Genomic DNA, 57,671 nt, shown 5'->3' on the forward strand with positions numbered 1-57,671 from the left:
CTTATGTCCCAGCCACATGCCCTTACTATTTAGCGATAATCAATTTTCAAATATTTGTGAACTTTGCGAGTTTCCTGCGAGTATCGTTCGTCGATCACTGCGAGCTCTTAGTGCCCATAAAATCGTCACGGTGTCGACAACTTCTTGGAAGAGGGCCCCAATAATAGCTGGAATCACGCCAAAACTGGCAATGAGCATTAATAGCGTACAAATAGCAATTCCAATTAACACCGATTCCTTGGCAACGGTCATGGTGCCCTTAGCAATATCAACTGCCTTACTGACAAGGCTGAGGTCATCTTTTAAGACCACTGCATCAGCAGATTCGCTGGCAGCAGTCGCTCCGTGGGCCCCCATGGCGATGCCAACGTCGGCTGTTGCTAACGATGGGGCATCGTTAACCCCGTCACCAACCATGACGACGGGTCTAGCTTCCTTAGTGATCGCCTTGATAACGGCGATTTTTTCCTGCGGCAGGCGTTCGGCAAAAACTTTATCAATTCCCACCCGGTCGGCGATTTCGGCTGCAATGGGTTGACGATCCCCCGAAATCATCATGATTTGGTGAACTCCCATTTCATGGAGGGCAGCCATGACGCCTTTAGCTTCTGGCCGCAGCTCGTCGGCAAACGAAACGTAACCCACATAAGCCCCATCAACGGAGACGTAGACGGTTGTCTTATCAACCTGCTGGATAGGATAGGTCGAAACAAATGTTGGTTTTCCCGCCTTAACTAACTTACCATCAATCGTTGCCTGAACCCCCTGTGCTGTTATTTCCTTAACGTCAGTAGCCGTTGGGATGCTATCCGGTGTGGCAGCGACTAGTGATCGAGCCAAAATATGACTGGATTGTTGTTCGGCGCCAGCAGCTAATGAAAGTACTTGCTGTTTGGTATAACCAGCCACCGCAGCTACTGTATCAACGGTTAAGTGGCCCTTCGTAATGGTGCCGGTTTTATCAAACGCAAAGGTTTTGGCAGTTGCTAATTTCTCGATAATGGTCCCGCTTTTAACGATAATGCCATTTCGACTTGCTCGGCTCATGCCAGAAACAAGCGCAATTGGGGCTGCTAGAATAAGTGGGCAAGGGGAGGCGACTACTAACACTTCCGCAAATCTAACCGGGTCTTTAGATAGATACCAAGCAACCCCAGCAATGATATATGCTAACAACGTAAACGGCACGGCATAGCGGTCAGCCATTCGAACAAAACGGGCGGGCGTACTTTCAGCCTGTTTAACGAGTCGAATAATATTTTGGTACTGACTGTCATCGGCCGTTTTATCCGCGATCATGTAAAATGAATTGTCGCCGTTGATGGCACCAGACATGACCGGCTCACCGACCGTTTTGTCGATTGGCCGGGCTTCACCGGTTAATGAGGATTCGTCAACGGTTGTAGTTCCCTGGGTCAGTGTCCCATCAACGGGGATCACTTCTCCTGGCTTCACTAAGATTCGATTGCCAACGGTTACCTGATCGATTTGAACGTCGCTGATCGTTTCACCTTGCACCAAATGAGCTGATTGGGGTGAGTTTTCAAGGAGCGATTGTAATTCGGAATTGGCCTTATTGGCTGCATAGTCTTCCAGTGCATCGCCGCCAGTTAGCATGAGAAGCACGATTAATGCGGCCCAGTACTCACCGACCGCAATGGTGGCAATAACCGCCGTGATTGCGAGGAGGTCAACCCCGAATTTGCCCGAGCGGAGGGTTTTGACCATATCAATAAACATCAAGAGCGCAATTAAGGAACCCATGACTGAAATGACAACTTGCGCATAAACCGGCATGTTTAGGGCGAATTGTAAGATAAGTGAAATGAGGCCGACAATTAGAACACTGATGAGTCGCACGTAGTTTGTAAGCTTCTTCATAGCAAGCCCTCCCGTTTTTCTTCTTACCTAGATTATAACAATTCTAAAGTGGAGAGTCCAATTGAAGCTACAAACTGAGCTTGTGTATAAAAAAGGTAGGCGCCAACGTTAAAATTTGTTGAGGCTTACCTATATTAATAATGATTTACCTAATGTAGTTTGATTCAAGGGCTATTGCAAGCTATCTTGTCATCGTTTAAAGCGCCATTGACATTCTAGAATCAATGTGTCCTTTTTTACTCTTTTTCAGAGTCTACGCCAGCTTACTAATCTTCTCAAAATCAGCATCGCTTAACTTAACGTTTGCGGCAGCCACGTTGTCTTCCAGGTGTTGGATAGAACTGGTACCAGGAATTGGCAAAATATTTGGAGAACGCTTTAGTAACCAAGCCAATGCAATTTGAGCCTCGGAAACGTTATATTTAGCAGCGATTGAACTCAGTGGGCTGTCATTGCCGACTAATTTACCAGTATTGAGAGGGAACCACGGCACAAACGCCATGCCCTGGGATTCACAGTAATCAACCACGTCATCATCTTTATGGTCAGCAACGTTATACAGGTTCTCAACGGCGTCAATTTTGGCGTATTTCTGGGCTTCTTTGATTTCTTCAATGGTTACTTGGCTGAGGCCAATGTGTTTAATCTTGCCCTCATCTTGCATCTTCTTAAGTTCGCCAACTTGTTCGGCAACTGGGAAGTGTGAATCAATTCGGTGCAAGAATAGCAGGTCCTCATGATCAAGACCAAGCGTCATCATGGATACTTCAACTTGTTGCCGCAGGTAGCCAGGTTCACCATGCGGTGTCCAGAGGCTAGGCCCCTGACGAGTTTGACCAACTTTATCCGAAATGAAAATTTGATCGCGATTGGCAGCCTTCTTCAAGCCAGCAGCCAGATAACGATCCGCAAACCAGGGGCCATACGAATCAGCGGTATCAAAGAAGTTAATGCCAAGTTCGGTTGCCCGTTTAACGACGCTTACAGCTTGATCCGAGTCCTTAAACGGTCCCCAGGTACCATGTCCCGTGAGCTGCATGGTCCCATATCCTAACCGGTTGATCTTGAATTGATCATCAAATTGATAAGTACCAGAATTAGCTGCATTTAGTTCTGCCATTATTGCCACTTCTTTCATTAAGTTTTACTACATGAACTATTATAATCGCCCCTTTTTCAAAATACCATCGAAAGGGTTGGGGGATTTGCCATCCCTTTTCTTGAATAAAGTTTGTTTTAAAGCCATTTATCAACGGATAACACTAAAATGAGTGGGCCTTTAAAAAAATGAGTAAAATTTCTTTTTGTTGCAGCCGCTTGCCCATTGGAATTATTGTATACTAGCTTTGATCATATTAATTAGTTGAACAACTGCGGCAGTGCATACAGAGGATGATTATGATGGCAGGCAAGTACTTTGGAGCAATTATTGTAAACGTATCGGGCTTGGAATTGTTAATTGTAAATTTAAAAAATGCCAAAACGTTAGAGCGGGTCAAAAAAGAGATTAATCTTGGTGACGATGTTTATCAAGATAAGCCGGTTAGTTTTGATTCTGTAGAGCGGGTCTCTGAGGCCTTGACCGGATTCGTCCAGATTTTAAACGACTATGGGGTTACCAACTACAAATTGTGGGGCAGTCAGGCACTGTCTGAGGCAATTAACGCGGACTTCATCGCTGACCAGCTATTCCTTCACACTGGCTTAACCGTTCAGTGGCTTTCAACCAGCGAGGAAACCTATTACCGGAATCAGAAAATTTCAGTTAAGTTAACTAATGATGAGAACAACAATCAGCGAGCAGTTTTCTTGGTGGGGATCACTTCAGGTAACACCGCAATTACGGAGTTTGATGGTGGTCAGTTTATGTCATCGACAAACTTTGCCTTAGGACCAATCAAAATTGCCGAAGACCTGCAAAGCTTGCGGCAAACGGCCCCTAACTCCATTGGATTGTTGAACGACTACATTGATAGCAAGTTAAACGATTTCTATATCGGGAACCCCTCAAGTGTTGTCCAGGACCCGGCTCCCAGCAAAATTATTTTACTAGGGACATTGCCACTTAAGCAGATGATTGATCATTATTTAGGTGACCCGAGGAAGAATTTGACGGTCGATGAATTTAATGAACTCATTGATAAACTGGTGGATGCTTCTGACCAGTACGTGGTGGAAGAGCTGCAGGTTGATGAAGAATACGTGCCATTGATTTTGCCGGAATTACTCTTGATCAGGCGGGTCATTAGGCTAACGAATGCAACCGAAGTGGGCTTTTCCAATGCCAGTGTGGTGGATGGCCTGGTCAATAACGAGGCGGTTATCCAGGGATATTCCAAGTTGGATTTCGTGCCCCAAACGATTACGATGGCAAATAATTTGGCCATTCATTATGGGGTGGAGCCAGTTCATCAACGCCTGGTAACTAAGTTTGCTCTGCATTTGTTTGATCAGCTTAAGCCGTTGCATAAGTTAGGCAACCGCGAGCGGGTGATACTGCAAGTCGCTTCGATTTTACATGATGTCGGTAATTACATCGGCATTCATGAACATTATCTGCACTCGGAATATATCATTCAGCATTCAGATATTATCGGCCTTTCTGACATAGAGCGGCGGACAATCGCCGCTGTTGCACGGTATCATAGTTCGACAACGCCGAGTGAAGACCTCAGTCATTTTCAGCATATCTCAGCTGAAAACCGGCGTTTAATTTCTAAGCTAGCCGCTATTCTTCGCTTGGCCGATGCGCTTGACGACGATCGTCAGCAAAAGGTTAAGAAGATTTCAGTTTCAATTAAAGCACCAAAAGTGATCATTACCGTCTTTAGTAATGCCAATTTGGCATATGAGAACTGGATTTTTAATTCTAAGAGTCAATTCTTCACGGAAGCATATGGATTTAAAGCAGTATTGAAACAAAGGAGCGTGAAGACAAAATGAGTTCGAAAGTCGATTTTAAGAATCCCAATTATTATACTAACCGCGAACTCAGTTGGTTGGACTTTAATTATCGGGTGTTAGACGAAGCCAGGGACAAGGCTAACCCACTGTTAGAACGGGTAAAGTTCTTAGGAATCACCCAGAGTAACCTAGATGAATTCTTCATGGTCCGGGTGGCGTCACTGGCTAAATTAACGGAAGTCAAGTATGAGGGGACCGATGCATCGGGATTAACCCCAGCGGAGCAATTAAAAGCCGTTAACGATAAGTCCCATGACATGCTGGTTAAGCAGTACAGTACTTTAAATCGGTCATTATTGCCAGCACTGAACCAGATTGGGGTTCATTTACTCAGTGTCGACGAGCTAAGTGACCGACAGTTCCAGTTTATTAAGGGTTATTTTCACGATGAGCTTTATCCGGTATTAACGCCAATGGCCGATGACAGTTCACGGCCGTTTCCGTTTATCAGTAACGATTCCTTGAACCTGTCACTGCGGATTACTAAGAATGACGATGAAGACGAAAAGACGTTATACGCCACGTTGCAAGTGCCAAGCATTTTTCCCAGGGTTATTCGCTTACCCGGGGCGCCCAATGAGTTTATTTTGATTGAAGAGATTATTAAACGGTTTGTTAACCAACTGTTTATTAACTATGACATTAAAGAAGTATCGACGTTCCGAGTTATTCGGGATATGGACCTAGATGTTGCCGAAGAAGATACCTCTGACCTGCTTAAAAAGGTACAGCAGCAGCTTAAGCTCCGGGAACATGGTCAAGTTATTCGCTTGGAAGTTGATTCCGACATTAGCAAGAAATTGCGTAAACGGCTGGTTAAGGAACTTCAGACAGAGGAAGATTCGGTGTATGAAGTCAACGGGCCAATTGACCTCACGTTTTTAAATAAGTTAGCCAGCGCGGTGGTTGGCCATGATGACCTGTTATACCCGCCCTTTAAGGCTTATCAACCTGAGGAGTTGGATTCAGATCATAATATTTTTGAGGCAATCAAACAGCACGATTGGTTGATGCAACACCCTTATGATAAATTCGACTCGGTGGTTGAGTTTATCCGGCAAGCATCAATTGATAAGGAAGTCCTTGCCATTAAGATGACCCTATACCGGGTATCTGGTGACTCACCTATTATCAAGTACCTTGGCCGAGCAGCTCAAAATGGAAAACAGGTGACCGTCCTTGTTGAGGTTAAAGCTCGTTTTGATGAAGAAAACAACGTTCACTGGGCGCGCCAGCTTGAAAAAATGGGATGTCACGTGATTTATGGATTGGTTGGATTAAAAACCCACTCCAAGTTATCCTTGGTCGTTCGCCGGGAAGAAAATGGGATCCGCCGATACATCCATATGGGAACTGGGAATTATAACGATGTCACCGCCCACTTCTATACTGACTTAGGCTTACTAACTTGCAATAACGATATTGGCATTGACGTCACGAATATCTTCAACATGTTGTCCGGCTACTCTAGGCCACCATACTTCCATCAGCTTCATATTTCACCTAGAGGGATTCGGGACTTTATCATGGATCGATTGGACGAAGCAATTAAATACGTCAAGGCTGATCGACCGGTTCACATTCAAATGAAGATGAATTCGCTATCGGATCAAGATATGATTGCCAAGCTTTATGAGGCATCCACTGCTGGGGTTGCCATTGATTTGATCGTGCGGGGAATCTGCTGCTTAAAGACGGGGATTCCGGGTGTCAGTGAAAACATCACGGTGCATTCCATTGTTGGCCGTTTCCTAGAACATAGCCGAATTTACCTGTTTAACTTTGATGGTGAACAACAGGTCTATCTCTCCAGTGCCGATTTGATGACACGAAACCTCAACCGGCGGGTGGAACAGCTTTTCCCAGTATTGCAGCCAGATTTGGCAAAACGGGTGGTCGATATTTATGAAATAATGTGGACGGATAACGTTAAGACCCGAACGCTGGATAAGGACGGTGACTATAAACGAGTTGACCGCCGTGGCCGGGCCCCGCTTGATTCCCAGGAATACTTTGCGGATCAAGCAACCAAATTGGCCGATGCGCAACAAAACTCACAACGGCCAAAAAGTGGTGCCCAGTTTCAGCCGATGATGAGCCCGCAAAATCAACCGGATCCATTTACCGACGATGATGGGAGTGATGAAGCGTAATGGAGAACTTTGCTGTAATTGATTTAGGCTCTAACTCTGTTCGGATGACAATTAGTCAGATTAGTAAGAACGCAACATACCAAACGGTCACCCAGATGAAGGAATATGTCCGGCTGTCAGAAAATATGGGCGTTGAGAAGATTCTTCAACCAGAAGCGATTGAGCGGACGATGGCTGCGTTAAAGGGATTCAAAGACGTGTATGAAAAGCTTGATAACCTGACCATTAAGGCCGTGGCAACCGCGGCAGTCCGGCAGGCGACCAATCAAAAAGCATTTCTCAAACGGGTTAAAAATGATCTCGGCATTGACCTTGACGTGATTTCGGGTTCTCAAGAAGCGTACTATGATTACGTTGGCGTTAGCGAAACGCTCCCTGCAACTAACTGCGTCATTATTGATACTGGTGGGGCAAGTGCCGAAATTATCTTGGTTCAAAATGGCCGGGTAACTAATCTGATTAGCATTCCCATCGGCTCGGTCACCCTATCGTCGAAGTTCGATTTAGCGGACGTGGTTTCGGCTCAGGAGTTCTTCAAGGCGGTTATGTTCGTTGAGAAAATATTCCAAAACGTCTGGTGGTTAAAAAACGGGTTAAATTTACCGATCATTGGCCTTGGCGGCAGCAACCGAACTCTGGCTAAGATCAACCGGCGTTATAATAATTTGCTGGATACAGACGATATTCACGGTTACCAATTACGAGACGAGCAGGTTAACGATACGTTCCAGCGAATTCTTGGCGAAAATTTAGAAGAACGCAAGAAGGTTCCAGGGATTAGTAAGGCCAGAGCAGACATCATTGTCGGTGGCCTGATTCCAGCAATTTTACTAATGAACTATCTTGATTCTGACCGAATTACGTTCTCGACTAGTGGTCTGCGAGAAGGGATTTTGTTTGAAAAGTTGCATGATATGATTAAGCTGAATGTCGATAAACAGGGCTGACTAGTTGCGGTTACTTGTTCTCAAAATTCGTCGGGTTGTAGCGAGCGGTCATCTCACTCGATTCCAGTTGACGAACGGGCATTACGTCACTGTTTTGAAGACTGCAACTAAGAATATTAAGTAATTTTTGATTTGACTTAGCATGAGTCAAAAGCACCATACGACCTATAAAAAAATAGGTTGTATGGTGCTTTTTGGTGTGAGGAGTTATTTGGGATGCTTTTGGAGTGGATTGAGTTTTTTGGTTTTTAGTGAAGGGGATCTATAGTGGGCATTTTCTGTTATATAGAGTAGGATCGCTATGCAAAGCAAGAATCTGCGTGTAAGCACCTTTGAGAAAAATTCCAAGCCCAGGAATTTCCCTCAAAGGAGACTTACACTCCGATTCTTAACCGCTTTGCTCCGCTCACTTACAGTTTTGACTTATGAAATCCCATTTCCAAGTCCGCAATCGGTTTTTGAAAGACGCGTCTTAATGGCGCCAATAATAGGAAGAGAATTGCAAAACTGCCTAAGATCATTAATGAGTGCCAATAGATGCTTGGGATTGGGCCGGCGATTGCTTCTCTGAACCCTTGGATTGCGTACGTAAACGGTAGGTATGGTGCCAAGGCCGCTAAGTACGGCGGAATCGTTTCTAGTGGATAAATGCCACCCGTCCCAAATAGTTGGATGATCATCAACAGAACGCTAATAACTTTCCCCACATTACCAAACATATACACCAACGTATACATGATAATGGTAAAGACAATTGTGGCTGTGTAAGCCGTTGCCAGCATTGCTAAGACACTGGCTGGCCTAATTCCTAAAATTAACAATTCACCCAGCATTGTAAAGGTCGTTTGGGTGAGTGAAATTGATAGGTAGAGTAATAATTTACCGACGTATTTTTCAAGCATGTTTGCTCTTGGAAAACGTTCATTTTTTGTTGAGCGGTACTTCCAAGAAATAATTGTCGTGAGCAGCAGGATTCCGATCCAAATAGAGAGGGTCGTGTAAAACGGTGTGACGCCGTAGCCAAACTTACCCATATTATAGAGATCAGCCTGCTTAAGCGTGACGGGGGACGATAACAAATTGGCTGCCTTAGGGTTCTCGCCCAGGAGATTAATCAAACGGTTCAGGTTTTGGTCATTAATAAACTTAGTTTGGTTATTTAGCCCATCTAATTTATCTTGAATGTCGTTAAGCCGGTTATGAATTTGATTTACCCGGGAGACTGAAATTTGGCTAATGGAATTGCCGGCGGTTGCCAATGCCTTTAACTGGGGGATCAGGCTGCGAAGGGATTGTAATACCTGATCATCACCGGTCATACCAGTTGTTAACGTGCTACTTAAGTTGTCGAGACTTTGGTCAATGCTGTCGGTAAACGACGTGTTCGCTGCGTCAATGTTTGTTCCCAGCTGATCGCTGGTTTGTGCAAACTTTTCAGTTAGGCGGTCGAGGGCTTTCTTTGATCCGCCGCTTTTTGATGTTTCTTTTAACGCGGTTAACGTTCGCTGTTGCTGGTGAATGGCCTTCTTAGCATCGCTTAGGGACCGAATTAGGGCAACTGTTCGGTTGCTCGGAAGAATGTTGTTGATAACGTTAGCAACCCGTAACGCGTCATTAAGCTGATTAACGATCATGTTAGTGAGGGTTTGCGATTGGCTGAGGTCAGTTGCTAGCAGTGAACTTGACGGTGACCCACTACTTGTTTTTAAATCAGAAGCTAGGGCGGCCAGCCGTTGATTATCTTCTTGAAGCTCATTTAACCCACTGGCTAGGCCGCTGCGGGCAGAATCAAGGGAGTCCTTAGTTGCATTGGTGAGAGACTTGCCATGGTTAACGACTTTTTGCAAAGCGCTAATCTGTTGAGAAATCTTTGGGATGTCATTCTTAACGGTGCTGAGGTACTGTTGCATATCTTTTGAATCATGGTTGACGTTTCCAAGGTAGCCCTGGGTTTTCTTAATCGTATTGATGGCATCCATCAGTGATGTTCTAATTTGGAGAATTTGTGGTTTATGAGTGTCCAGCTTTTCGCCAACCGAATTCATTTCCTTTAAGGCGGCCTTGCTACTAATCTTGATAAAATTGTCCCGGACTTGTTCGGTTAGGGAATCTTTCGCCTGGCCGGTTATCTTAGTTGCGGCCGGATTGAGTTTCTCGTTTGATTTATAAACGATGTTAGGCTTTTGCGGATTGGTTGTTACCAAGGTCCCTAATTTGCTAGAAAAGTCGTTGGGAATTTCGATCAACGCGTAATACTTGCCTTGATCCAAGCCATTATTTCCTTGCCAACTATTGGTGATGACCCAGTGAATATCCTTGCTCCGCTTGAGTTGGGTGACAATTTGTTTGCCGATATCAACGGATTTACCATTAACCGTGCTACCTTCGTCACCGTTAACAACTGCGATCGGCAGCCGGCTAGTGTTGGCTTTGGAATAAGGATCCCAAGAGGCTTTGATATTTGGGATGGCATAAATTGATGGCAATAGGCAAAAAGCCAGCAGGGTGATCCACACCGGCCGGCTACGAAAAATTCGTTTAAGATCGCGTTTAAATAAGGTAAAGATTGTTCTCATAAAAATAAAGGTCCTCGTTAATTCAAACGATCAAGTAGTCCTTGGGCCAGTGCAAACACTTTGTTGTTCAGATTATGGATCGCAACGACTTTCGGGTAGAGGCGGTTGACGCCCTGGCTAAACAGGTAGTTGAGTTCCTGGCCATCTGCTTTGATCATTTGAAGAATTTCGTTTAATTTAGCAATATCGGGGCTGTTGGTGATGGTTCCTTGGAGACTGCTAAGCTGATCTAGCAAATCTGATAGGGTATTTGTTCGCGTCATTGATTCTAAAATCGAAATTACCTGGTTGCGGTTATTAATCGAAAGGGTGTCGATTAAGCCAATGATTTGATTAATCTGCTGGCGCTGTTTGTTAACGTTAATTAGTCTAACTAAATTGCCACGCCAAATCCAGCCCTTAACCTTGCCGTTACCGTTCTTAATATAATAGTAGACTGCTTTGTTGCCGTTTGAGCGGGTGATATTAGCTGACTTTGAAGTGTAAAATGTTGTTAGTGGATAATTATCGGCGTTATGAACTTTTTTGGTTAACTTGGCTGAACTGTACAAATAGCCACTAACCGCCCGATAAGGTTCTCTAGCGAGTGTTTTGGTGCTGGTGATTTTAGCCGGCTTGGCTTTCGCGGCTGCCATTGTTGGTTGAGAGATGCTAATGCCAAAAAGAACAAGCAAAGTTGTGATTAATAGGTTGATTAGTGAGCGTTTCATTTGTAAAATCTCCTTGAAAGTAAAAAGTTATTGGTTAACTGTTGTTAATGGTTAATAGACGCGTTATTATCATTATAATGCATTTCTAACGAGAAAAAAACCGGTCAATTAGATTTTGAGGGACAAATTATGGTTAAGAACATCAAGCTTATTTATCAACGAGACTTAAAGGCAATCGTTAAATATAAGGCAGCGTTGCTGACAATTACTGCGCTCTGCGTGTTGCCCTGTCTCTACACGTTAATCAACGTTAAGGCCCTTTGGAATCCGTATAATTCACAAGAAGTCAGCCGAATTCCCGTCGCGGTCGTTAATAATGATCGTGGCTCAAGTCTACAGGGAAAGCAACTCAACTTTGGTAACCAGATTATCAAAAACATGAAGCACAATCACCAAATTGGGTGGCGGTTTGTGGACGCGAAGACTGCTAAAGCGCGGTTGCGGGATGGAAAGTACTATGCAGAAGTCGAAATTCCAAGCAACTTTTCAACTCAGCTGGCAAGCGTTACATCGACGGATCCCCAAAAAGCTCAAATTAATTATACCGCGAATACCAAGGCCAGTCCGATGGGAGACAAAATTACCGAAACAGCTGCTAAGACACTGGTAAGTACGGTTAAGAAACAATTTGTATACCAGATTAACACGACTATCTTTTCTTATTTGAATGTTGCCGGTGAAAAAGCTGGTAGCAAGCAGGCCGAGATTTTGAACCTTAAGGATCTGATCATCTCACTTGGCGATAGTATGGAACTCGCAACCGGGTCACTTGGGGATATTAGTCAGACGTCAAATAGCTTGGCAATGGCGTTTTCAGAACTTAAACCAATTATTTCGGCCTCGCAAAATGTTAATGTGGCGGGGACTGTGGGGTCAACCAATGGTGATTTGATCAAGTCGATTAATCGGTCAGTGACCCAGTCGTTTAATAATGCTGATACAAATTTGAGGAATGCCCAAAATAACGCAAAGCGGTTGGCAACGTTATCGAATCAACTTAGCCATTTAAATGCCGCTAGTAACAAAGCTCAAGTCAATCAGCTCGCAGATAAGATTAACACGCAACTTAAGCTGCTGCAGGGTCAATTGACGCCACTAATTTCCTACCTACAAACGGTTAATCAGACGCGATCAACCGGAACCATTACTAGTTTGATTGGTGAGCTCCGTGATGCCCAAGCCGCGTTGAAGGTACAAAGCAGGCAGGTGACAGAATTAAAGAATCAGTTGGATAGCGGCAATACCGCCAATGCCAGCTTGCAGCAACGTATTGCGGCAAACGCTTATTCTGTTAGCACGAGGTTGACTAATTCGGTTGCCCGCTATCATGGTCAGGCGCGTTCAGACCTTAATGGCATTCAACGAAATTTGCTGGCGACAACTAATCGCACTTCCGGGATTTTAAGTGATATTAATCAGGTGCGCAATTTAAGTGGTAAGTCGCTTGATACGGTTATTCATGGTAATCAGTTAATTGGCGATTCCACGGGCAAGTTAGAGAGCCAGCTGCTCCAATATAAGGATATTATTCTAAATGCCAGCAATCAGCTGAAATTGACCTCTGATAATAACATTGCTGATATTATTAGTGTTTTGCAAAACAATCCAAAGTTAATGGGAAGCGCATTGGCTGAGCCGTTTGACGTTAAGGATGAAAACATTTATCCGGTTAGTACGTTTGGCTCCGCATTTTCGCCAACGTACATGGCACTTTCGATCTGGGTTGGCTGTGCAATGTTAGTAGCGGTGCTCCATACCAGCCTGCCGAGATATCATAAATTCGCAAAGTTGACGCCTAAAGAAGAGTATCTTGGTAAGATGTTGCTATTTAATACGCTGTCAATGATTCAGATGATGATTATTGTTTTATCGACGGTCTTTATTTTGCACGTTCACGTGGAAAGTCTATTCCTAATGTTCATGGTAGGCGTGGTGACGTCACTGACGTTCTCGGTCATTGTGTATACGATGGCGTCGGTGTTTGGCAATTTGGGAAAGGCGCTGGCGGTGATGATGGTGGCGGTTCAATTAGCGGGAAGCGGCGCGATGTATCCGGTACAGCTGAACCCGCTGATCTTTAGAATCATGCAGCCGATCTTCCCGTTCTCGTATGCAGTGAGCGGTTTTAGAGAAGCAATCGGGGGCCCGAACATGGGAACGGTGATTGTGGACTTCTTCGTGCTGATATGTATGCTAATAATGGCGTTGTTATTCGGCTTGTTCTTGAAACAATCGCTAAAACGAGTGACGGATCGGTTGTTGAATGATTTTGTGAGGAGTGGAATAGGACAGTGAGCGAAGCAAAGCGGTTAGAAAGCGGAGCCTAAGTTACTCCTGCCAAAAGCCATGGGCTTGGGCTTTTGGCAGGAGTAGCTTAGGTGCAGCTTTCTGCTTTGCGGAGCGAGATCCTACTCTATATAACAGAGAGCAACCACTAAATAACTGGAATTGAGCTTTTGGGGCTGCCCTAAGAAAAGTGAGCGCAACAAAGCGATCAGAGGCTGGAGCGGTCCTACAGTCATGTAAAAAGAACATAAAACACCAAACAACCAAAAAAGGACAGCCACATCAACGCATGCACTTCTTCTACATGCATGATTGCGACTGTCCTTTTGAGTTAATTTTCCCATCCCCACGAGACTGATCTGTCCTCAGAATTGATCGTTACACGCCAACTTTACTTCTCATTAACGCTTTGAGATGTTCTCTTCTCACTTCGCGGGGTAAAAAGCTTCTGATATCATCCTCACTAAATCCAACTTGAAGCTGTTCGTCGTTAAATAATAGTGGTCGGCGGATGAGGTCTGGATTTTCTACCATTAGATCGACTAACTGTGATACAGTTAAATCATCCAAGTTAACTTTTAACTGATGATAAGTTTGGCAGCGGGTTGAAATTAAATCCTGGGTGCCATTTTCCGTTAATCGAAGGAGTTTTTTAATCTCATCGGCGTTTAATGGCCTTCTGGCAATGTTTCTTTCCTTAAATTCAATGCCGTGGTCGATCAGCCATTGGCGGGCTTGACGACTAGAAGAGCTGCTAGGTGCTACTAGTAAGTTCAACATAGGACCATCTCCCTTGGAAACCGGTGAGCGTGTGGCAGAAGGCGGTTGATCCTAAATTTGTAAGGGCCTAATTGACTTTTGCGGTTTTCAACGGTCAGTTAAGTGACTTACCTGATGGGGATCAAACCTTGGGCCACACAGTTCTGCAATATGGGGTAAAAACCAACAAGTCGATTTTGATACCCCATCCCCACTTATATCTTATCATAAATATAAGTTTAATGAAATAATAGCTCTGCTGGTTGCTTTTCTATAACCCTTGATGTAAGTGGCATTAAGAGGCTGATTATGATCACCATAAATTTAATAAATTCATAATATTTACTAACAAACTGTTGCTTTAAAAGGAGCGGAAAAATATGGAAATTGCTGGTTTTGGTGTTGAAGAATGGTTAAATAAATGGGAAAAGTCGGCAACTTATGATATCTCACAAAGTACGATTTCATCGATGACGATGGCGGAAGCCTTGACGTTGGATGGTAACGACGGAGCGAGCTTTTACGACATGCTTGATAAGCAGAAGATGAATTATGGCTGGATTGAGGGTTCTCCAGCATTCAAGCGCGAAGTTGCGACCCTTTACAAACACGTTGACCCAGATAACGTACTACAGACAAATGGTGCCACGGGGGCAAACCACTTAGCGTTGTATGCATTAATTGAACCAGGTGACCATGTTATTTCGGAATACCCGTCTTATCAACAGTTATATGATATTCCTAAGTCACTAGGAGCAGACGTTGAATATTGGCATATTCATGAAGATGCGGATTGGTATCCAGATATTAATGAACTTAAATCACTGATTCGGCCAAACACAAAAATGATTTGTCTGAATAACGCAAACAACCCAACTGGCACTCTGTTAGACGAAGCCTTTTTAAAGCAGGTAGTTGACCTCGCAAAACAAGTGGGCGCCTACGTCTTAGTTGATGAGGTTTATTTACCGCTAGATGATCCGGCAGCGTTCACATCAATTGTTGACTTATACGACAAGGGCATTGCGACTAACTCACTTTCTAAAACCTATTCAATGCCTGGCATTCGAGTTGGCTGGACAGCTAGTAATCATGAAGTTGCCGAGTTATTCCGGAAGTATCGTGATTATACGATGATTTGTTGTGGCGTATTTAATGATCTGTTGGCAACCTATATCCTAAAACATCGTGATCAGGTTTTAGCCCGAAACCGACAGCTGGTAATGAATAACCTTAATATTTATAAGCAGTGGGTTGCGTCAGAGCCCCGCGTGAGTGTTGTGATGCCCCAAGCGGTATCGACGTCGTTTCCTAAACTTGATATTCCAGAAGACATTGAAGCGTTTTGCGTGAGATTGCTAAAGGAGCAAGGGGTGTTGTTGGTCCCTGGAAGTCGATTTGATGTGCCGGGACACGTGCGGTTAGGGTATTGTGCTGATGAAGACACTTTGAAGGAAGGGTTAAAGCGACTATCGGCCTTTTTACGTCAGTATGATTAACGATGGTGCATAAATTCACTTAAGGGGTAACTAAAAAGCGCTCAAATTATCAATTCCGGTAAGTCGGCAAGATAATTTGAACGCTTTTTTGAATTATGGTGAAGTTGGAATAAAAGACTGTTTGTTAGTTTTATTTTACTTTAACTTTTGAATGAGTTTATTGGCAACATAGTGGAAATGCGTTCCACCAAGCAGCAATCTGCTTATGAACTGATTGCTAACCGCTTGGTTCCACGCTCTTTGCTGGCAACACAGATTAGGACCGCTCCGCAAAGCAGAGACCTGCATCTAAGGAACTTCCGACTCAAACCCAAGCCCGGGGTTTAAGCCGAAAGCACCTTAGACTCCGGTCTCTAACCGCTTTGCTACGCGCACTCTTTACTAGGCTTCTATAACCGAATGAGTCTCTTCCCAAATCTGCCTAGCAATTCCGGCATGATTCATCGAATACAAATGGATGCCATCAACCCCTTGGGATACCAGGTCGATAATCTGATCGACGGCGAATGCAATTCCGGCGTCTCTCATTGCTTCCTTGTTATCCTGATACCGATCCATAATTGCCCGAAATTTCTTTGGCAATGGGACCCCAGAAATTTGAGTGATTCTAGCAATTTGGTTCCGATTGGTACAGGGCATAATCCCCGCCTCAATCGGCACGTTGATCCCAGCAATCTCAGTTTTTTCTTTAAAGTCATAGAAAGCTTGATTATCAAAGAATAGTTGGGTGATCAAATGGTCGACGCCTGCATCCACTTTCCGCTTTAAGTTGCCAATATCGTCAACGAAGTCCACAGCTTCAGTGTGGCAATTTGGATAACACGCACTGGCGATGCTGAAATTGGGACGGTTTTGTTTGATGAACGCAACCAGTTCGTTGGCATGGTTGAAATCACCAGCTGGCTGCTTGTCTGGAATTCGATCGCCTCGCAGGGCTAGGACATTTTCAATATTGATCGAGCTTAATTTGTCTAAGAGATCGAGAACCTGTTGCTTAGTTTGGTAGAGCCCAGGCACGTGAGCCACGGCAGGAATATGGAGCTGGTTTTGAATCAAGTCAGCGACTGAAACGGTCCCGTTGTAATGATCCGTGCCACCGGCTCCCAAGGTTACCGAAATAAAGTCAGGATTAATCGATTGTAATTGTTCAAGCGTTGGCAAAATAGCCGCAGTGGGTGATGTTTTCTTGGGTGGAAATACTTCCAACGAAAAGACAGTCTTTTGTTTAAACAACGCTGTTAGGCTCATGAATCACACTCCTAACTTTCTTAGTTGCATTGACGATGTTCCTTAGACTTTCAAATGCTTCGTCTTCAGAACGGGTCTTTAACCCACAATCAGGATTAATCCAGACCTTTTCGACTGGTAGTTTGGTTACTAATTGTTTGATTAAGTCTTCAACTTCCTGTTCTGATGGGATTCTTGGCGAGTGAATATCGTAGACGCCAGGGCCGACTTCCGTTTGAAAGTTGGCGGCTACCAGTTGGTCAATCAAGGTGAAATCAGCTCGGGAAGCTTCAAATGAGATAACGTCTGCGTCCAGGGCATCAATGGCCTTAATAATGTCACCGAATTCGCTATAACACATATGGGTATGAATCTGGGTGCTTGGCTGAACCTTGCTGTGAACGAGTCGGAAGGCTGGAACTGCCCAATCCAAGTACTCTGAATACCAATTGGATTTTCGCAGTGGCAAGTTTTCCCGAAGTGCCGGTTCGTCAATTTGAATAATTTTGATGTCGTTCTTTTCCAGGTCAAGAACTTCATCTTGAAGGGCTAAGGCAATTTGAGTAACGGATTCCTTGGGCGTCACGTCTTCTCGGGGGAATGACCAGTTAAAAATGGTTACCGGTCCGGTTAACATGCCCTTCACGGGTTTATCAGTGAGGTTCTTAGCGAATACGGAAGCCTTTACGGTAATTGGCGCTGTTCGGTTGATATCGCCCCAAATAATTGGCGGCTTTACACCACGAGTTCCATATGATTGAACCCAGCCATTTTGGGTGAAGACAAAGCCGTCAAGTTTCTCACCAAAGTATTCGACCATGTCGTTACGTTCATATTCACCGTGAACCAGGACATCTAAGCCGAGATCCTCTTGAATTTTGATGATTCGGCGGATTTTATCTTCATTGAATTGATCATATTCTTCACGGGTAATTTCACCCTTACGAAGTTTAGACCGGTTTTGACGGACATCCTTAGTCTGAGGGAAAGAGCCAATTGTCGTTGTTGGCAAAATTGGTAGGTTGAATTCCTGCTTTTGAATCTTTTCCCGTTCGCTTCGTATAGGCAGCCGAGTGTAGTCAGCATCGGTTAATTTGGCAATGCGATCGTGGACCGTCTGCTTGTAAGGATGTTTCACGTTCTTAAAGAGGGCGTCGTTCTTTGCCAAAGCAGCCTGACCAGCTGTTTCGTCGTGATAAATACTATCAAGCTCCTTAACCTCAGCCAATTTTTCAATCGCAAACGCTAAGTGCTGTTTAACGTCTGAAGGTAATTTAGTTTCATCGGCGGCGCTATAGGGGACGTGTAGTAGGGATGCGGAGGTGCTCAAGACAATCTTAGCATCCGTATTGAGTTGATTGAGAAAGGCAAGCGTCGTGGCGTAGTGGTTGCGCCAGATGTTTTTACCATTGACAATCCCGGCAAATAGGATTTTATCAGCTGGGAAGCCATTTTGGTTAACTAATTGCGCATTGTATTTGCCTTCAACGAAATCAAGGCCAATACCATCGAAGTCTAAGCTAGTAACGTCATTGTAGATATCACGAATGTCACCAAAATAGTTTTGAAGTAATACTTTGACGGATCCCTTAGTGGCTAAGATACCCTGATATAACTTGTCGAATAAGTTCTTATCTGCGGAATCAACGTCAAAACTAAGGGCGGGTTCGTCGATTTGGAGCCATTGAACGCCCTGTTTGTTTAATCGCTGAAGGACTTGCGCATATGCGGTTACTAACGCATCTACAAAGTCGGCTGGTTTCGTGCTATCAATGAAGCGGCTCAACTTAAGCAACGTGTATGGGCCAGTAATGACAGACTTAGCGTTAACGCCTTGCTGCAAGGCTTCTTGAATTTCATCGAATAATTTGGTGCCGACTAATTTAACATCCGTGCCCTTTGAAAATTCAGGGACAATGTAATGGTAGTTAGTGTTGAACCATTTTTTCATTGGTAAAGCTTTGACCGTTTCGGTTCCCTGTTGAAAACCGCGTGCTTGAGCGAAATACTCGTCAAGTGGTGATAAGTTGAGTTGTTTGTATCGCTTTGGGACAATATTTAGCAGGTTGGCGGTATCTAAGACACCATCAAAAAATGAAAAGTCACCAACGGGAATGAGGTCAATGCCAGCATCCTTTTGAGCTTGCCAGTGATTGGCTTTGATTGTAGCTGCTGTGTTTAAAAGTTCATCCTGATCAATTTTATTCTTCCAATAATGTTCTGTAGCAAACTTTAATTCACGATGGTGACCAATTCGTGGAAATCCAATAATAGTTGTTGTCATATAAAACCCTCCCTGTGTTATTAACTGCCCTGCGACGCGTACTTTTTAAAACAGTGCAACGAAGCAGAAACCTATGTACAACCACCTTTGGCAACGATTTCCCAATGGATTAACTTGCCAAGGCGGTTTATGTGCGAGTTCTTAAACTAGTTTGTTTAAACTAATCTACAACGTTTCTGTTGAACGGATCATCGGAGATTCCTTTTGCAAGAATATCTTTGCTCCATTCCTTTGCTGAGAACAATGAGTGGTCACGGTAGTTGCCGCAGCTGTACTTATCAGTTCCTTGAACGTCTTTCCATTCGATGTCGTTAGCGATTTCTTCTAAGGAACCCTTCAACGCTTTGGCAACTTCGGTGGTGCTGTGCTCGCCCCAAGTGATCAAGTGAAAACCAGTTCGGCAACCAAATGGTGAGCAGTCAATCACGCCGTCAAGACGGTCACGAAGCAGGCCGGCTAGTAGATGTTCAATCGTGTGTAAACCGGCAGTTGGGATGGCATTTTGGTTTGGTTGAACCAAGCGAAGGTCGTAGTTAGAAATCACGTCGCCTTTATTACCAGTCTCCTCTGTAATTAAACGAACGTAGGGTGCTTTAACCTTTGTGTGATCCAATGTAAAACTTTCAACTTTTGCCATAATATATCTAATCTCCTTAAAATTTATTTGATGCACTGTTATCTTAACGCCAGCAAGAAATCACGAAAACCCTTCCAATGATTTCTTGATAAATAAAAAAACATTCGTCCCTCACACCAGAAAATCTGATTGAGGGGCGAATGTTTCGCTGTACCACCCTGAATTCGTATTATTTTTGCAAATAATACCTCTGAAAGTACCATGTTCGATACTCGGCGATATAACGGTCGCACCCGACAAATCCAAGCGTTAACTTGAATGCGGCTAATCAGAGTTCATATTCACCAGTGGGTAAGCTATCCTTTCGCATCATCCGGATTCTCTTTAAGCTTTATTAGCTGGCTACTCTTCTCTTCAGAGCGTTACTTTTGAACTAGCATTAAAATTTAATGATAATACTAATCGCAATTTTAATACTTGTCAACTCTTTTAGAGAAATCAATTTGAAATTGCTTTTTATGACGACCTCACGTATAATTACCACTGGAAAATCTGTCCTTTAAATAGTCCAGTGAGTCTGTCAAGGAAGCCATTAATGAACATCTTGTTAGCCAGCATCGTCTGGCTGTCGCCCTGTCATCCTGTTGGAGGGGCGACTTTTTTGTAAGTGTGTGTAGTAAAGCGGTTAGAAACTGGAACATAAGTCTCCTCTGACAGAAATCCCTGGTTTTGGGGGATTTTTGTCAGAGGTGCTTATGTGGAAGTTTCTGCTTTACGGAACACCATTCCACTACATAAACGAGAACCACAAAATAAAATGCAAAAAATCGCTATTAAACCAAGCTTCTACCTGGTTTCGCACGTTTCCACTATGTTGAAAAGAAGTCAAAAGACCCTGGGTTTGGGATTTTTGAACCGAGTGGCTTAGGTGCAGACTTCTGCTTTACGGAACACCATTCCACTACATAAACGAGAACCACAAAATCCAAAAAATCACTACTACACCAGGCGCTCCTACGCCAAACTAATCAAAAAGACCAGCTACAGGAGGAGATCTAGAAAAGGGAATCCTCATAATATCAACTCCCATTACTCAACTCCCATTACTCAACTCCCATTACCTCATCAGAATCAGCAATCACTTTGATTAATAGTTATGCTTTTTAAAATCGATCTCAACAACCTTATCGACCGGCACCCCCACGATTCTTGCGGGATTACCAACGGCAGTTGTCTTAGGTGGGACATCGGTTAGGACAATTGCGCCGGCACCGATTTTGCTAAACGCACCAATGGTAATGTTGCCAAGAATTTGGGCGTTTGCGCCAATAAAAGCACCGCGTTCAACGTGAGGATGGCGAGGGCCAGCAACGGATTTTCGAGCCCCTAAGGTAACGCCGTGCAGAATGGTGACGTCATCTTCAACCACTGCCGTTGACCCAATAACGACGCCAATGCCATGGTCGATAAAGACCCGTTTGCCGATGGTGGCTTCTGGTGAAATTGAAATGCCCGTGCTGTGGGCAGCATGCTGGCTTAGTAAACTTGCAAACGTAAAGAAGCGCCGAATCACTAAAAAGTGGGCAATCCGATACCAAAATAGGGCGCGAATTCCGGGGTAGGTGAGAATCACTTCTGATAAATTATGAGCAGCCGGATCACGCTTTAGAATTGAACGCGCCGTTTGAAACATAATGATCGCTCCCTTGCAAGACCCTGAAACCATCTTGTAGATCCGTTAATAAATCCCTTTTATCTTCAACACCGACAGATAAACGGATGAGTTCGTCTTTGATGCCATTCTTTAGTCGGGTTTCTCGGGGAATTGCGCCGTGGGTCATTAATGCGGGAATTTCGATAAGACTTTCAAGCGCGCCTAAACTTTCCGCTAACGTAATGACGTGAAGTTGTTCAACAAATTTCTGGGGATCGAGTCCGGGCTGTAATTCAAACGAAATCATTGCCCCAAAGCCGTTCATTTGCTTCTTAGCAATTTCGTAATCAGGGTTGTTCGGATCACCAGGGTAGTAAATTTTACTAACGAGCGGCTCATGATTAAGATAAGCAAAAATGGCTTGGGTGTTCGCTAAGTGGGCACGCATACGAAGTGACAAGGTTTTGATGCCCCGCTGTAGCAACCAGCTTTCTTGGGGTGCGAGGATGCCGCCAATGGCATTTTGCAAGTAACCAATTTTTTCACCAAGAGCTTTATCTTTCGTAACAACTAGGCCGGCAATAACGTCACTGTGGCCGCCCAAATATTTTGAAGCGCTGTGCAGGACAATATCGACTCCCAGCTCTAAGGGCCGTTGAACGTATGGGGAAGCGAAAGTATTATCAATGATGCTTAAAATGCCGTGATCCTTAGCAATGGTCGCGACTGCTTCAATATCAGTTACCCGCAACAATGGGTTGGTTGGCGTTTCCAAGTAAATTGCCTTGGTTGCCGGGGTAATTGCGGCTTCAACTGCTTGAAGATCGCGAGTATCAACAACGGTAAACGTCATGCCAAATCGTTTTAGAACGGTGTCAATCAAGCGGAAGGTACCGCCGTAAACGTCATTACCAACAATAAAATGATCCCCGGCAGAAAATAACGAAAAGACCGTATCAATTGCGGCTGATCCAGACGCAAACGCGAAACCATCGGTGCCATTTTCTAAATCCGCAATCAGCTTTTCCACCGCTGTTCTGGTTGGATTACCAGAACGGGAGTATTCATATTGGCTTTCACCAATCTTATTTTGATGGAATGTCGATGCCATGTAAATTGGGATAGAGGTTGCCCCAGTTGCTGGGTCTTCGCTGATGCCACCGTGTAGTAGTTTTGTATCAAATTCCATAATGATTACCTCACTTAATTTTTAGTCGTAAATGTTTTCGCTCAGATAACGTTCGCTGCTGTCTGGAAAGATGGTGACAATGTTGCTATTGGGTGGCAATGTTTCAGCAACTTTTAAGCTAGCTGCCAAAGCGGCACCACTTGAGCTGCCAACGAATAATCCTTGGGTTCTAGCTAACGCCTTTACCTGTTTAAAAGCGTCGGCATCCGAAATGGTCAGGGTCTGATCGATGGTGATATCTTTGAAAAATGGTGGTACAAATTCAACGCCAATGCCTTCTGTTCGATGTGGGTGGGCGGGACCGCCATTCAAGATAGAGCCCTCTGGTTCAACGACGATCGCCTTAGTTGTTGGATCTTGTTCTTTTAAATATTTGGTGACGCCAGCAAATGTGCCACCACTGCCCGCCCCAGCAATGAAGGCGGTAATTGGTTCGTCGAGGTCAACGATTAGTTCTGGTGCAAGTGTGTGGTAGTAGGCTGCTGGATTCGCCGGATTTTTAAATTGCATGGGGACATAACTGTTATCGGTGGCGGCGGCAATTTCATTGGCCTTTTTAATTGCCCCTTTGATGCCGAGTTCGCTTGGGGTATTGATAAGGCGGGCTCCCAGCGCTTTCATCAGTTGCTGTTTTTCGAAACTGAATTTTTCGGGAACAACAAGGATCGTGGGTAAATGATGTTGCTGAGTGGCAAGGGCGATGCCGATGCCAGTATTGCCTGCGGTTGGTTCAATGATGGTGGTGTCAGCGGTGATTTTACCGCTATCAATGCCGGCTTGAATCATAAACTGCCCCAAACGATCCTTGACACTGCCACCAGGATTAAACATTTCAAGCTTGGCGTAGATATGGCTGTTATTGGGAATGGTAATTTGTAAATCGATGAGTGGCGTGTGGCCGATTAGCTGAGAAACTGATTTAATTAACATGCTGTCATCCTCTTTAAGTTTAAAATCGATAGAAAAAGGGTGCGAAAACTCATACTGAATTTTCGCACCCTTTGTTTAGTTCATGCCCCTGGCAGGCATTGAACTTTTAAGGTCGTTATGCCTCAAAAAATGTCAATGCTAACAGGCCGAACATCGCAAAAAGCGCGTTGTTCGACAACAGTTGTTGATTACATTAAACATTACTTGAGTCATAAAGACACCTCCGAAATTTGTTGCCCATAATATACTCAATTGAAACCGGTTTGTCAACTGAAAAAGTAAGTGAGCGGAGTAAAGCGGTTAGAGACCGGAGTCTAAGGTGCTTCCGACTTAAACCCCGGGCCTGGGTTTGAGTTGGAAGTATCTTAGATGCAGGTCTCTGCTTTACGGAGCAGTCCTAATCTATGTTGCCAGGAAGTGCGGAGCCAAGCGGTTAGAGACTGGAATCTAAGGTGCTTTCGGCTTAAACCCCGGGCTTGGGTTTGAGTCGGAAGTATCTTAGATTCCAGTCTCTGCTTGGTGCAGCATGTTTCCACAATGTTGCCAAGAAAGCAACTCCACGCTTAAAATTTTTGAAAGTGCCTACTTCCAGACTTCGATTTTTCAAAGCAACCTTAATTTGTGTTTCTAAGAGAAGTAGGAGCTACTAAGACTGGACCTTTTGTCTGAATCAGCCCTTATTTGATATCATTCATTAAAACAATTTGATAAGCAGATTGACAAATTCTAATCAGAAACTCATAATTATCAGCAAACAGCGAGTGGGGATTCATATTGGTTTGGTGAGATGCGTATATCTCTGTTATGTAGATTAAACGTGCTCAGACGAGCAACAATCTGCGTGTAATCACCTCTGAGAAAAATTCCAACTCCGGGAATTTCCCTCAGAGGAGACTTACACTCCGATTGCTAACCGCTCGTATTCGCACTCTAACGTGCTCAACCCATCAGTTCTCTGTACCTAACTGAAAATAACCACTGAACGGAAAATCATCGTTCAATGACTATTTACCAGTTAGGCTCCGAGAACTCCCGATGGGAATTCGCACTCTATAAAAAAGAAAGTTGGCGACGGGATGTCAGTTGATATTAATGAGTTAGCATTACCAGATGGTCAAATTGTGTCTGATCCAGAAGAAATTAGTAAGCTTAGTAGTGACAAGTTCACGGAAGCCATTGAAGAAACGAGTCAACCCTTAGCGGTTATTCAGGCAAAAAGTGTTGAAGATGTTCAAGCAGCAGTGAAGTTTGCGAACCAAAATCAAATTCCAGTAACGGCACGGGGAGCTGGGACGTCTATTGTTAATGGCTCAGCCGCTGAGAAGGGTGGCTTTGTTATTGATTTAACTCAGCTTAATAAGATTTTAGAGATCAATATTCCCAATCAATATGCCGTAGTTCAAGCGGGTGTTTTAAATTCCGATCTTGATGATGAGGTGCGAAAGCAGGGTTACTTCTTCTCACCAGATCCCGGTTCCAAGCGTATTAGTTCCGTTGGTGGTAATATCGCGACTAACGCTGGGGGGATGAGTTCGCTGAAGTATGGTACGACAAAGCAATCAGTTGTTGGGCTGCAGGTTGTGCTTGCGGATGGCAGGCTAGTCGAATTAGGTGGCAAAACCTTCAAAAATAACGCACCATACGATTTGACAGATTTGTTTGTCGGCTCTGAAGGGACCTTGGGCATCATTACCGCTGCAACGGTTAAGCTGCTTCCGGTTCCATTTGGTAATCCAGTTACAGGGTTAGCAACCTTTAATGACATGAAGCAACTCAGTGTGGGGGTGCAAAACATCTCTGGCAGTGGGTTATACCCATCCATGATGGAAGCCTTAAATAAAACTTCGATTGAGGCGCTGGATAACTTGGAGAAGTCTGATTTAGGTAAAGGTGGGGCAGAATCGTTATTGATTTTCCAACTTGACGTCGCCCCAGCTGGCGCGGTTGATGCGTTAAAGAAAATTCTAGCAAAGTCCGGCGCCTTGCAAGTGAACGTTACCGACGATCCAGATTACGCTAAAAAGATCATCAAAATTAGGCAAGACTATTACCAAGCAGAGGCAGCATACGGCCGGTTGATCGTTGAAGACGTTGCCGTTCCATTATCGAAGTTGCCTGAATTAGCAGATTTCGTTGAAAATTTGAAGTTTACTTCAAAGGTAACGGCCTTTTTGGGCGGTCATGCAGGGGATGGTAACTTTCATCCTAATTTTGCCGTTTCAAAGGAATATGCGGAGACGCCAGCAGACGTCAACGAAGCAATCAATAAGATCTTTAAGTATGTTCAATCCATTGGCGGAACGATCTCAGCCGAGCATGGAATTGGCGATTTGAAATATCAATGGGTACGCCCACAACTTGGTGCAGATGTGGTTGAATTACAGCGACAAGTTAAAAAAGCATTTGATCCAAACAATATCTTGAATCCTGGTAGAAAAGTTTAAATTAAGATCTACCTAACCAAATAAAGGTTTGGCAGCCAGCAATGGTTGTCAAACCTTTATTTGGTTAGGTAGATTGTTCTTAGCGCATGGATCTTTCGAGTTGATAATCCAAGTGCCACGTTTAAGTAACGATTCATAGAACCATAATGTTGGTCAATCGCCCGATACGCAGCGTTTAGATAGGACCGTTTGGCTGCCTTTGAGCGCTTGAAGTTGGCTAATGCCCGTTGATTATGAGTGATCCGCTTAAGTTGGCGGTATTCTGTATGGGTCAGCGCTTTTAATGCTTTATTTGATGCTAAATAGTTTTTCATGATCGTTTGTTTAGAAACACCTAAGCAAGATAGAATTAACATTGTGGCAATTCCCGTCCGATCCTTGCCGTAGGTACAATGGTATAAGTACGCACCCTGTTTTCGATTTAATAATTGGTTTGCGAACGTATGGTAAGCTTTGATGCTGTAGGGATTGGTTACCATTTTCTGATAGAATAGCTGCATACTGTTTGCGTGCTTGTTTGCTAACTGGTTTGCGTATTGTCGGCGTGTGTGCACACCGAAGTTTCGATTAGCCATTACACTATCATGGCGGTAGATAATCCCACTTAAATTGCGATCTTTGGCGATTTTGATCTCACCGGCCGACCGAAAATCAATGATAGTCCCGACGTGCTTTTGTTGGGTTAACTGCCATTTATCTTTCTTGGTTAAGTGAGACAAAGCATCTGAACGAATGAGTAACCCTTTTTTGATATGGTGATCGTTTTTTGTGATGATGCCACCTAAATCATGGGTATTAACGGTTCCCGTTAGATGGACCGGGGTACCGTAAACTGATTGGGAACTTGCTTTAACCAGAGTTGGCTGAAACGCACCCCAATAAATAATGCTAACAACCAGTAAAACCATTCGGGTAACGTATTTTTCGTTCATAACAACCTCCAAAAGACTAGCGATTAATTAGGCCAATTTTTGCTTTCATCGTTAGAATTCGTTTAACTGATGCATTGACCTGTTTAACAGAGACTTGCTTCTTAGCAATGGCCCGCTTGAGCTGTGGGATCCCCCGCTTGTAGTCACTGGTTAACAAGACGTCATTACCGGCTTTAAATGCCGCGACATCCCGATAAACATGGTGGGAAGTTGCGTAATTGCCAACGGCTTGCATTTGGAGACTGTCTGAAACAATCACTCCCTTAAACCCAAGGTTCTGGCGAAGTAAATGGATATCTTTCTTTGATAGAGAGGCCGGTTTGTGGGGATCAATTTTCTTTAAAATAATATGGGTGACCATGACGGAATCAACGCCGCTCTTAATGCCAGCCTTGAATGGCCGAAAGTCTTTTGCCTCAAAAGATTTAAGGGAGCGGGTGACGCTTGCTGACCCAGTATGGGTGTCAGCGGCTGATCCATATCCTGGAAAATGCTTGAGGGTTGCCGCAACGTGCTGATTTTGAATTGCGGGGACACTGGCGGCAATGTACTTAGACGTTTTAGCATAACCCTTACCAATGGTGCGATCATAGATGAAACTGCCCTTATGCATTGAAACGTCAGCGACTGGGGCAAAGTCCCAATTAATTCCCAGTGAATGCAGTTGCTTAGCTTGATAACGATACATCGACAGCACCTTCTTCATGCCACCTCGATGAAGCGCCTGCTGTGGGGATAAATAATAGCTGTGACCAGAAATTCGTTTGTTAGCGCTCAGCCGTGAAACGGTGCCGCCTTCTTGATCGGTTGAAATGGTGAGTGGAATTTTGGCACTCCGTTGATAGCTACTAAGACGGTGTTTGAAGGAAGCCTTGCTACCAACAAAATTGTTTCCCATTAAAATAATGCCACCAAGATGGTATTTCTTGATATCGTGCTTTGTTGCAGCTTTATTATTTGATACGCCGGTTACAAATAACTGGCCGATTTTCTCGTTAAGGGTCATATGCTTAATTTGATTATCAATTTTTTGTTCGTTAGTCTGCTTTGGATGAGTTCCCGACGCAATTGAGTCTGTGCTTGCATGAGGGATTGTCATCCCTAGTCCAAACGAAACGGCTGTAACTATTGTGAATGATGCGACCTGCTTAAGATTAATGTTCAACTTACCCAATCTCCCTAAATATAATAATTATGTCAACATAATGATTATATGATAAAAAAGAATGAATAGTTATGGGTATCATTAATTTATTAAACTTTTTGACGTTACCTAAGGAACTTTTGAATGTGAGTCAAATCAGCCGTCCGTTTGGCAGCCGATTTGTCTTCGGCGTTGAAGTTGTGCCAGTGGACGTTTTTAACACCAACTTTTTGAAACGTTCCTCGCTTAAGTGATTTGATAACTGGATTACCATACTTTAACCGGTAAAGGAAAGTTGGGGTGCCAGCAATTGTAAAAATATCGATGCGGGGTTGGTTGGCGAAGAGCACTCTGGGGCCGTTCTTTGGAATCCGGTTTTTGCTAAAGACTTTGTCGATAAATCCTTTCGTCATGGCGGGCATGACCTCCCACCAAATGGGAAAGACAAAAATAATTCGTTCCGCGGCTGCTAGTCGGTTAAAGTAGTCATCCACTTGGTCGTTAAGTGAACGCCTGGTTCGCCAATTTGAAAGATCGGTGGCATGCATCACCGGGTCAAATTTGTCTTTGTGTAAGTCAATGACATCAACGGTATCACCGTTTGCTTGTAAATAATTAATTGTTCGTTGGGCAACCGCGGCACTGTAGCTTCTAAAGTGGGGCTGGTTTTCGCTAGCTGCCAAAGTATATGGATGGTCAAAAATAAGTATTGCTTTCATAATAAAATGTCCTTTAATAAAAGTGAGCGGATCCAGGCGGTTTGCAACCGGAGCGTAAGTCTCCTTTGGCAGAAGTCCCTGATTTTGGGATTTTTGCCAAAGGTGCTTACGTGCAGGTTGCTGCCTGGAGGAGCTGTCCTAGTGAAAGTGAGCGGATCCAGGCGGTTAGAAGTCGGAGTATAAGTCTCCTTGGGTAGGAATTCCCGGTTCTGGAATTTTTACCCGAGGTGCTTATACGCAGACTTCTGCCTGGAGGAGCTGTCCTAGAATAAGTGAGCAGAGCAAAGCGGTTAGAAACCGGAGTGTAAGTCTCCTATCGAGAAAATTCCTTGTTTTGGAATTTTTTCGATAGGTGCTTACATGCAGATTTCTGCTTTGCGGAGCTGTCCTAATGTTAATCGAGTGACTTTTCAAAATACATTCCAAGGAATATAATGAGTATAGCAGAACATTTGAAAATGTCAAAATATATTCCGAGGAATTTAAAATGAAATCAACTAGTTTAACAAACCAAATTAAAGCCCAACTCGAAATTTTTCGAAGCCGGGATATTGATCAGGTAATCCTTAATCAGGTTAAAGGGACAGGACTAATCGATACCAAACTGGCTAGCCGGCTAACAATTAATGATCTCCATGTCATACAAGTAGTGGCGCATAGCGAAGATGCAATGCTTTCCGATATTGTGGCTGGCCTGCCTTTGACGCAAGGCGCGGTTTCTAAAATCGTGAATAAGCTTGCCACTGCGGGATTGCTAACCAAAACTCATAAGTCAGCGAATAAAAAGGAAACGTATATTCAATTAACCCGACTCGCAAAGGAAATCAATGCCATTCATGAAGGCTATCATCAGGAAATGAACGACAAACTTCAAGGATTAACTGACCAATTCACGTCAGCTGATCTTCAGGTTGTGAGAGAATTTTTGGAAAAACTAAACAAGTTACGACAATCATAAAAAATAAATCATTTATTTTGATGGAAGATTACAACCGCTTACTTTGTTTATATACCAGCAAGTTTACCTTTCGCTGCTTATGAAAAGAAAGTTAGGTTCCCCTAATTAGTAATTAACAATAGCTAAAACTATGATAATATAAGCTTGTATCAATCATAGAGGAGGCTATTTTCATGCCAAATGAAAAAGAACCAAAGAAGCAGCATTTGATTCACTATGCTAACGGTCCTTCGTTGGAAGAAATCAACGGAACCGTCGTTGTACCAAAAGGAAAGGGCTTTTGGCGAACGTTATTTGGATATTCTGGTCCTGGCGCTTTAGTTGCGGTGGGGTATATGGATCCTGGTAACTGGTCAACGTCAATCACCGGTGGTCAAAATTTTGAATACCTGTTAATGTCCGTTATCTTAATGTCGAGTTTAATTGCCATGTTACTTCAATATATGGCGGCTAAACTGGGCATTGTGACTCAAATGGATTTAGCACAGGCAATTCGAGCGCGGACAAGTAAGTCACTCGGGTACGTATTGTGGATTTTGACGGAGTTAGCAATTATGGCAACGGATATCGCCGAAGTTATTGGTGCGGCCATTGCTTTATACCTATTGTTTAATATTCCGCTAGTGATTTCTGTTTTTATCACCGTATTTGATGTTTTGCTATTATTGCTGTTAACTAAGATTGGCTTTCGTAAGATTGAAGCAATTGTCGTTTGCTTGATTCTAGTGATTTTTGTTGTATTTGCTTATGAAGTCGCACTATCAGATCCAAGTTGGGCAGGTGTTTTCAAAGGATTAATCCCAAATGGTGAAACGTTCTCATCTTCCCCACATGTTGGCGGTCAGACGCCTTTGACTGGTGCACTTGGCATTATTGGTGCAACCGTTATGCCTCATAATTTGTATCTGCATTCTGCAGTTTCCCAAACACGAAAAGTTGATCATAGTGATGAGGAAGACGTTGCGAGAACGGTTCGCTTTTCTACTTGGGATTCAAATATCCAATTAACAATGGCGTTTTTCGTTAACTCTCTGTTGTTAATCATGGGGGTTGCCGTCTTTAAGAGTGGTGCCGTTAAAGATCCTTCATTCTTCGGCCTGTTCCAGGCTTTATCAGATCCTTCCACTTTGAGTAACGGGGTTCTAATTGCGGTTGCTAAATCTGGGATTTTATCAATACTATTTGCCGTTGCTTTATTAGCTTCAGGACAAAACTCAACCATTACTGGTACTTTAACTGGTCAAGTAATCATGGAAGGCTTCATTCACATGCACATGCCACTTTGGATGCGGCGTTTAGTTACCCGGTTAATTTCAGTTATTCCTGTATTGATTTGTGTTGCGATGACTGGTAAAGAATCCCCAATTCAGCAGCATGAGGCGTTAAATACGTTGATGAATAATTCTCAGGTGTTCTTGGCGTTTGCTTTGCCGTTTTCAATGCTGCCGTTGTTGATGTTTACTGATAACAAGATTGAGATGCATGATCGTTTCAAAAACTCAACGATCATTAAAATTCTTGGCTGGATTTCAGTCGTTGCCTTGACCTACCTCAATATGAAGGGCTTACCTGGTCAATTTGAAGCATTTTTGGGTGATAACGCTTCAAAGGGGCAAGTTGCGATGGCCGATAACCTTTCATACGTTGTTATTTTCCTCGTATTAGCACTCCTAGCTTGGATGATTTGGGATATTCATAAGACTAATAAAAAGCTTCAGGCTAAGTTTGAAGCAGCTCGTGAAGAATAGAATAAAAAGGTATAATAAAAGGGTGCCGAGAATATTAAACGATGAAGAATGAAAGGGATGTTTAAAAATGCCAAGTACGACAGGTGGCCAAAAGTTTGAACGAATTTTAGTTGGTGTCGATGATTCAGAAGATGCCCAGTTGGCATTTCGATATGCAATTAGAGAAGCGCGTCAATCCAACGCGCGGTTGATTATCGTATCAATTTTGGAACACGATGAAATGAATATTTATCAAGCATTAAGTAAGGATTATGTTCACGGCGAACGAAAAGAATTGGCTGAACATATTGAAAAATACCGCCAGCTCGCCTTAAGAGCCGGGGTTAAGGAAGTTGATACGGTCATTGATGAAGGTGACCCTGGCGAAACTATTGTCAAACGAGTGATTCCGGCGACGAAAGCAGATTTGCTGATTGTTGGGTCACTGTCCAAAACCGGCGTCAGAAAATACTTTGGTTCACAGGCAGCTTATATGGCCAAGTATTCGCCAATCTCGGTGATGATTGTAAGATAGAGTGAGCGGAGCAAAGCGGTTAGAAGCTGGAGCATAAGTTACCTTGGTCAGAAATCCCTGGGCTTGGGATTTTTGACCAAGGTAACTTATGTGCAAGCTTCTGCTTTGCGGAGCGGTCCTAATCTATGAAGCATAAAAGATTAGCCCGGTTTTGGATTTTTGGCGGGGAAGGCTTAGGTGCAAGTCTCTGCTTTGCGGAGCTGTCCTACTCTATATAGAGATAGAAAGACTACTAGGTGAACCGATGATCCTGATTTGAGGCCTTTACAACTAATTATTTTTCTCGCAAACCAGAACAAAGTCTATCCAGAAATAGACCGCTCACTAGTTCAAACAAGCATTCTAAGCATTTGTTTCACCTATATGCTACTTATCTTGTGTTAATTAAGGCAGATATACGTGCTTTATGACACAAAGAATTAGCCAATCCGTAACATTAATCACTGATTTTCACTCAAGGACTGCCAACAAAACAGCAACGTTTTGTAGCAGTCCTTTTATTAACTAACTCATGGGGGGATCTTTACAATGGAATTAACTGAAAAAAGCCGTAAGTGGTTCATTGCGACTTTGTTGCTTGGAACCTTTACGATGTCAATTAGCCAATCTTCGTTATCAACGGCTTACCCGACGTTTATGAAGTACTTTAATTTGCCAGCCAGTACCATTGCGTGGTTAACGACTGGCTTCATGTTAATTATGTCAGTGGTAATGCCACTATCACCATGGTTAATGAATAATTTTAAATTTAAGCCATTATATTTGTCCTTACTGATTAATTTTGTCATCGGAACTTTAATTATCATTTTTGCACCAAATTTTTTAATAATGATGGTTGGCCGACTTATGGAAGGTTTTAGTGTCGGTGTGCTGTTCCCATCTTACCAGTCGATTATCCTAGAGATCACGCCCACGGCTAATCGCGGCACCGTGATGGGTACGGTCGGCTTAGTCATGGGATCGGCATTGGCAGTTGGCCCAATCGTGTCTGGTGTTTTATTGGAGATTCTTAATTGGCAGGCAATTTTTGGGTTCTTTTTATTAGTCTTAGCGGTCGTCTTTTTCATGGCTTTGAAAACAGTTGTGAGCCCGTTGAAAATTCACTCGACTAGTTTCGACTTTATTTCTGTTTTCATGTCACTTGGCATTATTGGATTGCTCTACTTTATTAATGAAATCTCACATATGACCCCGACTAATTACTTTAACTGGGGGATATTAGTGGTTTCACTGATTTTGTTAGTGATGTTCGTTCGCCGGCAGTTACACATGAAAGCCCCATTACTCAGGCTAGATATTTTAGCGATTCCTAACTTTGATTTAGGGGTGGCGTTGACATCCTTATCCTATATGTCGTTGATTACCGTTACAATTGTGATGCCGCTGTATTACCAACAGGTGATCGGGTTGACCCCACTTTGGTCAGGATTGGCACTGGTTCCAGCGGCAGCCTTTTTATCTTGGTTGAATCGAAGAAGTGGTCGCTTAGCAGATCGGATCGGATTCAAACCTGTAATTTTGATTGGCTTTGGCTTGTTTATCATTGGTTGGGGTGCTTTGCTGATTTGTGCGGGCTTGAAGAATGTTTGGGTTGCCGTTGTTTGCTCAATGATCATTGAAGCCGGGAATGCCTTTGCGATGATGCCGGCGACAACGTTGGGGGCCAATTCGTTAACCAATAATTTGATTCCGCACGGTTCATCGGTGATTGCAACGGTTCGCCAAATAATGGGATCAACTGCCATTGTGTTGGCAACGGTTGTTTTGGGTGAAAAGAATTTCAACGGTGTCTTTTTAACTTTTCTCATTCTTGAAATGATTGCCATTTTATTGGTCTTCAAAATTAAAGATACGACGAAAAGGGGAACAGAATCGCATTTGTGAAATGTAAGCTATTTTCATTTCAAATTCTATCTATAATTGAATACTTAGAATGTTTTGAAAATCACAATATGAGTTGTTGTACTCGCTTTCAAAATATGGTATTCTTTTTTTGGATGATAAAAGGTCATTCAAGACTGGATACCTTAAATCCTTCATAAACTATTTATGGTCGATAACAGGCAACCACGAAGTACCTTTCTGGTTGCTTTGTTATTTAAAAGTTTAATGTTGTGTGGCTCAATAATAGGAGGTTGTATAATGGCTTATCGAACTGTTAATCCTTACAATAATGAAGTTGTTAAGGAGTATCCTTTTGCAACAGATATTCAACTTGGAGAAGCACTTGCCGAAAGTGACGCCACTTATCGTGCAATGAAGAAACAACCAATTTCTGAAAGGGCAAAGATTCTGCATAACGTTGCTGCTAAGTTACGTGAACATGAAGATGAACTTGCTAAAGCCTGTACCATTGATATGGGGAAACTAATCGGTGAATCTAAAGGTGAAGTTGAATTAGTTGCGATTATTGCTGATTGGTTTGCTGATCATGGTGAGGAACTGCTTCAGCCAGAAGAAGTGGATACGATCGCAACTGGTCATGCCGAAATTCAAAAGCATGCAACTGGCGTAATCATGATGGTCGAGCCATGGAACTTCCCATACTATCAAATCATGCGGGTGTTTGCCCCTAACTTCATGGTTGGAAATACCATGATTTTGAAACATGCTGCTAACACACCAACTTCCGCTCAAATGTTTTGCAATGTTGTTGCTGAATCCGGGGCACCAAAGGGTTCATTGACTAATTTGTTCTTGAGTTATGATCAAGTTGGCGAAGCAATTGCTGATCCACGGGTTCAAGGTGTTGCATTAACTGGTTCTGAGCGTGGTGGAACAGCTGTTGCCGAAGTTGCCGGCAAGAACCTTAAAAAGAACACGATGGAACTTGGTGGTATGGATCCATTCATTGTTCTCGGGGATGCCAATATGGACGATGTTGCTGATATTGCATGGCGAGCACGTCTTTACAATACTGGTCAAGTATGTACATCATCCAAGCGGTTTATTGTCATGGATAACGTTTACGATGAATTTGTTGATACTCTCAAAGATAAATTCAGTAAAGTTCAGCCAGGTGATCCACTGGATCCTGCAACTTCACTTGCACCAATGAACACGGAAAAAGCGAAGAACAAGCTTCAAGGACAATTGGATGAAGCCATTGCAGCTGGTGCCAAGGTTGAGTATGGGAATGAACCAATTGATTTGCCAGGGCAATTCTTCAAGCCAACAATCTTAACCAATATCAGCAAGAGTAATCCAGCATATGACACTGAGTTGTTTGGCCCAATTGCTTGCGTTTACAAGGTTCACAGCGAACAAGAAGCCGTTGATCTTGCCAATGATAACCCTTATGGCCTTGGTGGCATTGTCTTTGCTGGTGATGAAGATCACGGTGCTGAAGTTGCTTCCCAAATCGAAACGGGTATGGTATTTGTTAATAACTTCATGTCAACATTGCCAGAATTACCATTTGGCGGGGTTAAACTTTCAGGCTATGGCCGTGAAATGAGCCACATTGGTGAAGAAGCCTTTATTAATCAACAGTTGATTGTGAAAACTGCTAAGCCAAACATGGATAATTTAGCTGGTGGGTTGGTCGCAATGGATCCACAACCTAAGAAAATGAGCAAAACTAAATAGCGGGCGTTAAAGTTGCCTGCTACTAGTTTGTTCAAGTAAAATTCGTCAGGGAAAATAATCTCTGACGAATTTTTTTGGCCTTTTTTAACTATTTTAAAAAAATAGTCGAGTTTATTTCCGTATATACTCCATAGAGGGACAATGAGGCTCCTTCGAAATAAAAAAAGGAATAGGGGAATGGATGTGAACAAGAATCATAATGGATTGATCCAAAGAAATGGCTTATTGAGACTTTGGGCACCGATCGTATTAGTAGCAGCTAGTAGTTGGCTGTTCATACAAGCACCGACAATGCCGGCTGCTGCCGAAGAAACAAGCACCGTTGAAAAGGCGGTTACCTTTTACGTTCAACCGCAATATCAGTTGGATCGTGATGGTAGCTGGGCCGATGTTCCTGGCGTTGGCCCAATCGCGATGCGGGGCGTTCCGGGACGTTCATTTGAAGCGCCGGTTATTAGAGACTATGTATTGACGGGGGATGCAATCCCTACAGTTCCAAATAGTGGCGGTGATCAATCCCACCCAATGAAGCTAAGGTATCGAAGACAAAGTACGGGGTTGTATACCGCAACCGTCAATATTAATTATGTGGACAGCCAAAAGGGCTACACGATTTCTTCGGATACGAAGACATTGCACTATGCCGATCACGTAACCTTGATTCCAAAAGAAATTGTAGGTTATCGTCTTCAAGATGCTGAAGTTCCTAATCAATATTTCGCCAAGAATCAAGATAAATCGGTTAGCTTTGTATTTAAAGAACTTAGGGATCCAACCTATACGGTGAAGTTTTATTATTTACCGATTGAAAAGCCAGCTGTTCAGTCGATCGCGAAAAATGAATCAGCTAAGGCTGTGACAGTTTCTGAGAAGCCAACTGTCGTTAAGCAAGAAGTAAGTGAACCAAAGAGGCCGGTAATTAGTAAGACGCCGGTGGTGACCAAAGCACCGAAGAAACCGACCACCAATCAGGCACGGCTGATAGATAACACTTCTAAATCAATGGTAATGGTTCCTAAAATGCCAGTTAACAAACCACAACCAAATTTGGTAACGCCAAAACCAGTTGAAATAAAAACGGATCAGTTAAAACCAACGCAACCAGTTAATCAGGTGAAAGTGCCGGCTCAAAAAGTAGCAAAAACATCGGTAACTGCTCAAAAGGAAACGCCGCTAGAAAGGCCATCTCAAGTATTACCAAAGATGCCAACACCTTCGCAAAAGAGTGAGACTAAGGAAACACCCGTCGTAGCAGTTAAGAGGGCTATGACTGCTGTTAAAGTACCAATTGTCCAGCCGACAACCAGTCAACCGACTGCTGAACTGACTGACAGCCAAATACCAGCGATAGAATCAGATCATCGCGGTTCTTTAACTAAGGCTACTAACACTAACCAGTTAGTAAAAACCAGCATTCAGCCAAGTGAGGCAACGGTTCAGAAATTAGCGGTGTACGCAATTCGCAAAATTAGCCTGTATCGGTCACCAAATTTCAATAGGAAAACGGTCGAAGTGAGTTACTCAAAGCAACCGCGACGCCTACGACCAATGTTTGTCGTGATCGGTTATGGACGGTCAACGACTGGTAAGCTTCGTTATAAAGTTCGAGATGTCAACCATTTAAGCCAAACAGCCGGTAAGGTTGGCTACATTACCACTAGTCTTAAATTCGTTCGACCGGTATATTACGTCACGAAATGGGTGAAGGTTCGGGTCATTAATGGTCGCGGTGTGAATGCTTATGCACAGCCAAATTTAACGGGGAAGGTCCGCAACTATCCACAAGGCACTATCTTGAAAACAAAAGGGATTGTCACCCACAACTTGACGACTCGCTACATGCTAGTTAACGGCGGTTACGTGACTGCCAACAAGAAGTTAGTGATCGCCGACCACGCTTAAAGCTTCAAATTTGGTAATTAAGTGGGACTCCAGTAAAATGATGATTAGTCAAACACATCATTTTACTGGAGGTAATCAGATGGGTAAAGCAACTGGTTTTTGGTCCAAATTATCAATCATCCTGGCAGTTGGTCAGCTTGGGCTTTCGATATATAAACAGTATCAAGCGTCAAAGCGGGACAAGGTTAATAACGTAAAGTAAAGATTATTAATAGTGTCATCATGAATCATCAAAACGGCGTTAAGCAACTGAGTGAGATAATCTCCCTTCAGTTACTTGACGCCGTTTGTTTTAGTGGTAGCAGTACCCCCATTCCTACTTATTATCTGAGGGGTTTGGTATAATAACGTTTAAAAAATTTGCCTTGGTTTCCACGGTAATCGGTAATTTCGTTGCTGGATCACCATCGATTCTAGCTTGGATTTTCCTTGACGAGAGGTTCTCAATTTTGAGGGTTTTGCATTTAAAGTACATCACATCTGAATTATCTTTCAGGTTGCCAGATAAAAAGTAAGAGCCATAGGCGAATAATTTTGGTAGTGTGAACTTCTTTAAAATAAAGACATGGAGATGATCGTCGTCATAGGAAGCTTCAGGATTGAATTCAACGTAACCACCCACCGAGTTAGTGGTTGTGATTAATAGAATCTGTGACCTCAGCGTTTTAGTCTTACCATTGGCTGTGATTCGTAACTTATATGACCGGTTTGTAAAGAGTTCCTTAAAGCCCTTTACCAAATAAATTGCTTTACCAAACCGTTTCTTTTCGTCGTCCTTAATATTGCGGGCGATGTCTGCTAATCTTCCCAGTGTGAGGCTGCTGATCATAGGTGTATTGCCGACTGTGCCTAAATCAACTTCTGCAGGCTTGCCAGTTAAAAGATTCTTGATAGCATCGTCAGTGTTTAGGGGGATGCTTAGGGCCCGAGCAAAGTTGTTAACCGTCCCACCTGGAATAATACCCAAGGGGATGGTTTTGCCAGCTTTTAAGAATCCTGAACAGGCGGTATTAATTGATCCGTCACCGCCAATGGTTACTAAACAGTCGTAGTTAGCAACGGCGGCAGCGGCTTTTGAGATTGCGTCGTCCTCGGATGTTGTTTTGCATAGGGTGACTGTTTTACCGTTACTTTCAAGAAATTGCTTTGCCTGTTGAGCCAGCTTTTCGTTATCAGTTTTTCCGGCGGAACCGTTGTAAATAATAATGTAAGTTTGCATGGCGAACCTCCAATATATAAAGTGAGCGGAGCAAAGCGGTTAGAAAGCGGAGCCTAAGTTACTCCGTTCAGAAATCCTGGGCTTGGATTTTTGAACGGAGTGGCTTAGGTGCAGCTTTCTGCTTTGTGCAGCTGTCCTAAAACACTGAGCGGATCCAGGCGGTTAGAAACTGGTGGATAAGTCTCTACTTGGCGTAGCATGTTTCCACAATGTGGCAAAAACCAGAATCCCTAGTTCTTGGAAATTTTTGACAAGGGTACTCATGTTCCGCTTCCAGCTTTGCAGAGCGGTTCTTCAGACTACGGATCACTCCTAAATAACGCCTTCATTTCTCATAATCATTATATTATTATTTAGCTTCTAAGTCGTGTTTGGAGATTATGGTCAATGAGCCGTTCATGACGGGAGAGGTCGCATCAACTGCCTGGGGATCGGTAAAGATTTTTAACATCTTCATAAAGCTTTCAGCAGTATTGTCCTCATTTAAATCTGTGAGTGGCAGCCAGTAAATTTTGCCCTCGTCCGATTGTTTCAATTTGCCAGTGAAATGACTCGTTCGATATAAGAAACCAATTCGACGGTATGCGGGCTCGTCGCTAAACCACTCGACGGTTCCACAAGATTCAAGGCTACTAACCTGGAGACCGGTCTCTTCAAAGACTTCACGGACCATTGAATCATACAGACTTTCCCCCTTTTCAACGTGACCACCAGGGAAGGTGTGACCAAATTTCCAGGCAACGTCCGTTTTGTCCTCAACCAAAACTTTATCCGTTTGCTTATCGTAAATCATGCACATGTTAACCATTTCGATATGTTCAGTTCTTGAATAAGTCATTTGATCACCTCATGAATTTTTAAACGTTATTTGACGATGTAATTGTACGTTTGAATTGGCTCTAGATAATCATTTAGCCGCTCAAACAGCATCACTAACCACGTAAAGGCCAGCATAAACGCTAGGATTTCAAAGGCGGTTAATGATAGATAGCCAATGAATTGGAATAAGATTTCACCAGCAAGCAGCGCACCGGCAATTAACCAAGACATATGTAAGAAATCAGGTGAAACGTTTGGCAGCAGCCATTTAATTCCAACGATGAGGGCCAACACCAGGTAGACTAAATAACCGGCAACCTTTCCGTGCAGTGAATGTAATTGAACATTGTTAGGAAAGACGCCAACGGATGCCAAATCAATTGCGAGTAGCGTTAACAGTATCCGTAAAATCAATAGCTGCCGGCTCTTTGGAAAAACCGCTTTGAGGGATACAAATAAATAGTCGATTAGTGCAATCAATATGAGGCCGGCAAAAATTAGGGTGAAGTTAAACTCCCAGGAAGATTTGGCGTTATTAGTCCCTAAAAAGCTTAAATTTCGTTTCCACCAATACAGGTTTTGATTGCTCATCATAGCTAGCACCATGCCACTGACAATTACGGCAATAAAGGTATTGGTAAGTAAACGCGAGGAAAGTCGGGGAACCAAATTCGCCATTGTTTGCGTTTCAATTATCGTAATCATCGCAAATAGTGCTGTTGAGGTTGCCAGGTCAAAAGTAGCCCCTTTGAACAGATTGCCAGCGATCCAAAATAAGCCAGCCATCAGCATGAAACTAATCAAAGTACCAGCTAAAGCGACTGTTGGAAAATTACGCCAAGAAACGGCTTGCACAACTGAGCCTTTTTGCCGTTTAAGAAGGATGAACGAGGTTGAAAAGCTGATTAGGCCACTTAACGTGGTGAGTCCAAGGGAGAGCGTGGCGACTGATTCATTGCCGGTTAAAGGAATATAATTGGTTTTGCGGATAACAAAATAGCCTAGAAAAACAATCGACATAATGACGGCTAATGCGGTGGTGCTCCAACGCCTGCCTTGAATCGTGATAGGCTTTTGGGGTGATTTAACAATGATGCCATCTTGGGTGAACGTCACCTCAACGCTGTTCCCTGACTTGACGCCTAACTGTTTCTGGAGCTTTTCTGGCAACGTAACGAAATTCTTATCGGCCAATGGTGTTCCTCCTCAAAATGATGGCTACTAGGTCACAAAAATGGCCCTTAACCTAGTTTTACTATAATAAAATGGTATGCTACTTGTCAGTAAATAACAAGCGGCTTTAAACGGGTGCCACCTTTTGATAACAAACGGTTGATTCCCAAAATTTAACAAAAAAAATACAATCATTCCGGTTTTAGAATGATTGCATTCGGCAGTTGAATTTTAGGGCTTAAACGCCAATTGCCCCAGATTTAAATTCTAATAAAAGCCCATCCACTGTTGAAAACTAAGTAACGTTCTTTATTTAACCGATGGTCCCTTAGGCTTCAAATCAGCTAACTGGCCTTTGAATTCTTTTGAGTACAGGGACATATCCGAACGGTATTCATCAAGATCATCACTCATGTGAACCGTGTAATCAGCTTCCTCGCCGTGTTCACCTTGGTCGAGCCCTAGCTTTTCCTCCTTACGGTCAACCCGCATTGGCATGAATAAGCTTAATCCCTTAATGATGATTGATGCGGCAATGGCGACAAAGACAATCGTGGCTGCGGTGGCGAGTAGCTGAATGCCAAATTGATAGAAACCACCGCCGTAGAAGATGCCGTTATGAGTTACGACCGGATTAACGGTTTTAGTGGCAAATAATCCAGTAGCAATGCTGCCGACAATTCCGCTAACCCCGTGGCAACCAAAAGCATCAAGTGCATCGTCAACGCCAATGCGATCCTTCAAATAATTGACAAAGAAGTAGCTGGCAAAGGTTGAGAACATCCCAATCCAAAACGAGCCGGCAATCGTAACGAACCCACAGGCTGGCGTGATGCCAACTAACCCACAGAGGGTCCCGGTACAAACACCCACCAAAGTTGGTTTACCACTAATGACCATATCGAGGATCATCCAAGTAACCATGGCGGTTCCGGTTGACATGGTCGTCGTGATAGTTGCTTGAGCGGCGATGTTATTAACGCCTAACGCTGAACCAGCATTAAAGCCGTACCAGCCGATCCACAAAATGGTTGCGCCTAATAGAACCCACGGTAAATTGTAGTGATTGTGGGGGCGGTCACCAAATTTAATTCGTTTACCTAAGAAAGCGGAAAGAACGAAGGCGGTTACCCCGGCATTGATATGAACAACGGTACCGCCGGCGAAATCAAGGACACCCAGTCCATAGAGAATGCCGTGAGGGCTCCAAACCAAATGGACCATTGGGTAGTAGATGATGATTGACCAAAGGACTAAGAATGCTAACAAAAAGTTGAACTTAATTCGACCGACAACGGCACCAACGAATAGGGCTGGTGTAATAATGGCAAACATCATTTCAAAAACAGCAAAAATGCCCGTTGGAATCTTGGTAGCGGTCAACGACGTCAAATCGATGCCATTCATAAAGAAATGCGTGACATTGCCAACAACACCACCAATGTTGCCAGAAAATGATAATGAGTAGCCGATAACGATCCATAATACAATTGCCACACCGGTCATGACAAAGACAGACAACATGGTATTGACGACGTTTCGTTTTGAAACAAGGCCCCCATAGAAAAATGCTAATCCGGGAGTCATGAAGAGGACCAAAATACTTGATAGAATCATAAAAGAGGTATTTGCCGCATTCATAATATCGCTTCCTTATTCTTAATGTTATAAATTCTAACATCATCTTTCGAAAAGCACCAGTAGTTTTTGAAAATGGTTAGAAAATTAGAATAAGATAAGCGATTATGGAAACGGCTTCAATTGCGCAGAATATAAGATAACGCGTGACCCGCTGATTCAATAAAAAAGTTTACGTTCGGTCACATAGTGTAAGTAAAAGTTACATGTTACAAAAAAATAATCAGCCAGTTTCCACTGCATTGTCATGCAAAGGGCTGGCTGATTATTTAAGTTTAATGGGTTATGACAAATGGTTGATGGCTTCTGGAATGGGTTCATTTCCGGTACTCATTTCAATAATTTCCCCAACTGATGAATTATGTTCTGCGAGGCCAATTAGAACTTCGGCGACATTTTCAATGCTAGTTTCGTTCGTAGTGTAATTGCCTAAAGATACTTTTCCTGATCCAGGTTTATCAACCAACGCGGTTGGCTGCAAAATTGTGTATTGAAGGTGGGTGTTATTCATCAGCCATTCGTCTGCGTAATACTTAGCGATCAAGTAATTTGCAAGTGGTGACGGGTTTTTACCACTAAATAAATCTGGTGTCAGGGATCCCTTGGAACTTAGCATGACAAAGCGCAGGATGCCCTTTTCTTCAGCTGCTTTCATAATCTTAACGGCACCATTGAGATCCACCTGTAGCAGATCTTTGCCACCAGACCCGGCTGTAAAAATCAGTTTGCCAGCTTCGGGCAATGATTCTTTAATGTCATCCTTAGTATCGTGTAAATCAATGTGAAATGGGGTCACGTTGTCGGCTGCCGGAACCTTTTCAGGATGACGGGCGCCAGCGTAGACTTCGATATCAGGCCTTGCTGCTAACTTTGAGACGACCGTTGAACCAACCCGGCCGGTTGCACCGATTACAATAATTTTCATGGGGATCCTCCTTATTGATAGTGAGCGGATCCAGGCGGTTAGAAAGCGGAACATAAGTCTCCTTGAACGGAAATCCCTGGGTTTGGGATTTTCGTTCAAGGTGCTTATGTGTAGCTTTCTGCCTGGAGGAGCTGTCCTAAAATACAGTGAGCGGAACAAAGCGGTTAGAAACTGGAATATAAGTCTCCTTGGGTGGAAATTCCCGGTTCTGGAATTTTTACCCAAGGTGCTTATATGGAAGTTTCTGCTTTGCGCAGCTGTCCTAAGAAAAGTGAGCAGACCTAGTTTCTGTCTGAAGAAACTGTCCTAATACTCATGTTCAACTTACCACCTTAATTATAGATAAAAATGATCATATACACAAAGGGTTATGGTTTTAATTTCGAATACTTGATGAAGATCAATTTTTTATTCGCCGTTCCCCCCTATACTTGAACCATCATCAAAAGACGGGAGCGAAGCATTATGAAATTTCAACGATACATTAATAAACATATCAATCAGATTACGTTGATCACAGCGGTCTTAATTGGAATTGGGTTACTGGGAAGTTTATTGAATTTCCAGTTAGTTTATACCGGGGCATTTATCCTGGCATCGATTATCTCAGCAGTTCCAATTCTGCTGCGAGCAATTTCTGCTTTAAGGTTTAAAACAATTAGTATTGAGCTATTAGTCAGTATCGCCGTGGTTGGGGCGTTTATCATTGGTGAGTACAACGAATCGGCGATTGTCACCTTCTTGTTCCTGTTTGGAACTTTTTTAGAGGACAAGACATTAGCCAAGACCCGCCACTCCATCAAGGATTTAACCGAGATGGCTCCTACGACTGCAACCGTAGTCAGTGAGGACGGTGAAACGGAAGAAACGGACGTTGATTTTGTGGATGTCGGTGACGTGGTTCTGGTCAAAGCTGGTGGTCAGATTCCAGTTGACGGCAAAATTGTTGATGGGTCAGGTAATTTAAACGAAGCCAGCATCACTGGTGAGTCTAAATTAGTGACTAAGGATGCAGGAGACTCAGTATATTCTGGCACAATTTTGGATAACGGGACCGTGAAGGTTGAAGCTACCAAGGTTGGTGATGACACGACGTTTGGCAAGATTGTCGAATTAGTCGAAGATGCTCAGGATACCAAGTCACCAGCCGAAAAATTTATTGATAAATTTGCGACGTATTACACGCCAGCTGTCTTAGTAATTGCACTGGTAGTTGGCTTAATCTCACGAGACTTCCGGTTAGCAATCACGGTATTAGTTCTAGGATGCCCCGGGGCTTTGGTGATTGGGGCACCGGTTTCAAACGTTGCCGGCATTGGTAATGGTGCTAAAAACGGGGTCCTAATTAAGGGCGGTGAGGTGATGAATACCTTTGCCAACGTTGATACTTTAGTGTTTGATAAGACTGGAACCCTGACGGAAGGTAAAACGGCGGTCACGCAATTTAAAAACTATGCTGCTAGTGAAGATAGTTTAGCAATGGCAGCAGCGGTCGAGCAGCACTCGGATCATCCCCTGGCTAATGCAGTGGTTAAATTTGCGGCTGGGCGGAATATTAGCCCCGATAAATTTACCACTGATTCAGTTGATACGGTTAAAGGCCGTGGGGTCCAAGCCAGCATTAAAGATCAACAAGTGTTAATTGGTAATGCCGCAATGATGGTGGATAACCACATCCAACTTTCGGCTCAGCAACAAACTGATTTAAAGGCAATTCAGAAACAGGGAAGTTCATCTGTCATCATCGCAGTTGGTAATGAAGTTCAAGTAATCTTAGGAATCTCGGATGTGATTCGTGAAGGGGTTGCCGAAAGTCTGCGACAGCTTAAAAAGATAGGGATTAAAAAAACGGTTATGCTGACTGGGGATAATCAGGCGACAGCTGAGGCAGTTGCGAGCCAAATTGGCATTGATACGGTGCACGCTGAACTGCTGCCGGAACAAAAGGTCACGTATGTTAAAAAATATCAGGAACAGGGACATCGGGTTGCCTTTATTGGCGATGGGATCAACGATAGCCCATCAATTGCCACGGCTGATATTGGCATTGCCATGGGTGGCGGTACCGATGTTGCGGTTGAAACTTCTGACGTTGTCTTGATGGCTTCTAAGTTTGAAGAGTTGGTTCATGCATTTGGCCTTGCAAAGAAGACGGTGGCGAATACAAAGGAAAACATCGTGATTGCAATCGGGACGGTGGTTCTGTTGTTGATCGGTTTAATGCTGGGTTACATCTACATGGCAAGCGGGATGTTCGTCCACGAAGCAAGTATTCTGGTGGTCATCTTCAATGCAATGAGATTAATTAAATACCACACAAAAACAGCAAAACTTGATCCAGATCAATTATCTTTTGAGGAATCGGAGCTATCCTAATCTATGTAGTCAGGAAATATGGCATTAACGTTCCAAATTAAAACATCATTAAATAAATGGAGGTCATCGTTATGAGTAAAGCAATTTTACAATTAGACGCATTATCATGCCCGGCATGCATGCAAAAGATCCAAGGCGCATTAGAAAAACAAACTGGCGTTGAAAATGTTAAGGTGCTGTTCAACGCTGCAAAGGTTAAAACTGAATTTAACGGCGAGCAAATTTCAGCCGATAAATTGTCTGATACCATCACTGATTTAGGTTACGAAGTTCAATCAATGAAAGTTAAGGAATGAGGAAGAAAAATGACAACTAAAAATGCAGAACAAACACCAAAGGATTTATTTGCGGCTGAGGTCAAACAGGCCGATGTCGATCACCATACGCCAACTGCCGGGGCAATGACTGGACACATTGTTTCCAACCTAGTCGTTCTGGTTAACAAGTTGCAGCAAGCTAAGTGGTATGTTAAAGGGATGAACGCCAACACGCTGAAAAATTACTTTGGCGACCTGCTGGTTCAGGCAAATGACCAGAAGGATAAGCTGGGAGAAACGTTAATTGATGAGAACCTATTGACGCCAACAACCCAAAAAGAATTCACTGAATACGCAATGCTGACGGAAAATGGTGAAAACAAGTATCATTCCGCTGAATGGTTGATTGATAATTTTGTTCATGATTATGATACGGAGAATCTGTTTGTCACCCGTGCCATTAGGCTAGCGGAAAAAGAAGATCGGCCGGTATTAGCAACGATGTTAACTAAGATCTTTGGTGAAAACAATCATAACATCGCCTCATTGCAGGCCCTGCTGGGGAATACCCCACGGGCAGGATTGGATGAAGAAGACGACGATGAGTTCTAAGTGAGTAAAGTGGTTATCAGGCCGTAGTCGAATAAGTTAGGCTGTAGTGAGTACTGTGAAATCATAACTAAGCAAACGTAATACAAAAGGTCCTTCCCTTAAAATTTTAAATTGAATTTTAAGGGAAGGACCTTTTTGCATTTTAACGAGTAACTTAACTGGATTTAACTTAAATTATCCGCTGAATTATTTTTCTGCAACGCTTGTTTTTGAACTGTTCTCGCGTTTCTTGGCTTCTTCGGTTAAGATTCGATACTGCCGTTGTGCGTTTTCGTAAATTTGACTGGCTTCCTTTAATTGCTCACGTGATTCATTTAATTGTTCAACTAATTGAGAATCCGTGTAAGCAGCCTTATGAATTTGGATCTGCTCGGTTAGCTTGTACGCTTTTACGACAGCGCGGTAGCCACCACGGCCGAAGCTAGCAATCTGCGTGCCAGCGTTCCTTAGGGTTGGCTTCAAGCTGAAACTATTGATACGCTTTAGGAGTGGCTCGCTGACGTGTTTATTCCAGTAGGTGATGAGGGGGCCAGTGAAAAAGGCAACGATAATTGTAGCGACTCCAACGGGCCCACCAACTAGGAAAGCAACGACCATGAATACGATGTCTTGACTAATTCTGGCAATTCGGTATTTTAAATGGACTAAATTTGTAATAATTGGTGCGATTGCATCATATGGTGCAACTCCCAAGCTGGCTCCCATGTACATTGAAGAACCAAGGGTAAATAATAGTAATCCAATGATTAAATCAGCGGAAACTGTCAGAAAGTTGAGTGAATTAGGCAAAATATCATTATAAAGCTGCGTAAACCACTGAATTTCATAGCCAACCAGAACCATATTCATGATGGTGCCGATGCCGATTTTTTTGCGATCAAGAATGAGCACCACCACAAAGATTACTAAGTTAGAAATTAACTGGGTGTTCCCAAGCCCCATGCCGAACTTAGCTGCTAAGCCGGTGTTCATCGCTGTAAATGGATCAAGTCCGACTCGGCCTTCCCGCAAAAAGGTGGTTCCAAGTGAGAGAATGGCGATGCCGATGAACGCCATTAGAGTTTTCAAAATGACCGCAACGGTGCGATTCATTTTCTGAAGTTGATCATCATTTGAATTATCCTTATTTTCCATATCGCTATTAAGTAAGCATCTTTTCGTATTGACCACAAACGTTTGTGGTATATTCTAACATTCTGTTTTGGAAATGCAAGAATGAGTGAGCGGAGCGGTCCTAATCTGTGTTGCCAGAAGCAAAGCATTCAGAGTGCTGCACCAAGCAGAACGCTTTGCTTCGCTCACTCTTTTGTTGACAAACGGCATAGATAGCGTTAAGTTTAACCTCAATCATCGCTTAGTTACTTATATGATTAACCAATTAACAAAATGCAAAATTGGAGGATTTTAAATGACTGACATGGCGACTAACAAACGGGGCCTTACTAATTTTGATATCAAAGTCCTGGGAATTACGTTGATGTTTATTGACCACTTTCACGAGATGTTTGCAGCGGCGGGGGCGCCTAATTGGCTTGACTGGTTTGGTCGCCCAGTAGCAACGATCTTTATGTTTTTGAGTGTTGAAGGGTTTACTCACACTCACAATCAAAAGCGCTATTTATCACGCTTATTAATTGGCTTTTGGGTGATGGGAGTTGGCAATTTAGTTGTTCAGCACTTTTTCAGCATGGGTAACTTCGGCTTAATCAATAATATCTTTAGTGATTTGTTCATCGGTGTCTTAACCATGTACGGAATTCAAACAATTGCTGACGGGCATCGGACACGACGAATTGGCCAAAGTATATTGGGGATTGTTATCATTTTAATCCCGTTAGTATTTGGCGGGCTTATTTTATTTCTCATGGGATCTCACGCTGGTTTATTCTCTAAGGTGGTTATGCTAGCCGTTCCAACACCAATTACAGCAGAAAATTCGTTCTTCCTGTACCTTGGACCATTAATGTATTTATTACGAAAAAATCGCAATTGGCAATTACTAGCAATCGCCGTTTTTGCTTTGTTATCAACTGGATTTAATTTTAGTCAGCTTTTGACTACCAACACACAGTGGTTAATGGTTTTAGCTGTGATTCCGTTAGCAATGTATAACGGCAAGCTAGGGAGAAGTATGAAAGGCTTCTTCTATGCATTTTATCCGCTTCACATATGGGGGCTTTATATTATTGCGGTGTTATTAGGCGTGAAGGGCTAAGGGGTGTCAGGCTATTTGGTTGCTTGTGAAATTCTCTCGGGTTACGATTATTTTGTAATAAAATGATTGAAAAACAGATGGAGGGACACTTATGGCAAATCAATACGATTATGATGTCTTATATATCGGCAGTGGGCACGGAACCTTTGATGGCGCTATTCCACTGGCAAATACTGGTAAAAAAGTAGGGGTAATTGAAGCTGATTTAATTGGCGGCACCTGTCCTAACCGCGGCTGTAACGCCAAAATTACGCTGGATGCCCCAGTGAAATTATCTCGGCTAACTGAACAATTGAGCGGGGTTGTTTCTGGGGGCATCGCAATCAACTGGGAGCAAAATGAGCAGCACATGCATGACGTGATTGATGGGCTCCCAGATATGATTGCCGGCTTAATGAAATCCGTGAATATTGATATTATCAAGGGCTATGGTACCTTGAAGGATAATCATACGGCTTTAGTTGACGGCCAACCTAAGACGGCAGCTAATATTGTGATCTCAACGGGTCAGCACCCACATCGCCTTGATATTCCTGGGAAAGAACTGACCCATGATAGTGAAGAATTTATGAACTTAAAGCACTTACCGCGAAAAATTGTCATTATTGGCGGTGGTTACATTAGCATGGAATTTGCGACAATTGCCAACGCTGCTGGAGCGGACGTAACTGTTATGACGCATGGCGATCGGGTACTGCGAAAATTCTATCAGCCATTTGTTAACCAAGTAGTTGCTGATCTGAAATCGCGTGGGGTTAATTTTATTTTTAACGCGAAGGTTTCAAGAATCGACAAAATCACTGATGGAGCTACCATTAGTTACAATGATGACCAACAGATTTCCGCAGACTGGATTTTGGACGCAACTGGTCGAACCCCGAATGTTGATGGGATTGGCCTCGATCAGGTTGGCGTTAAGTATAGTGAAAAGGGAATTGTTGTGAACGATCATTTGCAAACGAGTGTTGCCAACATTTATGCTTCTGGTGATGTCATTGATAAGGAGCAGCCTAAATTGACACCGACCGCAATCTTTGAGTCAATGTATTTGATGCACCAATTTGCTGGCGATAGTGAGGAACCTATTAAGTACCCGGCTATTCCATCGGTTGTCTTTACGTCGCCAAGAATTGCTAAAGTTGGGTTTTCCCCTGATCAAGCAAGCAATAACACTGATTATGAAACAACGACCAATCATTTGCCAGACGACTGGTATCGACAAGTAACCAAGGAAAAGATCGGCGATAATGTCTTGGTTTACAACCAGAAGCATCAATTAGTTGGTGCTACGGAAGTCAGTGATCAAGCTGAAGACGCAATTAATACGTTGCTACCGGCGATTGAATTTAAACTAGATGTTAACCAGCTGGGCCGATTAGTGACATTGTTCCCGTCAATTGCGGCGGGTACGTTGGGACAATTGTAAGTGTGCGTAGCAAAGCGGTTAGAGACTGGAGTCTAAGGTGCTTTCGGCTTAAACCCCGGGCTTGGGTTTGAGTCGGAAGTATCTTAGATGCAAGTCTCTGCTTTGCGGAGCACCATTCCACTATATAAATGAGAATTACTACAAGATTTAGATGCAAGTCTTTGCGGAGCGGTCCTAATCTATATAACGGAATAACCACCAATTAATACTACAGCCGACTAGAGCACAGATATGTATTCCTGACTTGGAGTTTATGTTTGTAGGGCTTACCCGCAGCTTTCTGCTTGGTGCAGCACGTTTTCACAATGTTGCCCAGAGAGCTATTAATCCATGGCTTTGGGGAGTTTTGACCAAGGTGCTTATGTGCATGCTTTGCGGAGCGGTCCTAACCCATAGAACCCATCCTGAGACTCACCAATAAAATTCATAAGAAGAGTTACTGAAAAGCATCTAAAAACTATCCGGTTAGACCGACAGTTAAAACTTTTTTCAGAACGTAACTCAGCTAAACTACTTTGTATTAAAAAGCGCTATCTTACCTATTCAAAAATAGGTCGGATAGCGCTTTTTGATATGAAGCTTTTTAAGTTTCTAAATCGGGCTGTCTTCCAAACGACTACCACAAATAGTCAACGGGGTTCTTGATGTATTTATCGTACACGTCGCGGACGATTTTCATTTGGTCGTCAGTAAGTGGTGGTAATTCCGCGGCAACTGTATTGCGATCAATCTGAGTTGGGTTGCTGGCACCAGGAATAACTGCTGAAACGGCATCGTACATCAAAATAAATCGTAAGGCAGTCGCAGCGAGGTTGTCAGTTCCAAGACGTTCTTTGAGCTCGTTGGCGGCTTTAACACCCGTCAAATAATCAACTCCGGAGAACGTCTCACCCTTGTCAAACTGTTCGCCATTACGGTTAGTTGTTCGGTGATCTTCTGGCGCAAATTTAGTATCCGCAGTGAATTTACCAGTCAACAGGCCACTTGCGAGTGGGACCCGTGCTAAAATACCAATGTTATTTTTCTTTGCAAGATCAAAGAATAGGTCAGCGGGACGTAAGCGGAACATATTGAAGATGATTTCAACGGTCGAAATGTCGTATGACATGGCTTTGATGGCTTCTTCAACCCGTTCGACACTAACACCGTAATTTTTAATCTTGCCAGCTTTTTTAAGCTTATCCATGGCAAAGAAAGTTTCTGGCATGTAATAGGTTGGCATTGGTGGGCAGTGTAACAGGACCATGTCCAGCGCATCGACGCCCATATTAGTTAACGATTCATCAACGTAACGGGTGAGGTGCTCAGGGTTGAAATGGTCAACGGTTAGCGGTGATTCTTTGCGGCCAATTTTAGTGGTGAAGTGAACATCTGGATGGGACCGAACAAATTGACCCACTGCTTTTTCACTTTCGCCATCCTGGTAACCATCGGCGGTATCAAAGAAATTAACGCCGTGATTATAGGCTTCTGCCAGGGTATCGGCAGCGTCCTTTGGATCAAACGGGGTGCCCCATTTACCACCTAACTGCCAAGTTCCTAGTGAGACTTCACTGATTGAATAGCCGGTTTTTCCGAGTGTCCGAAATTTCATAATAATCTCCTTCTGTTGCTTTGCACAGCTGTTATTTAAACTATGCTTTAATTTTACCATTTCTAGCAGCAAAGGAATGCATGATGATCAACAAAATAACGACGGCATAACTGCCAGCAGCCCAACTAAACAGCATGCGGTAGCCGCCACGAATATTTAGTAAGGCACCGATAAAGGGCCCAATGACAATTCCAACTGTTTGGAACTTCTGGATAAGGGAGAATGTCTGGCTAATGTGTTCGTGATCAGTGTGCTGGGTTAGCTGGTTTTGAATTGACGGGCTAACGCCGGCGTTTGAAATCCCCACAATGCCTTGGCTGACAATGAATAATGCGACCGTCCCAACGAATGCGGCAATTGTGAAGCCGCAGATGCCTAGGACAGTTGCTCCAAGTAACGTGATTGCAGCCGGCCATCGATTCGCAATGATTCCCAAAGCCTTTGCAGTCAGCAGGGAAAATAAACCGGTGACCGCGACCGCACAGCCGATGAGAAAGTCGCCAGTGCTTGCGTTGATTTGGCGAACGACCAATGCAATGTATGGGGTAGTGGCATTGCTGGTTACTTCAACTAATAATGCAGTGATGAGGAGGAGCACCAGTGGTAATGAAATCGGTGCTTTGCCTGAACTGTGCTTGATCGGTGCCGCTTTGTGTTTGGCAGCCGCCGTTGAAGGATAATGCAGATGATCAGTAGGATTGCCGCACTAAAGACCAACGTTAGCCGGAACGACATCAATGGAATTAAAAAGCCGCCAATTAATGGAGCAGCGATCATCGCTAAGCTAGTGACCGTTCCCATTAAGCCAACGGTCTGGCCAATTTTGGCTCTAGGTGAGAGTTGGATTAACACAGAATTGGCAATAGATATAAAGCCGACAAACAATCCCTGAAGTAATTTCAAGATAACTAATTCGTAAGGATTTTGAACGATACTCATGAGTAATAATACAAGGACTGATCCCCAGCCTGAACGTAATAGCCACGGCTTGGCACCATGTTTGTCAGCCAACCGGGCCCAAAATGGTGCCAAGAGCAAACCTACCAAATAGGGAAGAACAACGCACAAGCTCATTACCCAATTAGTAATCGTGGCATTGGCGTGAAGCTCATTTTGAATAAACAGTGGCAAAAACGGATTCACTTCACCCCAGGAAACTAAAAAAATAAAGCTGGAAATTACAAATAGGCCAGTAATACCCGTAGCAGGTTCTAAATAGCGATCTCGAATTCGGTTAAATAAGTTGATAGATTCTTCCCCCTTAATCATGTTGTAAAACTTTATCACGATAAAACAATTGTTTCTAATGGTAACGCAAAAAATAAATGAAAGACAGTTTAGGTAAATCGTTAAAGCGTAAAAATATGAACTATTTTTTGTAAATATGCCCTTAATTTGTACCAAAACACGAACAATACTATTGACAATTAAATCTATGCCAAGTATGATTTAGGCACAAAATAAATTCGAAAAGGTGCGTGTTGAAATGGCAAACGTTGTTGGAGTGGTGATGGGATCGATTTCTGATTGGCCAACGATGAAATTGGCGTGCGAACAGCTTGAAATGCTTGGCGTTCCTTATGAGAAGCACGTTATATCTGCTCACAGAATGCCGGATGAATTACAGGAATTTGGCAAATCTGCTAGGGATAACGGCTTAAAAGTGATCATTGCAGGTGCTGGTGGTGCCGCCCATTTACCGGGGATGATTGCCGCTAATACGACATTACCCGTTATCGGTGTTCCTATCAAAACACGAACATTAAACGGTGTTGATTCATTACTATCAATTGTGCAAATGCCATTTGGCGCACCAGTTGCCACCGTGAGCATTGGGGATGCCGGTGCTAAAAATGCAGCGTTACTAGCAGCTCAAATTTTAGCTACAACCGACAACGTCATTGAGAAAAAATTACAGGACTTAAAGCACGAGCAGAGAGTGGAGGCTAAAAACAGTGAGCAGCAATTCGATTAAAACGCTCCTGCCACCTGCCACAATTGGGATTGTTGGCGGCGGCCAATTAGGCCAGATGATGGCATTGATCGCCAAATCGATGGGGTACCATGTGGGCATCCTTGACCCAACTCCACAAGCACCCGCCGGACAGGTTGCGGACTTTCAAATTGTGGCGGCATATGATGACGATGCCGCGCTTATGAAATTAGCCGAAAAAGCTGACGTGTTGACTTATGAATTTGAAAACGTGGACGAAGGGTCCTTACTAAAGGCTAAGAAGGTCGTGGAACTGCCACAAGGCGTCGACCTTTTGCACATTACCGGCGAGCGGCTTAATGAGAAGACTTTTATCCGTGACTGTGGCCTGCCGGTAACTAATTTTGCGGCAGTATCTGATCGGGCTTCACTCCTAGAAGCAGTTAAGAAAGTGGGATATCCGGCCATTTTGAAGACGGCAGCTGGTGGCTACGATGGTCATGGCCAGATGGACATCAATGGACCGGCTGATCTTGATCAGGCTGATCGCCTATATAACGCTAATCAATGTATTTTAGAAGCACGCCAACGATTTATAGCCGAAGCTTCGGTCATGGTGACCCGTGATTTGAATGGCAACGTTATCACCTTTCCATTAGTCGAGAATCGCCATAAAAATCACATTTTGCACACGACAATCGCACCAGGACAATTTTCACAGGTTATTCACCAAAAAGCGCGTCACTATGCTGAAATCATTGCTAATAAATTAGATCTCTACGGTGTTTTAGGAATTGAACTATTTGTGATTAACGAGAATCAGCTCATGGTTAATGAACTAGCGCCGCGACCACATAATTCGGGCCATTATACAATCGAAGCCTGCAATATTTCACAATTTGAAGCCCATATTAGGAGCATCTGCGGCCTGCCAATTCCAGCTGTTACCCAGAATAAGCCCGCAGTGATGCGTAATCTATTAGGAACCGATCTAACACTTGCCCGCAACCTACTTAAAGAACATCCAGAGTGGCATTTTCACGATTACGGCAAGGCTGAGATTCGGCCGCAACGAAAAATGGGGCACGTAACCGTACTGGGTGACAATATTGATGACTTACTTAAATCAACTGCCATGTTAAAGGGAGAAAATTAAAATGACTGATATTAATCACATTGAGAAAAAAGACCTCTTATATAAAGGAAAAGCAAAAGAAATGTTTACCACTAACGATCCTGATATTATGTGGGTTCATTACATGGATCAGGTGACGGCCTTTAATGGTAAGAAAAAAGTTCAGATGGCGGGTAAGGGCCAAACAAATTGTGAAATTTCAGCGCTTATTTTTACCGATCTTGCTAAGCATGGCATAGAGAATCACTTCATTAAGCAGCTGGACGCTAATAACCAGTTAGTTAAACGAGTCACGATTATTCCGTTGGAGACGGTGGTTAGAAACTTCGCGTCAGGTAGCTTTGAGAAGCGGTTTGCGGTTAAGCACCTGATGAAATTTGAAAAGCCAATCACTGAATTTTACTACAAGAGCGATGAGCTAGATGATCCCTTCATTAATGACTTTGAAGTTGAGGCACTCAAGATTGCGACTGAAGACCAAATGAACCAGATCCGAGCAATTGCCTTGAAGGTAAATGATCGGTTGAAAGAAATCTTTGGCAAGATGAATATCGACTTGGTTGATTTTAAAGTTGAAATTGGAATTGATAAAGATGGTCAGTTGATTTTAGCGGATGAGATTTCACCTGACAGCTGTCGCTTGGTTGATCGAGATACGCAGAAGTCCCTTGATAAGGATGTCTTTAGAAAAGGGTTAGGGGCACTTGTCCCAGTTTATAAGGAAATCCTTGGCCGGCTTGAAAAAGTGGAAGGAGTTAACTAATGGCACTCGTTAAAGTATATGTCAATTACAAGAAGTCAATTTTAAATCCCGAAGCCCAAGCGGTTAACAACGCATTGCAACGACTGGGCTATGAAGATATTGAAGATGTCAAATTAGGGAAGTACTTCGAACTCACGGTTGCGGATGGTAAATCAAAGGCAGATCTTGATGCCGAAATTAACGAAATCTGCGATAAGTTGTTAGCAAACTATAATATGGAAAATTATCACTACGAAATTGACGAAACGGAGGCTGCCAAATGAAGTTTGCGGTTCTTGCCTTTCCGGGTTCAAATTGTGAAATGGATCTCTATAATGCGATCAAAGACATCATCAAAGAAGACGTCGAACTCGTCCCGTACAAGAGTCAGTCCTTGGCTGGCTTTGATGCCGTATTAATTCCGGGCGGCTTCTCGTATGGCGATTACCTTAGAAGCGGTGCAATTGCCCGTCTTTCACCAATTATTCCGGCCCTTCAAGCTTTCGCTAAGAGTGGTAAGCCGGTTCTGGGAATCTGCAACGGGTTTCAAATTCTTACTGAGGCCGGATTGTTGCCTGGTAGTCTTCAAAAAAACGTTTCTGCCAAATTTATCTGTAAGGATGAAACGCTAGTTGTCAACAATGATCACAGTATGTTCAGCTCAGCGTACCAGCAAGGCCAATTAATCACATTGCCAATTGCTCATGGCGATGGTAACTACTATTGCGACCAGGAAACGCTTAAGGAACTGGTTGCCAATAACCAAATTGTATTTAAATATACCAATAATCCAAATGGCAGTGTTGATAATATTGCTGGGATTACGAATCAACAAGGTAACGTGTTAGGCATGATGCCCCATCCAGAACGCGCCGTTGAAGATATTTTAGGGTCAGATGACGGCAAGGGGGTCTTCCAGTCGATCGTCAAGCACATCAAGAGTCGAGGGGTTATCTATGAATAAAGTCGCACAACCAATTCAAACAGAAGCAACGCCAGAACAAATTCGCGATCAAAAGAGCTATCTTTCTATGGGGTTGACCGATTACGAATATGGCTTAATTAAAGACAACGTGTTACACCGACTACCAAATTACACTGAAGTTGGCCTGTTTTCTGGCATGTGGAGTGAACATTGTTCCTATAAAAATTCCAAACCAGTTTTGAAGAAGTTCTTCACTAAGGGGCAACACGTGGTAAAGGGTCCCGGTGAAGGCGCTGGGATCATTGATATTGGCGATAACCAGGGAGTGGTTTTCAAAGCTGAAAGCCATAACCATCCATCCGCTGTTGAGCCGTTTCAGGGCGCAACGACAGGGGTAGGGGGTATTCTACGGGACATTTTTTCTATGGGTGCTCGCCCAATTGCCAGTTTGGATAGTCTGCGATTTGCCACACCAAAGACTGATCGCGATAACTATTTTATCCAACAAATCGTTGCTGGTATCAGTGCTTATGGTAACTGTATTGGTGTGCCAACCGTTGGTGGTGACACGGCTTTTGATGATGCTTATGAACACAACCCACTCGTCAATGTGATGTGTGTCGGCTTAATGGATTTAGATAAAATTGAAGTTGGTGCCGCTGCGGGTGTTGGTAACAGTATCATCTACGTTGGCGCTAAAACAGGTCGTGATGGGATTAACGGTGCTTCGTTTGCCTCATTCCAATTTGATTCCGATCACGAGAGCCAGCGGTCGGCGGTTCAAGTTGGCGATCCGTTCACCGAAAAGTTGGTCATGGAAGCCTGCCTGGACGTTATTAATAATCATTCAGAGGCGCTTGTTGGTATTCAAGACATGGGCGCTGCTGGATTAGTCTCTTCTTCCGCCGAAATGGGTTCCAAAGCTGGCGGTAATGGCATGGTCTTGGACCTTGATTTGGTTCCGCAACGTGAAGCTGGGATGTCAGCGTTTGAGTTGATGCTGTCAGAATCACAAGAACGAATGTTGCTTTGCGTTAGAGCGGGGCATGAAGATGACCTATTGAAAGTGTTCGCCGATCATGGCGTTGATGCCGTGG

General features: G+C 43.4%; 47 protein-coding genes (1 of these 47 running past the window's edge). 24 read left to right on the plus strand and 23 right to left on the minus strand.

Annotated features, from left to right (window positions below):
• Window positions 1–39: 39 nt before the first annotated feature.
• Both FC98_RS08545 and FC98_RS08550 read right to left on the minus strand, forming a co-directional pair.
• On the minus strand, window positions 40–1,881 hold the full coding sequence (locus FC98_RS08545; RefSeq protein ID WP_056949446.1) for a heavy metal translocating P-type ATPase: 1,842 nt from the start codon (window positions 1,879–1,881) through the stop codon (window positions 40–42).
• Window positions 1,882–2,134: 253 nt separating this feature from the next.
• Window positions 2,135–3,001, minus strand: a complete 867-nt coding sequence (locus tag FC98_RS08550; RefSeq protein WP_040471846.1) for an aldo/keto reductase — start codon at window positions 2,999–3,001, stop codon at window positions 2,135–2,137.
• A gap of 278 nt (window positions 3,002–3,279) precedes the next feature.
• Here FC98_RS08550 and FC98_RS08555 point away from each other — a divergent pair, with 278 nt between their 5' ends.
• The 3 genes from FC98_RS08555 to ppx are packed head-to-tail and all read left to right on the plus strand — an operon-like array spanning window position 3,280 to window position 7,945.
• Window positions 3,280–4,824, plus strand: coding sequence for a Ppx/GppA phosphatase family protein (locus FC98_RS08555; protein WP_235803609.1), 1,545 nt, complete (start codon window positions 3,280–3,282; stop codon window positions 4,822–4,824).
• Window positions 4,821–6,998, plus strand: a complete 2,178-nt coding sequence (locus FC98_RS08560; protein WP_056949447.1) for an RNA degradosome polyphosphate kinase — start codon at window positions 4,821–4,823, stop codon at window positions 6,996–6,998. The genes FC98_RS08555 and FC98_RS08560 overlap by 4 nt, the downstream gene beginning before the upstream one ends.
• The gene (gene ppx / locus FC98_RS08565) at window positions 6,998–7,945 is read left to right on the plus strand and encodes an exopolyphosphatase (RefSeq protein ID WP_056949448.1); all 948 of its coding nucleotides are present in this window, start codon (window positions 6,998–7,000) and stop codon (window positions 7,943–7,945) included. Before FC98_RS08560 ends, ppx begins: the two co-directional genes overlap by 1 nt.
• A 410-nt stretch (window positions 7,946–8,355) precedes the next feature.
• On the opposite strand, the gene FC98_RS08570 is transcribed toward ppx, so the two are convergent.
• Together FC98_RS08570 and FC98_RS08575 are read right to left on the minus strand one after the other, a co-directional pair.
• Complete coding sequence (locus FC98_RS08570) at window positions 8,356–10,521, minus strand: YhgE/Pip domain-containing protein (RefSeq protein ID WP_008857699.1); 2,166 nt, start codon at window positions 10,519–10,521, stop codon at window positions 8,356–8,358.
• 17 nt (window positions 10,522–10,538) lie between these two features.
• Window positions 10,539–11,231 carry a hypothetical protein gene (locus tag FC98_RS08575; protein WP_008857698.1) on the minus strand — a complete coding sequence of 231 codons (693 nt, stop codon included), beginning with the start codon at window positions 11,229–11,231 and terminating at the stop codon, window positions 10,539–10,541.
• Window positions 11,232–11,360: 129 nt separating this feature from the next.
• On the opposite strand from FC98_RS08575, the gene FC98_RS08580 reads away from it, so the two are divergent.
• On the plus strand, window positions 11,361–13,526 hold the full coding sequence (locus FC98_RS08580) for a YhgE/Pip domain-containing protein (RefSeq protein ID WP_008857697.1): 2,166 nt from the start codon (window positions 11,361–11,363) through the stop codon (window positions 13,524–13,526).
• A gap of 369 nt (window positions 13,527–13,895) precedes the next feature.
• On the opposite strand, the gene FC98_RS08585 is transcribed toward FC98_RS08580, so the two are convergent.
• Window positions 13,896–14,297 carry a Spx/MgsR family RNA polymerase-binding regulatory protein gene (locus FC98_RS08585; protein ID WP_008857696.1) on the minus strand — a complete coding sequence of 134 codons (402 nt, stop codon included), beginning with the start codon at window positions 14,295–14,297 and terminating at the stop codon, window positions 13,896–13,898.
• Between the two features lie 359 nt (window positions 14,298–14,656).
• Between FC98_RS08585 and FC98_RS08590 the strand changes: the two genes are divergently transcribed.
• A complete protein-coding gene (locus FC98_RS08590) occupies window positions 14,657–15,775 on the plus strand; it encodes an aminotransferase (RefSeq protein WP_054655155.1) in 1,119 nt (372 codons plus the stop codon).
• Between the two features lie 381 nt (window positions 15,776–16,156).
• On the opposite strand, the gene metF is transcribed toward FC98_RS08590, so the two are convergent.
• From metF to FC98_RS08620, 6 genes are all read right to left on the minus strand, one after another.
• Window positions 16,157–17,023, minus strand: a complete 867-nt coding sequence (gene metF / locus FC98_RS08595) for a methylenetetrahydrofolate reductase [NAD(P)H] (RefSeq protein WP_008857693.1) — start codon at window positions 17,021–17,023, stop codon at window positions 16,157–16,159.
• On the minus strand, window positions 17,001–19,286 hold the full coding sequence (gene metE / locus FC98_RS08600; RefSeq protein WP_008857692.1) for a 5-methyltetrahydropteroyltriglutamate--homocysteine S-methyltransferase: 2,286 nt from the start codon (window positions 19,284–19,286) through the stop codon (window positions 17,001–17,003). Before metE ends, metF begins: the two co-directional genes overlap by 23 nt.
• A 160-nt stretch (window positions 19,287–19,446) precedes the next feature.
• Window positions 19,447–19,923, minus strand: coding sequence for an S-ribosylhomocysteine lyase (locus tag FC98_RS08605; protein ID WP_040471843.1), 477 nt, complete (start codon window positions 19,921–19,923; stop codon window positions 19,447–19,449).
• Between the two features lie 1,087 nt (window positions 19,924–21,010).
• Window positions 21,011–21,556 (minus strand): serine O-acetyltransferase EpsC, encoded by a 546-nt coding sequence (gene epsC / locus FC98_RS08610; RefSeq protein ID WP_008857689.1) that lies wholly within the window; start codon window positions 21,554–21,556, stop codon window positions 21,011–21,013.
• Complete coding sequence (locus tag FC98_RS08615) at window positions 21,522–22,706, minus strand: trans-sulfuration enzyme family protein (protein WP_054655151.1); 1,185 nt, start codon at window positions 22,704–22,706, stop codon at window positions 21,522–21,524. Before FC98_RS08615 ends, epsC begins: the two co-directional genes overlap by 35 nt.
• Window positions 22,707–22,727: 21 nt before the next feature.
• Window positions 22,728–23,636 (minus strand): PLP-dependent cysteine synthase family protein, encoded by a 909-nt coding sequence (locus FC98_RS08620; protein ID WP_008857687.1) that lies wholly within the window; start codon window positions 23,634–23,636, stop codon window positions 22,728–22,730.
• A gap of 1,076 nt (window positions 23,637–24,712) precedes the next feature.
• Here FC98_RS08620 and FC98_RS08625 point away from each other — a divergent pair.
• Entirely contained in the window at window positions 24,713–26,080 is a 1,368-nt protein-coding gene (locus FC98_RS08625) for an FAD-binding oxidoreductase (protein ID WP_008857686.1), read from the plus strand.
• A gap of 56 nt (window positions 26,081–26,136) precedes the next feature.
• On the opposite strand, the gene FC98_RS08630 is transcribed toward FC98_RS08625, so the two are convergent.
• From FC98_RS08630 to FC98_RS08640, 3 genes are all read right to left on the minus strand, one after another.
• Window positions 26,137–27,012, minus strand: a complete 876-nt coding sequence (locus FC98_RS08630; protein ID WP_008857685.1) for a tyrosine-protein phosphatase — start codon at window positions 27,010–27,012, stop codon at window positions 26,137–26,139.
• A 16-nt stretch (window positions 27,013–27,028) separates the two neighbouring features.
• A complete protein-coding gene (locus FC98_RS08635) occupies window positions 27,029–28,177 on the minus strand; it encodes a glycoside hydrolase family 3 protein (RefSeq protein WP_155805160.1) in 1,149 nt (382 codons plus the stop codon).
• A 104-nt stretch (window positions 28,178–28,281) separates the two neighbouring features.
• Window positions 28,282–28,875 (minus strand): NAD(P)H-dependent oxidoreductase, encoded by a 594-nt coding sequence (locus FC98_RS08640; RefSeq protein WP_040471842.1) that lies wholly within the window; start codon window positions 28,873–28,875, stop codon window positions 28,282–28,284.
• A 487-nt stretch (window positions 28,876–29,362) separates the two neighbouring features.
• Between FC98_RS08640 and FC98_RS08645 the strand changes: the two genes are divergently transcribed.
• The 7 genes from FC98_RS08645 to FC98_RS14860 all read left to right on the plus strand — a co-directional run bounded on the left by FC98_RS08645 (window position 29,363) and on the right by FC98_RS14860 (window position 37,787).
• A complete protein-coding gene (locus FC98_RS08645) occupies window positions 29,363–29,833 on the plus strand; it encodes a MarR family winged helix-turn-helix transcriptional regulator (protein ID WP_054655148.1) in 471 nt (156 codons plus the stop codon).
• 173 nt (window positions 29,834–30,006) lie between these two features.
• Window positions 30,007–31,581 carry an Nramp family divalent metal transporter gene (locus FC98_RS08650; protein WP_054655146.1) on the plus strand — a complete coding sequence of 525 codons (1,575 nt, stop codon included), beginning with the start codon at window positions 30,007–30,009 and terminating at the stop codon, window positions 31,579–31,581.
• 67 nt (window positions 31,582–31,648) lie between these two features.
• Window positions 31,649–32,095 carry a universal stress protein gene (locus FC98_RS08655; protein ID WP_008857112.1) on the plus strand — a complete coding sequence of 149 codons (447 nt, stop codon included), beginning with the start codon at window positions 31,649–31,651 and terminating at the stop codon, window positions 32,093–32,095.
• 528 nt (window positions 32,096–32,623) lie between these two features.
• Window positions 32,624–33,979: an MFS transporter gene (locus tag FC98_RS08660; protein WP_056949449.1), complete on the plus strand. Its 1,356-nt coding sequence runs from the start codon at window positions 32,624–32,626 to the stop codon at window positions 33,977–33,979.
• A gap of 258 nt (window positions 33,980–34,237) precedes the next feature.
• Window positions 34,238–35,683, plus strand: coding sequence for an NAD-dependent succinate-semialdehyde dehydrogenase (locus tag FC98_RS08665; protein WP_054655144.1), 1,446 nt, complete (start codon window positions 34,238–34,240; stop codon window positions 35,681–35,683).
• Between the two features lie 183 nt (window positions 35,684–35,866).
• Window positions 35,867–37,585, plus strand: coding sequence for a DUF5776 domain-containing protein (locus tag FC98_RS08670; protein ID WP_156637260.1), 1,719 nt, complete (start codon window positions 35,867–35,869; stop codon window positions 37,583–37,585).
• Between the two features lie 37 nt (window positions 37,586–37,622).
• Window positions 37,623–37,787, plus strand: a complete 165-nt coding sequence (locus FC98_RS14860; protein ID WP_008857122.1) for a hypothetical protein — start codon at window positions 37,623–37,625, stop codon at window positions 37,785–37,787.
• A 114-nt stretch (window positions 37,788–37,901) separates the two neighbouring features.
• Here FC98_RS14860 and FC98_RS08675 read toward each other — a convergent pair whose 3' ends face one another.
• The 5 genes from FC98_RS08675 to FC98_RS08695 all read right to left on the minus strand — a co-directional run bounded on the left by FC98_RS08675 (window position 37,902) and on the right by FC98_RS08695 (window position 43,359).
• Window positions 37,902–38,804, minus strand: coding sequence for a diacylglycerol/lipid kinase family protein (locus FC98_RS08675; protein ID WP_008857123.1), 903 nt, complete (start codon window positions 38,802–38,804; stop codon window positions 37,902–37,904).
• Window positions 38,805–39,153: 349 nt separating this feature from the next.
• Complete coding sequence (locus FC98_RS08680; RefSeq protein WP_008857124.1) at window positions 39,154–39,642, minus strand: 8-oxo-dGTP diphosphatase; 489 nt, start codon at window positions 39,640–39,642, stop codon at window positions 39,154–39,156.
• Window positions 39,643–39,668: 26 nt separating this feature from the next.
• Window positions 39,669–40,817 carry an AbrB/MazE/SpoVT family DNA-binding domain-containing protein gene (locus FC98_RS08685; protein WP_008857125.1) on the minus strand — a complete coding sequence of 383 codons (1,149 nt, stop codon included), beginning with the start codon at window positions 40,815–40,817 and terminating at the stop codon, window positions 39,669–39,671.
• Window positions 40,818–41,105: 288 nt separating this feature from the next.
• Window positions 41,106–42,437, minus strand: coding sequence for an ammonium transporter (locus FC98_RS08690; RefSeq protein WP_056949450.1), 1,332 nt, complete (start codon window positions 42,435–42,437; stop codon window positions 41,106–41,108).
• Between the two features lie 280 nt (window positions 42,438–42,717).
• On the minus strand, window positions 42,718–43,359 hold the full coding sequence (locus FC98_RS08695; RefSeq protein WP_056949451.1) for an NAD(P)H-binding protein: 642 nt from the start codon (window positions 43,357–43,359) through the stop codon (window positions 42,718–42,720).
• Between the two features lie 465 nt (window positions 43,360–43,824).
• On the opposite strand from FC98_RS08695, the gene FC98_RS08700 reads away from it, so the two are divergent.
• The 3 genes from FC98_RS08700 (at window position 43,825) to FC98_RS08710 (ending at window position 46,604) form a co-directional block, all read left to right on the plus strand.
• Window positions 43,825–45,735 carry a heavy metal translocating P-type ATPase gene (locus FC98_RS08700; protein WP_008857129.1) on the plus strand — a complete coding sequence of 637 codons (1,911 nt, stop codon included), beginning with the start codon at window positions 43,825–43,827 and terminating at the stop codon, window positions 45,733–45,735.
• 71 nt (window positions 45,736–45,806) lie between these two features.
• Window positions 45,807–46,031, plus strand: coding sequence for a heavy-metal-associated domain-containing protein (locus FC98_RS08705; RefSeq protein WP_040471627.1), 225 nt, complete (start codon window positions 45,807–45,809; stop codon window positions 46,029–46,031).
• A 9-nt stretch (window positions 46,032–46,040) separates the two neighbouring features.
• Window positions 46,041–46,604 (plus strand): ferritin-like domain-containing protein, encoded by a 564-nt coding sequence (locus tag FC98_RS08710; protein WP_054655138.1) that lies wholly within the window; start codon window positions 46,041–46,043, stop codon window positions 46,602–46,604.
• A 186-nt stretch (window positions 46,605–46,790) separates the two neighbouring features.
• Here the strand turns inward: FC98_RS08710 and FC98_RS08715 are convergent, their stop codons facing one another.
• Window positions 46,791–47,738 carry a YczE/YyaS/YitT family protein gene (locus FC98_RS08715; RefSeq protein WP_054655136.1) on the minus strand — a complete coding sequence of 316 codons (948 nt, stop codon included), beginning with the start codon at window positions 47,736–47,738 and terminating at the stop codon, window positions 46,791–46,793.
• 274 nt (window positions 47,739–48,012) lie between these two features.
• On the opposite strand from FC98_RS08715, the gene FC98_RS08720 reads away from it, so the two are divergent.
• Together FC98_RS08720 and FC98_RS08725 are read left to right on the plus strand one after the other, a co-directional pair.
• Window positions 48,013–48,819 (plus strand): TraX family protein, encoded by an 807-nt coding sequence (locus FC98_RS08720; RefSeq protein ID WP_054655134.1) that lies wholly within the window; start codon window positions 48,013–48,015, stop codon window positions 48,817–48,819.
• A gap of 91 nt (window positions 48,820–48,910) precedes the next feature.
• Window positions 48,911–50,245: a dihydrolipoyl dehydrogenase family protein gene (locus FC98_RS08725; RefSeq protein WP_008857135.1), complete on the plus strand. Its 1,335-nt coding sequence runs from the start codon at window positions 48,911–48,913 to the stop codon at window positions 50,243–50,245.
• 616 nt (window positions 50,246–50,861) lie between these two features.
• On the opposite strand, the gene FC98_RS08730 is transcribed toward FC98_RS08725, so the two are convergent.
• From FC98_RS08730 to FC98_RS08740, 3 genes are read right to left on the minus strand one after another with little or no spacing between them, the layout of a single operon-like run.
• Window positions 50,862–51,839, minus strand: coding sequence for an aldo/keto reductase (locus FC98_RS08730; RefSeq protein WP_191982001.1), 978 nt, complete (start codon window positions 51,837–51,839; stop codon window positions 50,862–50,864).
• A gap of 40 nt (window positions 51,840–51,879) precedes the next feature.
• Complete coding sequence (locus FC98_RS08735; RefSeq protein ID WP_054655132.1) at window positions 51,880–52,437, minus strand: MFS transporter; 558 nt, start codon at window positions 52,435–52,437, stop codon at window positions 51,880–51,882.
• A complete protein-coding gene (locus tag FC98_RS08740; RefSeq protein ID WP_054655130.1) occupies window positions 52,410–53,108 on the minus strand; it encodes an MFS transporter in 699 nt (232 codons plus the stop codon). Before FC98_RS08740 ends, FC98_RS08735 begins: the two co-directional genes overlap by 28 nt.
• Before the next feature lie 217 nt (window positions 53,109–53,325).
• Here FC98_RS08740 and purE point away from each other — a divergent pair, with 217 nt between their 5' ends.
• The 6 genes in view from purE to purL are tightly spaced (at most 1 nt apart) and all read left to right on the plus strand, a layout consistent with a single transcriptional unit that may run on beyond the window.
• Window positions 53,326–53,814 carry a 5-(carboxyamino)imidazole ribonucleotide mutase gene (purE, locus tag FC98_RS08745; protein WP_008857138.1) on the plus strand — a complete coding sequence of 163 codons (489 nt, stop codon included), beginning with the start codon at window positions 53,326–53,328 and terminating at the stop codon, window positions 53,812–53,814.
• Window positions 53,795–54,928, plus strand: coding sequence for a 5-(carboxyamino)imidazole ribonucleotide synthase (purK, locus tag FC98_RS08750; RefSeq protein ID WP_056949453.1), 1,134 nt, complete (start codon window positions 53,795–53,797; stop codon window positions 54,926–54,928). Before purE ends, purK begins: the two co-directional genes overlap by 20 nt.
• 1 nt (window position 54,929) lies before the next feature.
• A complete protein-coding gene (gene purC, locus FC98_RS08755; RefSeq protein ID WP_008857140.1) occupies window positions 54,930–55,670 on the plus strand; it encodes a phosphoribosylaminoimidazolesuccinocarboxamide synthase in 741 nt (246 codons plus the stop codon).
• On the plus strand, window positions 55,670–55,933 hold the full coding sequence (purS, locus tag FC98_RS08760; RefSeq protein ID WP_054655128.1) for a phosphoribosylformylglycinamidine synthase subunit PurS: 264 nt from the start codon (window positions 55,670–55,672) through the stop codon (window positions 55,931–55,933). The genes purC and purS overlap by 1 nt, the downstream gene beginning before the upstream one ends.
• On the plus strand, window positions 55,930–56,613 hold the full coding sequence (purQ, locus tag FC98_RS08765) for a phosphoribosylformylglycinamidine synthase subunit PurQ (protein WP_054655126.1): 684 nt from the start codon (window positions 55,930–55,932) through the stop codon (window positions 56,611–56,613). Before purS ends, purQ begins: the two co-directional genes overlap by 4 nt.
• On the plus strand, window positions 56,606–57,671 hold the 5' end (the start) of the coding sequence (purL, locus tag FC98_RS08770) for a phosphoribosylformylglycinamidine synthase subunit PurL (RefSeq protein WP_056949454.1). 1,172 nt of this gene lie beyond the right edge of the window; only the first 1,066 of its 2,238 coding nucleotides appear in the window; its start codon is at window positions 56,606–56,608; its stop codon lies off the right edge, out of view. The genes purQ and purL overlap by 8 nt, the downstream gene beginning before the upstream one ends.

The sequence above is a fragment of the Lentilactobacillus kisonensis DSM 19906 = JCM 15041 genome, assembly GCF_001434135.1.
GTDB classification, from domain to species: Bacteria; Bacillota; Bacilli; order Lactobacillales; family Lactobacillaceae; genus Lentilactobacillus; species Lentilactobacillus kisonensis.

Coding starts and splice junctions, on each gene's coding strand:
- FC98_RS08545 (WP_056949446.1), bottom strand. CDS start 1,881: ATGAAGAAGCTTACAAACTACGTGCGACTCATCAGTGTTCTAATTGTC.
- FC98_RS08550 (WP_040471846.1), bottom strand. CDS start 3,001: ATGGCAGAACTAAATGCAGCTAATTCTGGTACTTATCAATTTGATGAT.
- FC98_RS08555 (WP_235803609.1), top strand. CDS start 3,280: ATGATGGCAGGCAAGTACTTTGGAGCAATTATTGTAAACGTATCGGGC.
- FC98_RS08560 (WP_056949447.1), top strand. CDS start 4,821: ATGAGTTCGAAAGTCGATTTTAAGAATCCCAATTATTATACTAACCGC.
- ppx (WP_056949448.1), top strand. CDS start 6,998: ATGGAGAACTTTGCTGTAATTGATTTAGGCTCTAACTCTGTTCGGATG.
- FC98_RS08570 (WP_008857699.1), bottom strand. CDS start 10,521: ATGAGAACAATCTTTACCTTATTTAAACGCGATCTTAAACGAATTTTT.
- FC98_RS08575 (WP_008857698.1), bottom strand. CDS start 11,231: ATGAAACGCTCACTAATCAACCTATTAATCACAACTTTGCTTGTTCTT.
- FC98_RS08580 (WP_008857697.1), top strand. CDS start 11,361: ATGGTTAAGAACATCAAGCTTATTTATCAACGAGACTTAAAGGCAATC.
- FC98_RS08585 (WP_008857696.1), bottom strand. CDS start 14,297: ATGTTGAACTTACTAGTAGCACCTAGCAGCTCTTCTAGTCGTCAAGCC.
- FC98_RS08590 (WP_054655155.1), top strand. CDS start 14,657: ATGGAAATTGCTGGTTTTGGTGTTGAAGAATGGTTAAATAAATGGGAA.
- metF (WP_008857693.1), bottom strand. CDS start 17,023: ATGAGCCTAACAGCGTTGTTTAAACAAAAGACTGTCTTTTCGTTGGAA.
- metE (WP_008857692.1), bottom strand. CDS start 19,286: ATGACAACAACTATTATTGGATTTCCACGAATTGGTCACCATCGTGAA.
- FC98_RS08605 (WP_040471843.1), bottom strand. CDS start 19,923: ATGGCAAAAGTTGAAAGTTTTACATTGGATCACACAAAGGTTAAAGCA.
- epsC (WP_008857689.1), bottom strand. CDS start 21,556: ATGTTTCAAACGGCGCGTTCAATTCTAAAGCGTGATCCGGCTGCTCAT.
- FC98_RS08615 (WP_054655151.1), bottom strand. CDS start 22,706: ATGGAATTTGATACAAAACTACTACACGGTGGCATCAGCGAAGACCCA.
- FC98_RS08620 (WP_008857687.1), bottom strand. CDS start 23,636: ATGTTAATTAAATCAGTTTCTCAGCTAATCGGCCACACGCCACTCATC.
- FC98_RS08625 (WP_008857686.1), top strand. CDS start 24,713: ATGTCAGTTGATATTAATGAGTTAGCATTACCAGATGGTCAAATTGTG.
- FC98_RS08630 (WP_008857685.1), bottom strand. CDS start 27,012: ATGAACGAAAAATACGTTACCCGAATGGTTTTACTGGTTGTTAGCATT.
- FC98_RS08640 (WP_040471842.1), bottom strand. CDS start 28,875: ATGAAAGCAATACTTATTTTTGACCATCCATATACTTTGGCAGCTAGC.
- FC98_RS08645 (WP_054655148.1), top strand. CDS start 29,363: ATGAAATCAACTAGTTTAACAAACCAAATTAAAGCCCAACTCGAAATT.
- FC98_RS08650 (WP_054655146.1), top strand. CDS start 30,007: ATGCCAAATGAAAAAGAACCAAAGAAGCAGCATTTGATTCACTATGCT.
- FC98_RS08655 (WP_008857112.1), top strand. CDS start 31,649: ATGCCAAGTACGACAGGTGGCCAAAAGTTTGAACGAATTTTAGTTGGT.
- FC98_RS08660 (WP_056949449.1), top strand. CDS start 32,624: ATGGAATTAACTGAAAAAAGCCGTAAGTGGTTCATTGCGACTTTGTTG.
- FC98_RS08665 (WP_054655144.1), top strand. CDS start 34,238: ATGGCTTATCGAACTGTTAATCCTTACAATAATGAAGTTGTTAAGGAG.
- FC98_RS14860 (WP_008857122.1), top strand. CDS start 37,623: ATGATGATTAGTCAAACACATCATTTTACTGGAGGTAATCAGATGGGT.
- FC98_RS08675 (WP_008857123.1), bottom strand. CDS start 38,804: ATGCAAACTTACATTATTATTTACAACGGTTCCGCCGGAAAAACTGAT.
- FC98_RS08680 (WP_008857124.1), bottom strand. CDS start 39,642: ATGACTTATTCAAGAACTGAACATATCGAAATGGTTAACATGTGCATG.
- FC98_RS08690 (WP_056949450.1), bottom strand. CDS start 42,437: ATGAATGCGGCAAATACCTCTTTTATGATTCTATCAAGTATTTTGGTC.
- FC98_RS08695 (WP_056949451.1), bottom strand. CDS start 43,359: ATGAAAATTATTGTAATCGGTGCAACCGGCCGGGTTGGTTCAACGGTC.
- FC98_RS08700 (WP_008857129.1), top strand. CDS start 43,825: ATGAAATTTCAACGATACATTAATAAACATATCAATCAGATTACGTTG.
- FC98_RS08705 (WP_040471627.1), top strand. CDS start 45,807: ATGAGTAAAGCAATTTTACAATTAGACGCATTATCATGCCCGGCATGC.
- FC98_RS08710 (WP_054655138.1), top strand. CDS start 46,041: ATGACAACTAAAAATGCAGAACAAACACCAAAGGATTTATTTGCGGCT.
- FC98_RS08715 (WP_054655136.1), bottom strand. CDS start 47,738: ATGGAAAATAAGGATAATTCAAATGATGATCAACTTCAGAAAATGAAT.
- FC98_RS08720 (WP_054655134.1), top strand. CDS start 48,013: ATGACTGACATGGCGACTAACAAACGGGGCCTTACTAATTTTGATATC.
- FC98_RS08725 (WP_008857135.1), top strand. CDS start 48,911: ATGGCAAATCAATACGATTATGATGTCTTATATATCGGCAGTGGGCAC.
- FC98_RS08730 (WP_191982001.1), bottom strand. CDS start 51,839: ATGAAATTTCGGACACTCGGAAAAACCGGCTATTCAATCAGTGAAGTC.
- FC98_RS08740 (WP_054655130.1), bottom strand. CDS start 53,108: ATGATTAAGGGGGAAGAATCTATCAACTTATTTAACCGAATTCGAGAT.
- purE (WP_008857138.1), top strand. CDS start 53,326: ATGGCAAACGTTGTTGGAGTGGTGATGGGATCGATTTCTGATTGGCCA.
- purC (WP_008857140.1), top strand. CDS start 54,930: ATGACTGATATTAATCACATTGAGAAAAAAGACCTCTTATATAAAGGA.
- purS (WP_054655128.1), top strand. CDS start 55,670: ATGGCACTCGTTAAAGTATATGTCAATTACAAGAAGTCAATTTTAAAT.
- purQ (WP_054655126.1), top strand. CDS start 55,930: ATGAAGTTTGCGGTTCTTGCCTTTCCGGGTTCAAATTGTGAAATGGAT.